The sequence below is a fragment of the Schlegelella aquatica genome (assembly GCF_026013905.1).
Taxonomy (GTDB): domain Bacteria; phylum Pseudomonadota; class Gammaproteobacteria; order Burkholderiales; family Burkholderiaceae_C; genus Caldimonas; species Caldimonas aquatica.
The window spans coordinates 1916819-1973624 of sequence record NZ_CP110257.1 but is presented as its reverse complement, the minus strand read 5'-3'; the positions used below and the strand labels follow the sequence as shown (position 1 = coordinate 1973624).

At 68.8% G+C, this 56806-nt stretch carries 47 protein-coding genes, 1 other RNA gene and 1 pseudogene (2 of these 49 cut by a window edge); 33 read left to right on the top strand and 16 right to left on the bottom strand.

The window, feature by feature from the left end; translation table 11 throughout:
• The 4 genes from OMP39_RS08905 to trxA all read right to left on the bottom strand — a co-directional run.
• Positions 1–132: the beginning of a hypothetical protein gene (locus OMP39_RS08905; RefSeq protein WP_264891396.1), read on the bottom strand. The gene continues 1512 nt to the left of window position 1, outside the view; the window shows 132 of its 1644 coding nt (coding positions 1–132); the start codon lies at positions 130–132; its stop codon lies off the left edge, out of view.
• Between the two features lie 78 nt (positions 133–210).
• Positions 211–471: a type B 50S ribosomal protein L31 gene (locus OMP39_RS08900; RefSeq protein ID WP_264891395.1), complete on the bottom strand. Its 261-nt coding sequence runs from the start codon at positions 469–471 to the stop codon at positions 211–213.
• A 194-nt stretch (positions 472–665) separates the two neighbouring features.
• Positions 666–1928, bottom strand: a complete 1263-nt coding sequence (gene rho, locus OMP39_RS08895) for a transcription termination factor Rho (RefSeq protein WP_264891394.1) — start codon at positions 1926–1928, stop codon at positions 666–668.
• A 228-nt stretch (positions 1929–2156) separates the two neighbouring features.
• Positions 2157–2486: a thioredoxin TrxA gene (gene trxA / locus OMP39_RS08890; protein WP_264891393.1), complete on the bottom strand. Its 330-nt coding sequence runs from the start codon at positions 2484–2486 to the stop codon at positions 2157–2159.
• 278 nt (positions 2487–2764) lie between these two features.
• On the opposite strand from trxA, the gene OMP39_RS08885 reads away from it, so the two are divergent.
• Positions 2765–5119: a serine/threonine protein kinase gene (locus tag OMP39_RS08885; protein WP_264891392.1), complete on the top strand. Its 2355-nt coding sequence runs from the start codon at positions 2765–2767 to the stop codon at positions 5117–5119.
• A 133-nt stretch (positions 5120–5252) separates the two neighbouring features.
• Entirely contained in the window at positions 5253–7550 is a 2298-nt protein-coding gene (locus tag OMP39_RS08880; RefSeq protein ID WP_264891391.1) for an HDOD domain-containing protein, read from the top strand.
• Between the two features lie 17 nt (positions 7551–7567).
• Here the strand turns inward: OMP39_RS08880 and ffs are convergent.
• An RNA gene (ffs, locus tag OMP39_RS08875) (signal recognition particle sRNA small type) lies at positions 7568–7665 on the bottom strand.
• A gap of 101 nt (positions 7666–7766) precedes the next feature.
• On the opposite strand from ffs, the gene dnaX reads away from it, so the two are divergent.
• The 4 genes from dnaX to OMP39_RS08855 all read left to right on the top strand — a co-directional run bounded on the left by dnaX (position 7767) and on the right by OMP39_RS08855 (position 12032).
• Complete coding sequence (dnaX, locus tag OMP39_RS08870; RefSeq protein ID WP_264891390.1) at positions 7767–9821, top strand: DNA polymerase III subunit gamma/tau; 2055 nt, start codon at positions 7767–7769, stop codon at positions 9819–9821.
• 61 nt (positions 9822–9882) lie between these two features.
• Entirely contained in the window at positions 9883–10209 is a 327-nt protein-coding gene (locus OMP39_RS08865) for a YbaB/EbfC family nucleoid-associated protein (RefSeq protein ID WP_264891389.1), read from the top strand.
• 31 nt (positions 10210–10240) lie between these two features.
• On the top strand, positions 10241–10822 hold the full coding sequence (recR, locus tag OMP39_RS08860; RefSeq protein WP_264891388.1) for a recombination mediator RecR: 582 nt from the start codon (positions 10241–10243) through the stop codon (positions 10820–10822).
• Between the two features lie 238 nt (positions 10823–11060).
• Positions 11061–12032, top strand: coding sequence for an ABC transporter substrate-binding protein (locus OMP39_RS08855; RefSeq protein ID WP_264891387.1), 972 nt, complete (start codon positions 11061–11063; stop codon positions 12030–12032).
• A gap of 40 nt (positions 12033–12072) precedes the next feature.
• Here the strand turns inward: OMP39_RS08855 and OMP39_RS08850 are convergent, their stop codons facing one another.
• Both OMP39_RS08850 and gloB read right to left on the bottom strand, forming a co-directional pair.
• Positions 12073–13770, bottom strand: a complete 1698-nt coding sequence (locus OMP39_RS08850; protein ID WP_264891386.1) for a transglycosylase SLT domain-containing protein — start codon at positions 13768–13770, stop codon at positions 12073–12075.
• A 122-nt stretch (positions 13771–13892) separates the two neighbouring features.
• On the bottom strand, positions 13893–14657 hold the full coding sequence (gloB, locus tag OMP39_RS08845; RefSeq protein WP_264891385.1) for a hydroxyacylglutathione hydrolase: 765 nt from the start codon (positions 14655–14657) through the stop codon (positions 13893–13895).
• Here gloB and OMP39_RS08840 point away from each other — a divergent pair.
• The 4 genes from OMP39_RS08840 to OMP39_RS08825 all read left to right on the top strand — a co-directional run bounded on the left by OMP39_RS08840 (position 14656) and on the right by OMP39_RS08825 (position 20601).
• Positions 14656–15645: a class I SAM-dependent methyltransferase gene (locus tag OMP39_RS08840; protein WP_342454851.1), complete on the top strand. Its 990-nt coding sequence runs from the start codon at positions 14656–14658 to the stop codon at positions 15643–15645. The two genes, gloB and OMP39_RS08840, sit on opposite strands and share 2 nt — an antisense overlap.
• Complete coding sequence (rnhA, locus tag OMP39_RS08835) at positions 15642–16094, top strand: ribonuclease HI (protein WP_264891384.1); 453 nt, start codon at positions 15642–15644, stop codon at positions 16092–16094. Before OMP39_RS08840 ends, rnhA begins: the two co-directional genes overlap by 4 nt.
• A 109-nt stretch (positions 16095–16203) precedes the next feature.
• Positions 16204–17472, top strand: a complete 1269-nt coding sequence (locus tag OMP39_RS08830; protein WP_264891383.1) for an efflux RND transporter periplasmic adaptor subunit — start codon at positions 16204–16206, stop codon at positions 17470–17472.
• A 39-nt stretch (positions 17473–17511) separates the two neighbouring features.
• The gene (locus OMP39_RS08825) at positions 17512–20601 is read left to right on the top strand and encodes an efflux RND transporter permease subunit (protein ID WP_264891382.1); all 3090 of its coding nucleotides are present in this window, start codon (positions 17512–17514) and stop codon (positions 20599–20601) included.
• A 64-nt stretch (positions 20602–20665) separates the two neighbouring features.
• On the opposite strand, the gene moeA is transcribed toward OMP39_RS08825, so the two are convergent.
• The 6 genes from moeA to OMP39_RS08795 form a co-directional block, all read right to left on the bottom strand.
• Positions 20666–21943: a molybdopterin molybdotransferase MoeA gene (moeA, locus tag OMP39_RS08820; protein ID WP_264891381.1), complete on the bottom strand. Its 1278-nt coding sequence runs from the start codon at positions 21941–21943 to the stop codon at positions 20666–20668.
• A gap of 5 nt (positions 21944–21948) precedes the next feature.
• Positions 21949–22473, bottom strand: coding sequence for a GNAT family N-acetyltransferase (locus tag OMP39_RS08815; RefSeq protein ID WP_264891380.1), 525 nt, complete (start codon positions 22471–22473; stop codon positions 21949–21951).
• Positions 22474–22483: 10 nt separating this feature from the next.
• A complete protein-coding gene (gene mobA, locus OMP39_RS08810; RefSeq protein ID WP_264891379.1) occupies positions 22484–23080 on the bottom strand; it encodes a molybdenum cofactor guanylyltransferase MobA in 597 nt (198 codons plus the stop codon).
• Positions 23077–23337, bottom strand: coding sequence for a hypothetical protein (locus tag OMP39_RS08805; RefSeq protein ID WP_264891378.1), 261 nt, complete (start codon positions 23335–23337; stop codon positions 23077–23079). The genes mobA and OMP39_RS08805 overlap by 4 nt, the downstream gene beginning before the upstream one ends.
• Before the next feature lie 120 nt (positions 23338–23457).
• Positions 23458–24570, bottom strand: a complete 1113-nt coding sequence (moaA, locus tag OMP39_RS08800) for a GTP 3',8-cyclase MoaA (protein WP_264891377.1) — start codon at positions 24568–24570, stop codon at positions 23458–23460.
• A gap of 121 nt (positions 24571–24691) precedes the next feature.
• A complete protein-coding gene (locus OMP39_RS08795) occupies positions 24692–25357 on the bottom strand; it encodes a C40 family peptidase (RefSeq protein WP_264891376.1) in 666 nt (221 codons plus the stop codon).
• Positions 25358–25665: 308 nt separating this feature from the next.
• Here OMP39_RS08795 and OMP39_RS08790 point away from each other — a divergent pair, with 308 nt between their 5' ends.
• The 11 genes from OMP39_RS08790 to zapE all read left to right on the top strand — a co-directional run bounded on the left by OMP39_RS08790 (position 25666) and on the right by zapE (position 41636).
• Positions 25666–27573 (top strand): propionate--CoA ligase, encoded by a 1908-nt coding sequence (locus OMP39_RS08790; RefSeq protein WP_264891375.1) that lies wholly within the window; start codon positions 25666–25668, stop codon positions 27571–27573.
• A 114-nt stretch (positions 27574–27687) separates the two neighbouring features.
• On the top strand, positions 27688–28986 hold the full coding sequence (locus tag OMP39_RS08785) for a cyclic di-GMP phosphodiesterase (RefSeq protein WP_264891374.1): 1299 nt from the start codon (positions 27688–27690) through the stop codon (positions 28984–28986).
• 11 nt (positions 28987–28997) lie between these two features.
• Complete coding sequence (locus OMP39_RS08780) at positions 28998–31424, top strand: sensor domain-containing protein (RefSeq protein WP_264891373.1); 2427 nt, start codon at positions 28998–29000, stop codon at positions 31422–31424.
• 130 nt (positions 31425–31554) lie between these two features.
• Complete coding sequence (gene soxY, locus OMP39_RS08775; protein ID WP_264891372.1) at positions 31555–32016, top strand: thiosulfate oxidation carrier protein SoxY; 462 nt, start codon at positions 31555–31557, stop codon at positions 32014–32016.
• Positions 32017–32046: 30 nt separating this feature from the next.
• Positions 32047–32358 (top strand): thiosulfate oxidation carrier complex protein SoxZ, encoded by a 312-nt coding sequence (gene soxZ, locus OMP39_RS08770; protein WP_264891371.1) that lies wholly within the window; start codon positions 32047–32049, stop codon positions 32356–32358.
• An 89-nt stretch (positions 32359–32447) separates the two neighbouring features.
• Positions 32448–33263 (top strand): sulfur oxidation c-type cytochrome SoxA, encoded by an 816-nt coding sequence (gene soxA / locus OMP39_RS08765; RefSeq protein WP_264891370.1) that lies wholly within the window; start codon positions 32448–32450, stop codon positions 33261–33263.
• A 21-nt stretch (positions 33264–33284) separates the two neighbouring features.
• A complete protein-coding gene (soxX, locus tag OMP39_RS08760; protein WP_425340674.1) occupies positions 33285–33920 on the top strand; it encodes a sulfur oxidation c-type cytochrome SoxX in 636 nt (211 codons plus the stop codon).
• Positions 33921–34540: 620 nt separating this feature from the next.
• Positions 34541–37399, top strand: a complete 2859-nt coding sequence (locus tag OMP39_RS08755; protein WP_264891368.1) for a 2-oxoglutarate dehydrogenase E1 component — start codon at positions 34541–34543, stop codon at positions 37397–37399.
• 111 nt (positions 37400–37510) lie between these two features.
• On the top strand, positions 37511–38806 hold the full coding sequence (odhB, locus tag OMP39_RS08750; RefSeq protein WP_264891367.1) for a 2-oxoglutarate dehydrogenase complex dihydrolipoyllysine-residue succinyltransferase: 1296 nt from the start codon (positions 37511–37513) through the stop codon (positions 38804–38806).
• Between the two features lie 150 nt (positions 38807–38956).
• A complete protein-coding gene (gene lpdA, locus OMP39_RS08745) occupies positions 38957–40387 on the top strand; it encodes a dihydrolipoyl dehydrogenase (RefSeq protein WP_264891366.1) in 1431 nt (476 codons plus the stop codon).
• 148 nt (positions 40388–40535) lie between these two features.
• Complete coding sequence (zapE, locus tag OMP39_RS08740) at positions 40536–41636, top strand: cell division protein ZapE (RefSeq protein WP_264891365.1); 1101 nt, start codon at positions 40536–40538, stop codon at positions 41634–41636.
• 165 nt (positions 41637–41801) lie between these two features.
• On the opposite strand, the gene OMP39_RS08735 is transcribed toward zapE, so the two are convergent.
• Complete coding sequence (locus OMP39_RS08735; protein ID WP_264891364.1) at positions 41802–42569, bottom strand: PP2C family protein-serine/threonine phosphatase; 768 nt, start codon at positions 42567–42569, stop codon at positions 41802–41804.
• Between the two features lie 78 nt (positions 42570–42647).
• Here OMP39_RS08735 and OMP39_RS08730 point away from each other — a divergent pair, with 78 nt between their 5' ends.
• Together OMP39_RS08730 and yoaA are read left to right on the top strand one after the other, a co-directional pair.
• Positions 42648–42851, top strand: coding sequence for a DUF465 domain-containing protein (locus OMP39_RS08730; RefSeq protein ID WP_264894508.1), 204 nt, complete (start codon positions 42648–42650; stop codon positions 42849–42851).
• The gene (gene yoaA / locus OMP39_RS08725; RefSeq protein WP_264891363.1) at positions 42848–44878 is read left to right on the top strand and encodes a DNA repair helicase YoaA; all 2031 of its coding nucleotides are present in this window, start codon (positions 42848–42850) and stop codon (positions 44876–44878) included. The genes OMP39_RS08730 and yoaA overlap by 4 nt, the downstream gene beginning before the upstream one ends.
• 16 nt (positions 44879–44894) lie before the next feature.
• Here yoaA and OMP39_RS08720 read toward each other — a convergent pair.
• Positions 44895–45026, bottom strand: a pseudogene (locus OMP39_RS08720) (IS110 family transposase); the annotation flags it as partial.
• A 751-nt stretch (positions 45027–45777) separates the two neighbouring features.
• Here OMP39_RS08720 and OMP39_RS08715 point away from each other — a divergent pair.
• Genes OMP39_RS08715 through OMP39_RS08705 form a run of 3 tightly spaced genes read left to right on the top strand, consistent with a single transcriptional unit; the run spans position 45778 to position 48580 of the window.
• The gene (locus OMP39_RS08715) at positions 45778–46500 is read left to right on the top strand and encodes a DUF3304 domain-containing protein (RefSeq protein WP_264891362.1); all 723 of its coding nucleotides are present in this window, start codon (positions 45778–45780) and stop codon (positions 46498–46500) included.
• Positions 46497–47447, top strand: a complete 951-nt coding sequence (locus OMP39_RS08710; protein ID WP_264891361.1) for a DUF2235 domain-containing protein — start codon at positions 46497–46499, stop codon at positions 47445–47447. Before OMP39_RS08715 ends, OMP39_RS08710 begins: the two co-directional genes overlap by 4 nt.
• Entirely contained in the window at positions 47423–48580 is a 1158-nt protein-coding gene (locus OMP39_RS08705) for a DUF2235 domain-containing protein (RefSeq protein ID WP_264894507.1), read from the top strand. The genes OMP39_RS08710 and OMP39_RS08705 overlap by 25 nt, the downstream gene beginning before the upstream one ends.
• 107 nt (positions 48581–48687) lie before the next feature.
• On the opposite strand, the gene OMP39_RS08700 is transcribed toward OMP39_RS08705, so the two are convergent.
• Positions 48688–49491, bottom strand: a complete 804-nt coding sequence (locus OMP39_RS08700; RefSeq protein ID WP_264891360.1) for an outer membrane protein assembly factor BamD — start codon at positions 49489–49491, stop codon at positions 48688–48690.
• A gap of 69 nt (positions 49492–49560) precedes the next feature.
• On the opposite strand from OMP39_RS08700, the gene OMP39_RS08695 reads away from it, so the two are divergent.
• The 7 genes from OMP39_RS08695 to OMP39_RS08665 form a co-directional block, all read left to right on the top strand.
• Positions 49561–50589 (top strand): RluA family pseudouridine synthase, encoded by a 1029-nt coding sequence (locus OMP39_RS08695; RefSeq protein ID WP_264891359.1) that lies wholly within the window; start codon positions 49561–49563, stop codon positions 50587–50589.
• 377 nt (positions 50590–50966) lie between these two features.
• Positions 50967–52013 (top strand): SMC-Scp complex subunit ScpB, encoded by a 1047-nt coding sequence (scpB, locus tag OMP39_RS08690; protein ID WP_264891358.1) that lies wholly within the window; start codon positions 50967–50969, stop codon positions 52011–52013.
• The gene (rluB, locus tag OMP39_RS08685; RefSeq protein WP_264891357.1) at positions 52003–53796 is read left to right on the top strand and encodes a 23S rRNA pseudouridine(2605) synthase RluB; all 1794 of its coding nucleotides are present in this window, start codon (positions 52003–52005) and stop codon (positions 53794–53796) included. The genes scpB and rluB overlap by 11 nt, the downstream gene beginning before the upstream one ends.
• Positions 53797–53955: 159 nt before the next feature.
• Complete coding sequence (ndk, locus tag OMP39_RS08680) at positions 53956–54381, top strand: nucleoside-diphosphate kinase (protein ID WP_264891356.1); 426 nt, start codon at positions 53956–53958, stop codon at positions 54379–54381.
• Between the two features lie 38 nt (positions 54382–54419).
• Positions 54420–55556 carry a dual-specificity RNA methyltransferase RlmN gene (gene rlmN, locus OMP39_RS08675; protein WP_264891355.1) on the top strand — a complete coding sequence of 379 codons (1137 nt, stop codon included), beginning with the start codon at positions 54420–54422 and terminating at the stop codon, positions 55554–55556.
• On the top strand, positions 55553–56362 hold the full coding sequence (gene pilW / locus OMP39_RS08670) for a type IV pilus biogenesis/stability protein PilW (RefSeq protein WP_264891354.1): 810 nt from the start codon (positions 55553–55555) through the stop codon (positions 56360–56362). The genes rlmN and pilW overlap by 4 nt, the downstream gene beginning before the upstream one ends.
• Before the next feature lie 58 nt (positions 56363–56420).
• Positions 56421–56806: the start of a helix-turn-helix domain-containing protein gene (locus OMP39_RS08665; protein WP_264891353.1), read on the top strand. The gene runs 493 nt beyond the window's last position; 386 of the gene's 879 nt are visible here — the first part of the coding sequence; its start codon is at positions 56421–56423; the stop codon falls past the right edge of the window.

The following is a 56806-nucleotide window of genomic DNA, read 5'->3' as shown; positions in this document are numbered from 1 at the left end:
GTCGGCCTGGCGCCAGGGGTCGCGACCGAAGACGCCCGGCAAGACGTAGGCGGAGCACAGCAGGAGCAGCGCCACCCGCGGCATGCGGCGCGCGGCGCGTTGTGTGACGACGGCGGGTTTCGGCAGGTTCACGGGGCGACGACGGATCGGTTGCACCAAGAAAAAAGGCAGCCGGTCGCCCAGGCTGCCTCTTGCTTGCGCACCGGTGGCTTACTTCTTGAGACCCACCCGCGCGAACTTGTTGCGGAACTTCTCGACGCGGCCGCCCAGCGAGTCGACGCTCTTTTGCGTACCGGTGTAGAAGGGATGCGACTCGCTGGTCGTCTCTAGCTTGAAGAGCGGCAGCTCGCGGCCGTCTTCCATCTTGATGGTTTCCTTCGTCTGGGCGCAGGAACGCGTGACGAACTTGAAGCCGTTGGACAGGTCCACGAAGCAGACTTCGCGGTACTCGGGGTGGATGCCTTCTTTCATGTCGAACCTCTCGCTCGCGCGGCCGGGAGCCACGCCGACCCGCTCGGCGCACTTTCCGGATCTGGTAAACCCAAAAGTATAACCCAACACCTGCGCCGGCCTGAGCTGCGCAGGACGCCTCGCACGGCAGAGGCCGCCGTGCGAGCCAGGATCGCCCAGCCGCCGGGGTGCCGCGGCGGGCCGCTGCCGGGGCATCAGCCGCCGCGGCGCATCATCTCGAAGAACTCCTGGTTGTTCTTCGTAGACTTCATCTTGTCGAGGATGAACTCCATCGCCTCGATCTCGTCCATGGGGTAGAGCAGCTTGCGCAGGATCCAGGTCTTCTGCAGGATCTCGGGCTTGAGCAGCAGTTCTTCGCGGCGGGTGCCCGACTTGTTCAGCAGGATCGAGGGGTACACCCGCTTTTCGGCCATGCGGCGGTCCAGGTGGATCTCGCAGTTGCCGGTGCCCTTGAATTCCTCATAGATCACCTCGTCCATGCGGCTGCCCGTGTCGATCAGGGCGGTGCCGATGATGGTGAGCGAGCCGCCTTCCTCGATGTTGCGGGCCGCACCGAAGAAGCGCTTGGGCCGCTGCAGGGCGTTGGCGTCCACACCGCCCGTCAGCACCTTGCCGGAGGAGGGCAGCACGTTGTTGTAGGCACGGGCCAGCCGGGTGATGGAGTCGAGCAGGATCACCACGTCCTTCTTCAGCTCGACCAGGCGCTTGGCGCGCTCGATCACCATCTCGGCCACCTGCACGTGGCGCGCGGCCGGCTCGTCGAAGGTGGAGCTGATCACCTCGCCGCGCACGGTGCGCTGCATCTCGGTCACTTCCTCGGGGCGCTCGTCGACGAGCAGCACGATGAGGTAGACCTCCGGGTGGTTGGCGATGATCGCGTGGGCCAGGTGCTGCATCATCACCGTCTTGCCGCTCTTGGGCGGGGCGACGAGCAGCGCGCGCTGGCCTTTGCCGATGGGGGCGATCAGGTCGATGATGCGGCCGGTGATGTTCTCCTCCGACCGGATCTCGCGTTCGAGCTTGAACTGCTCTTTCGGAAAGAGCGGCGTCAAGTTCTCGAACATGATCTTGTGCTTGTTCTCCTCCGGAGTCAGGCCGTTGACCCGGTCGACCTTGACGAGCGCGAAGTACCGCTCGCCGTCCTTGGGCACCCGCACTTCGCCTTCGATGGCGTCGCCGGTGTGGAGGTTGAAGCGGCGGATCTGGCTGGGCGACAGGTAGATGTCGTCGGTGCTCGCGAGGTAGCTGGTCTCGGGCGAGCGCAGGAAGCCGAAGCCGTCAGGCAGCACCTCCAGCACGCCGTCGCCGAAGATCTGCTCGCCTTGCTTGGCGCGCCGCTTCATGATCGCGAACATCAGCTCCTGCTTGCGCATGCGGCTGGTGTTCTCGATCTCCAGCGACTCGGCCATCTTGATGAGCTCGGAGACGTGAAGGACCTTCAGTTCGGAAAGATGCATGGGTGTACACCCTCGTGTGTCGCTCGGGTCGTGTGAAACACCGGGCGGGGACTTCGGCGAGGCCGGCGCAGCACTGGTGCGCTGTGCAGGCAGGGCTGCGACGAAACGCAGCAGGAAGAAACCGTTGGAGTTGGGGGCCGAAACTACGCGCCGGACGATCAGGCGTAGGGGCTGCTTGGGCGATCGGGGCGGGCGCTTGTGGCCGCTCGCCCCGACGCGTTCAGGAAATTATAGATGACTGTCGAGGAAGGCGGTCAACTGCGCTTTGGACAGCGCACCCACCTTGGTCGCCGCGAGCTGGCCCCCCTTGAACAGCATCAAGGTCGGGATGCCGCGAATACCGAACTTGGCCGGCACGCCGCGGTTCTCGTCGACGTTCATCTTGGCGATGCGAAGACGCCCGTCGTAATCCTTGGCCACCTCGTCGAGGATCGGCGCGATCATCTTGCACGGGCCGCACCATTCGGCCCAGAAGTCGACCAGCACCGGCTTGTCGGATTGCAGCACGTCGGCTTCGAAGGAAGCGTCGGAAATGTGTTTGATCAGCTCGCTGCTCATTGTCTGTCCTTGAAGCGGGCGAAAATCGTCTACGAGTGCTTCGTCACCGCGAAGGCAATTCTGGCACAAAGGGCCGTGGCGGATGGCCGCGGTGCGGCGGCGGCCCCACAGGCACTGCGCCCTTGGCAGGCCGGCCCACGCGGCGAACGCTGCGCAGAACGCGCGGTGAGCCACCAGCCCAAAAGCGGGGAAAAGCCCCGTGATCTTCGCGGATCGGGCCGCCTTGCGGCACGGTTCAATGCCACTGTCGTCTTTCTGTGCCCTTCGATTCCGTGTCCTTGTCGTCCATTGCCTCGTCGCGCCAAGTCGGTCGATTCCAGTTGCAGGACCTGGTGGGCCAAGGCGCGCAAAGCGTGGTCTGGCGCGCCTGGGATCCCCGGCTCGACCGCGCCGTCGCACTCAAGCTCCACCGTGCCCTGGCCTCCGGTGGCGAAGCGGTCGAAGAGTGGTTGCGCGAGGCGCGGGCGGTCAGCCGGCTGTCGCACCCGGGCATCGTGCCGCTCTTCGAGGCGGACGTGCACGAGCAGCACCCCTATCTGGTGTTCGAGTTCGTGGAGGGGCGCACGCTGTGGCATGCCTTGCGTGAGCAAGGTGCCTGGGTGCCGGGGGAGGCGGTCGATCTCATCATCTGTGTGCTGGACGCCCTCGCGCACGCACACCAGGCGGGTGTGGTGCACCGCGACCTCAAGCCCTCCAACGTCTTGCTCGACCGGGAAGGGCGCGCACGCGTGATGGACTTCGGCATTGCGATCAGTCAGCGCCATGGCTTTGCGGACAAGGCCTTGGTGGGCACGCCCGCCTACCTCGCGCCCGAGGTGACGCAGGGTCGGCCGCCCACGCCGCAGGTCGACGTGTATGCCGCGGGCCTGGTGCTTTACGAGATGCTGTGCGGCCGCCCCGCGGTGGCGGACCCGGACCCGTACCGGGCGATCTACCGGCATGTCCACGAGGACGTGCGTCTGCCGGCGGAACTGCCTTATCCGGTGGATGATGGACTGCGCGCGATCGTCCACCGGGCGACCGCGCGCGATCCGGCCGTCCGGTATGCCAGCGCGCGCGAACTGGGCGAGGCTCTGCGGGCGTGGCGGCGTCCGGCCGTGGCTGCCGAAGCCCAGGGCGGGCACGCGACGCTGGAGTTCCTGTTGCGTCGCATGCGTCACAAAGGCGACTTCCCGGCCTTGTCGGATGCGGTCGCCCGCATCCAGCGCATCGCGAGCTCGGAGCACGAGAGCCTGCAACGACTGGCCGAGGAAATCCTCAAGGACGTGGCGCTGACGAACAAGCTGCTGCGGCTCGTGAACTCGGCGAGTTTCAGGGGGCACGGCGCAGGCGCGATCAGCACCGTCTCGCGCGCGGTGGCGCTCATCGGCTTTGCGGGGATCCGCAACCTGGCGCTCTCGCTCGTGTTGCTCGAGCACATGCAGGATCGGGCGCAGGCGGGGGTGCTGAAAGAGGAGTTTCTGCGCGCCCTCATGGCGGGGACGGTGGCGGCGCAGCTGAGCCGGGCTGCCCGCGACGCGGAGGAGTCGTTCATCGCCGCCGTGTTCCAGAACCTGGGCCGGCTCCTGGCCGAGTTCTACTTTCCCGAAGAGGCACGTCAGATCCGCCAGCGGGTCCAGGCGGCGTCGGCGCCCGGTGCCCTCGAGCGCGAGGCGGCGGCCGTGCTGGGCTTGAGCTATGAGGAACTCGGGGTGGGCGTCGCGCGCGCCTGGGGACTGCCCGAGGCGCTCCAGCGGGCGATGCGCAAGCTGGCGGACGAACCGCCGTCGCGTTCGACTCACGACCCGGGGCATGCGATCCGCTGCGTCGCGTCTCTTGCCAACGAGGCGACGGACCTCTTGTTGCACACGCCTCCGAAGGAGGCGCCGGAGCGCCTGCAAGCCCTGGCCCACCGCTACGCGCCGGCCCTCGGCATCGACGCGCGAGCGTTGAGCCATGCCGTGCAGGCGGCCCGCGAGGAGATGGCCTTGCTCGCGCCGGCTTTGAAGCTGCAGCCGCAGGCCGGCACACCGGCCGCCCGCCTGCTGCCCTCGGGGCCTGCCACGGTGCAGGAGGACGCGGATTCGTTGTCGCCCTTGCAGCTGGAGGCGCTCGTGCGCAGCCAGCCGACACCGGCCGAAGACCCCGCCCAGGTGCTCGCGGCCGGGATTCAGGACATCACGAACACCATGGTCGAGAACTTCCGCCTCGATCAGGTGCTGCGGATGATCCTGGAGACGATGTACCGCGCGCTTGGTTTCCGCCGGGTGGTGTTCTGCCTGCGCGACGTGCGCAGCGGCGTGCTCACCGGCCGCTTCGGGCTGGGGGAGGGCGCAGCAGAGCTGGCACCGCGGTTTCGCATCGAAGTGGCGGCACCGGACGACCTTTTCGCGGCGGTCGCGATCAAGGGCGTGGACACGCTCATCAGCGACGTGAGCCAGGGGCAGCTGCGTCAGCGGTTGCCGGCCTGGTACTGCACCCACGTGGACGCGCCGACCTTCTTGTTGCTGCCCCTGCAGTTGAAACAGGCGCCGCTGGGCCTCATCTACGCCGACAAGTCGCAGGCGGGCGAGATTCGGCTCGGCGAGGGTGAACTCGCGCTGCTGCGCACCTTGCGAAACCAGGCGGTGATGGCCTTCAAGCAGGCGGCCTGACGAACCCGGGCAACTGCGACGAAATGCAGGGCCAAGCGGGCCTTGCTCGGGCGATCTCCGGAGGGCGTTTGTGCTTCAATCGGAAACAATCGGGGCATGACGCAACTCAGGGGTTGTCCCGTCAAGGATCATCGTGGAGCCATTGGTTGACAACGCCCCGGCCGGGGGGCCGGCTTTCGGGCCGTTCCGGCTGCAGCGACTGCTGAGCCGGGATGCAGACAGCGCCTGGTGGCTCGCCCACGACACTGCGGCCTCACGCGAGGTGGTGCTCGAGGTGCTGGAGCGCCTGCCGCTCGCGGGCATGGACGAGCCCTTGTGGCGCCGCGCCGCGGCGCCCGTCACGGCCTTGTCGCATCCCAACCTCCTGCCCTTGATCGAGGCTCGTTTCGAGCAGCGGCAGCCGGTGCTGGTGTGGGAGGCGTTGCGCGGTATCACGCTGGCGCAATGGATTGCCGAGCACGACGCGATGCCCGCGCGGCAGGCGGTGCTGTTGGTCATCGGCGTGCTCGACGGGCTCGCGCATGCGCACGCCCACGGTGTGGTGCACGGCCAGCTGCGGCCCCAGGCGGTGCTGTTGGACATGGCCGGCCGTCCCCGCCTCGCCGATTTCGCCATTCCGCCCCAGGCGCCCGACACCCGCTCACTGGCCACCGCGAGCGGCCTCTACCTCGCGCCGGAAGTGGCTCGCGGTCAGCTGCCCGACGTGCGTAGCGATGTGTTCGGCGCCGGGCTCCTGCTCTATGAACTGCTCGTCGGCCGGCCGGCGATCCAGGACGCGAATCCACAGCGCGCCATTGCGCAATTGTTGGAATCCTCGATCGAGTTGCCGGCGCGGCTGCCCAACATCGAGCACGACGAGGCCCTGCTGCGCCGCGTGCTCGCCCGGGCCCTCGCCCAGGACCCCTCGCAGCGGCCCGCTTCGGCGGGGGAGCTGCGCGCGCAGCTCCAGGACTGGCTGACGCCCGCGTTGCTCGACGGCAGCGGCGACAGCCGCGCCGCGCGCACCGTGCAGCAACTGATGGACCGGATCTCGCACCATCCGGACCTGCCGGTGCAAACCGAGGTGGTGCGGCGCGTGCGGCGTCTGGCGGCGGCCGAGCGCGTCAACCTCGACGAGGTGGCGCGCGCCGTCCTCGACGACGTGGCCCTCACGCAGAAGCTGCTGCGCATGATGAACGCGGCCTACTTCAGCTCGGTGGGCGGAGGATCGATCACGACCGTCTCGCGCTGCGTCGCGCTGATGGGCTTCGTCGCCATCCGCGATCTGGCCGGTACGCTGCCCACGCTGGAGGACATGCCGGACGAGCGCCGTGCGCAGGCTCTGCGAGAGGAGTACGAGCGCTGCCGGCAGGCAGGGCGGTTCGCGGCGCGGCTGTGTCCCACGCAGGCCGACGAGGAGGAATGCTTCGTCGCGGCGGTGATGCAGAACCTGGGCCGCACGCTCGTGCAGTTCTACATGCCCGAACAGGCGGCCGAGATCCGACAGCTCGCGCTCAGCCAGGGGGGCACGGAAGACGCCGCAGTGCTGTCGGTGCTGGGCGTGGCTTTCGAGGATCTCGGCGTGGGCGTGGCCCGCAGCTGGGGGTTGCCCGAATCGCTGGTGCGCTGCATGCGCCGGCCGTCGGTCGAGGGGGTCGTACGCCGTCCGGAGCGCAAAGGTGACTGGTTCCGCCTGCTCGGCGCGCTGGGCAACGAACTGGCCGACACGCAGCGCGGGGTGCTGCGCAGTGGGGCCACCGCCTCCACCCACGCCATCGAGCAGTATGCGCGGGCCCTGGGCATGACGAGCCAGGAGGTGTGGGAGACGGTGGACTTGAAAGCCCCGGCGCCGCGCAAGCCGCAGGCCCGCCCCTCGGCTTCGGCGGCGCGACCCGGGAGCGCGCCGGCCCAGCCGGTGCATCCGTTGTCGAAGGCCATCTTGCGCGTGCGAGCGGCCATCGGCACCGAGGGGATCGACCCCGCCCTGCATGCCGCGGGGCAGGCCGTGTACGACGGGCTGCAGTGCCAGCATGTGGCGGTGCTCGTGCGTTTGCCAGGCACGTCGCGCTTCGTCACGCAACACGCGTGGGGCCCGCGGGAGCAGGCTCTGCGCCGGCATTTCGAGTTCGTGCTCGAAGACGAGAGCAATGCGTTCGCGGCATTGTGTCGCCGGGGGGTGGACTCCCTCATCCGTGACGCGCATGCGGCGACGCTGGCGGCTCGTCTGCCTGCGTGGTACCACGAGCAGGTGCAGGCTTCTTCGTTCATGCTGCTGCCGCTGCGCGTGGGCGACAAGCCCGTCGGCCTCCTCTATGCGGACAAGGCACAAGTCGATGGATTCAGGCTGTCGGACCGCGAGTTGTCTTTGCTTCGCAGCCTGCGCGACGAGGCGCAGAAGGCGTTCGTGCCCACCGTCTCGTGGGTGGCCGCCTCGCCACCCCTGCGTGCCTGAGAGGGGGCGTGGGAAAGGGTGACGAGCCTTAACCCCGGCACTGGTCGCAACGGTTGGGGCTGCTTCGTTCCCGACCTGACCCGGTTGGCCGCGCTCCCATGCGGGGAGGCCCGTCACGACGCATTGTAGGCGAGACGGCAAGCACGGGCTGGCACTGCGGGCATTCGAGGTTCCGGGGCATGCCCGAGGGGCGGTGGCCCCCGTAGAATCCGGGCGATGAGCTACCTCGTTCTTGCCCGCAAGTACCGGCCTCGCACCTTCGAGCAGATGGTGGGGCAAGAGCATGTGGTGCAGGCGCTCGCCAATGCGCTCACGCAGCAGCGGCTGCACCATGCTTATCTCTTCACGGGCACGCGTGGCGTGGGCAAGACGACCGTCTCGCGCATCCTCGCCAAGTCCCTCAATTGCGTCGGCCCGGACGGGCAGGGCGGCATCACCCCGACGCCTTGCGGCCAGTGCGAGGCGTGCCGCGAGATCGACGCCGGCCGCTTCGTCGACTACGTCGAGCTCGACGCCGCCTCCAACCGGGGGGTCGAGGAGATCTCCCAGCTGCTGGATCAGGCGATCTACAAGCCGGTCGTCGGCCGCTTCAAGGTCTACATGATCGACGAGGTCCACATGCTGTCCAACACCGCGTTCAACGCGATGTTGAAGACGCTGGAGGAGCCTCCGGAGTACCTCAAGTTCGTGCTCGCGACCACCGACCCCCAGAAGGTGCCGGTCACGGTGTTGTCGCGCTGCCTGCAGTTCAACCTGCGGCCCATGGCGCCCGAGACGGTGTGCGAGCACCTGATGCGTGTGCTGCAGGCGGAGGCCATCGAGGCCGACCCCGCGGCCGTGCGCTTGCTGGCGCGTGCAGCGCGCGGCTCGATGCGCGATGCGCTGTCGCTCACCGACCAGGCGATCGCCTTCGGCTCGGGCCGGCTGGAGGAGGCCAGCGTGCGCCAGATGCTGGGCGCCGTCGACCGCTCGCACGTCTACCGGTTGCTCGAGGCGCTTGCCGCGCGTGACGGGCGCACCGTCGTGGCGACGGCCGAGGAACTGCGCGCGCGCGGGCTCTCGGCGGCGGGCGCCCTGGAGGAAATGGCCACGGTCCTGCAGGAGATCGCCGTCGCACAGGTCGTGCCGGAGTGTGTTTCGCCCGACGACCCGGAGGCCTCCAGCGTCACCCGGTTGGCCGCCGCCTTGCCGGCGGAGGAGACGCAGCTGCTCTACAGCATGGCCTTGCACGGCCGCAACGAACTCGGCTTGGCGCCGGACGAATACAGCGGGCTGACGATGGCGCTGCTGCGCATGTTGGCCTTTCGTCCTGCGGACTCCGGTCCGGTGCGTTCCCAGGCGTTGCAGCGGCCCCCGGCGGCCACCACCAGGGTGCCGGTGGCGCCGCCTCGTGCGGCAGCGGCCCAGGCGCAGCGCCGGGGCGCGGGTGAGCCCGCCGTGCCGGCGCGGGCCGCCCCGACGCCGGTGCTGGAGCCGTCTTCTTCACCCCTCGGCGCCGATACGTCCCCGGGAGCGGCTGTCACGCGGCCGGTCGCGCCGGCCCTGCAGTCCGGGTCCCAGCGCTCTGCGGGCGATGTGTGCCCGCGGCCACCGAGCGCCGCAGGCGCCGTCCCCCCCTCGGCCCGCGAGCGCGCACCTGCGACGGCCCGGATCGAAGACGATCTCCCGCCCTGGCTCGACGCGCCGGTGGCCGACGAGCACGAGCCCGCGCAGCCGCTCCCCCAGGTTGCGCCACAGGCGCATTCCTCCGCCGTCGCTCGGCATATCGCCGTCGCCCCTGTGGCAGACGCTGCGCCTTCGCAGGAGGCCGAACCGAGGAGCGCCACCGATTCGCACGTGTCGAAGGGCCCGACTGCGACCGGCGCGGTGGCTCCCTCGGTGCACGGCGATCGATGGCATGCCTGCGTGCGGCAGTTGTGCGAGCGCGAACTCGTCGCCGCCCTGGTGCGCGAACTGGCGATGCAGTCTGAGCTGGTCGAGGTGGATGACGCGCAGACCCACTTCCACCTGCGGGTGGAACGCGGCACGCTCGCTGCCGAGGGCACACGCGCGAAGCTGGAGGCCGCGCTGACGCAGCTGCTGGGCCACGCGGTCCGGCTTCAGGTGGAGGTGGCCCCGACCTCCGACACCCCCGCCCGGCGCGAGGCGGCACAGCGCGAGGCGCGCCAGCGCGCGGCCGAGGAGGCGCTGCGCAACGATCCGCTGGTGGTGAGCCTTCTGCAGCAGTTCGCCACGGCGCGCATCGTGCCCGGCTCGGTCAAACCGCTGTGAGATGAATCCGAACGGGCGGCGGCCTCGCTCCGCCGCACTTGAATCCACGAAAGGAACCGTCATGATGAAAGGTCAACTGGCCGGGCTGATGAAGCAGGCCCAGCAGATGCAGGAGAACCTGCGGCGCGCGCAGGAAGAACTGGCGCAGATGGAGGTGGAGGGCCAGTCGGGTGCGGGCCTGGTCAAGGTATTGATGACCTGCAAGCACGACGTCAAGCGCGTCGCCATCGACCCCAGCCTCCTGGCCGACGACAAGGACATGCTGGAGGATCTGGTGGCAGCCGCTTTCAACGATGCCGTGCGGCGGGCGGAGGAGTTGAGCCAGGAGAAGATGAGCAAGCTCACGGCCGGCCTGCCGCTTCCGCCGGGCATGAAGTTCCCGTTCTGAGTCCCGCATCCTCGTCGAGGCAAGGCCGGCGATGTCCGCATTCGATGCGCTCGTGGAGGCCCTGCGCCGCCTGCCCGGCGTGGGACCGAAGTCGGCCGCGCGCATCGCCTTTCACTTGCTGCAGCACGACCGCGAAGGGGCGCACGTGCTCGCGCAGGCTTTGGAACGAGCGGTGGCGGCAGTGCGGCATTGCAGGCGCTGCAATACCTTCACCGAGCAGGAGGTGTGTGCCACCTGCTTGGATCCCGAACGCGATCGCACGCAACTGTGCGTGGTCGAGACGCCCGCCGATCAGGCAGCCGTCGAGCGCACGGGCAGCTACCGTGGGCTCTACTTCGTCCTCATGGGGCGCTTGAGCCCGCTCGACGGCATCGGACCGCGCGACATCGGGTTGGAGCGACTCTACGCACGTGCCACGGACGGCGAAGTGAGCGAAGTCATCATCGCGACGAACTTCACCGCCGAAGGCGAGGCCACCGCTCACGTCCTCGCCGAGGCTTTGAAGGCGCGGGGTTTGACGGTGACCCGCCTGGCTCGCGGGGTGCCGATTGGCAGCGAACTCGAGTACGTGGACCTCGGAACGATCGCCCATGCGCTCGTGGACCGGCGCTGATCGGTAATCGCCGGTATCGGCGCGGACGGCACGGACTTCCCGGGCCCGGTGCTTTCCCTGCCGGGTGCTTTCCCTGCCGGGTGCTCCCCCGATTGGAGGGGAGGCGGGGCCTGCGTAAGCTGGGTCCATGCGCATTCTCCCCGTTCCTCACCGCACGTTGTCAGGGCGCGCCGCCGTTTCGCGGCGGGGCTTGCTGCGCGTGGGAGGCGCTCTCGGGGCGATGCTCGCGTGTCCGACCTTGACCCAAGGCAGGCCCGAACGCATCCGGGTGCGCCTGCTGGTCGGCCCGGACCAGTCGCTGTGCCATCTGCCGGTGACGGTGGCGCGGCAATTGGGCTATCTCGAGGCGGAGGGCCTGGATGTGGCGCTCATGGAGGCCCCCACTCCCGCCGTGGCGCTCGCGGCGCTGCATGCGGGGAGGGCGGAGTTCGCCTCGGGTTCGTTCCTGCAGGTCGTGCTGCGCCAGCTCCTGGGCGATTCAGTCCAATCGGTGGTCGTGGATGGTCGTTCGCCGATCGCCGCCTTCGGCGTGTGCACGCGGGCGCTGCCCGGGGTCAAGAGCGTTGCGGATCTCAAAGGCCGCCGCATCGGGGTCTCGGCGCCGGGGACGTCGTCCGAGCTGTTGGCGCGCGTGGTGCTCGCGCGGGCCGGCGTGCAACCCCATGAGGTGACTTGGGTGACGCTGCCGGGCCTGCGTGAAGCCGTGCTGGCCGTGCGCACGGGCCGGGTGGACGCGTTGAGCCACATCGACCCCGGCGTGACCCAACTGGAGCAGCGGGGCGAACTGCGCCTCATCGCCGACCCGCGCACGGTGAAGGGGGCTCGCGATCTGTTCGGCGGTCCGCTGCCGGGCACCTGCCTCTACGCCGCCAGCGGCTATGTCGAGCGTCATCGTGAGGTGTGCCAGGCGGTTGCGCACGCGATGGTGCGCGCGCTTCGCTGGTTGCAGACGGCGCAGCCACAGGATCTGATCGCCGCCGTCCCCGACCCCCAGTTCACGGAGGACCGGGCGCTCTACCTGGCGTCCTTCTACAAGGTGCGCGAGTGCTATTCGGTGGACGGCGTCCTGTCGTCCGACGCGGGACGCACGACCTCCACCGTGGCTGGCGCCCTGGCGGAATCGAGCGGGGCAGGGCTGGACGCGGCCGTCGAGCGCGGCCACACCAATGAGTTCGCCCTCAAGGCCAAGGCCCGCTGGCTGAAGGCTTGAGTCACGCGCCATCGGCGTGACTCGCCCGGGGTCGAGGGGCTCAGTTCTTGGCCACGACCCGGCCCTTCGCCTGCGCCGTGCGGCTCGCGTTCTTCGAGTCACCCCGCTTGTCGGCCTTGGCTTCACGAACGGTGCTGGCCTTCTTGCCGGCGCCCGCGGTGCGGGTCGTGCTCTTGCCAACCGCACGTCGGGTTTCCTTCGTGGCTGCGATGCGGCGGGTGTCGTTCGAGACGGTCGACTTCGCCGTCGCTCGGGAGGCGCTCTTGGCCGGCAGGTACAGCACCACCCGCTGACCGCGCGCCAGGCTCGCGCTCGGGGTCAGGCGGTTCCATTGGGCGACCTGTGCCACCGGAAGGCCGTAGCGCTTGGCCAGACTGGCCAGCGTGTCGCGCTTGCCGGCCTTCACGACGGTGCGGCGTCCGGGAGGCACGTCGGGCGCCAGCGCGATGATCGCGTTGTCGGCGATCTCGCTGGAGACGTCCTTCGCATGCCTGACCCCATCGCGCGGCACGAGCAACGTGGAGCCGGCCTTGATCAACATGCCCTTGGGGATCTTGTTGACCTCCCGCAGTTCCTCCTCGTCCAGGCCCGCGGCCTTCGCGGCCTCGCTGGGGCGCATCGTGCGGGGCACCACCCAGGCGGTCCAGGAGGCGAGCGGTCCCCGGTGATCGGCCAGATTGCGGATGAACAGGCGTGCGTTGTCATAGGGCAGCAGGATCTGCGGGGTGCCGGCCGCGAGGATCACCGGCTTGTTCATCTGCGGGTTGAGGGCGCGGAACTCCTCCATCGGCACGCCGGCCAGCCGGGCGGCGAGTTGCACGTCGATGTCGCGCTGGATCTCGACCGTGAGGAAGTAGGGGTGGTTCTCGATGGACTGCAGCGCCAGGCCGAAGCTCTCGGGGCGTGCCACGATGTTCTTGATCGCTTGCAGCTTGGGGACGTAGTAGCGCGTCTCCACCGGCATGCGCAGGTTCTCGTAGTCGGTGGGCAGGCCCGCCTTCTGATTGCGCGCGATGGCGCGCTGCACACTGCCTTCACCCCAGTTGTAGGCGGCCAGAGCGAGGTGCCAGTCGCCGAACATGCCGTACAGCTTGGTGAGGTAGTCCAGCGCGGCGCGCGTCGAGGCCATCACGTCGCGCCGCTCGTCGCGGAAGATGTTCTGCGTGAGTTCGAAGTGCTTGCCGGTGGAGGGGATGAACTGCCACATGCCGGAGGCCTTGGCGACGGAGACGGCCTGCGGATTGAACGCGCTTTCGATGAACGGCAGCAGGGCGAGTTCGGTCGGCAAGCCACGACGCTCGACCTCCTCGACGATGTAGAACAGGTAGCGGCTCGCCCGCTGCGTCATGCGCTGCACGTAGTCGGGCCGCGACGCATACCATTGCTCGCGATTGCGCACGAGATCGTTGTCCAGATCGGGCATGGCGAAGCCACGGCGGATGCGGTCCCAGAGGTCCGCGTCCTTCAATTCGATCGGCGAGGGCATTTCCATCGCCTGCTTGTTGGCGGCCGCAGACGCTTCGGGGTCGGGCACGATCACCGCTGCGTCGGTGCCTCCCGGGGGCAGGGCCGTCTGCAGCACCTTGCCAGCCGCCTCCCGCGGGCGCCCGGTGGGCGGCTGACCGGCCGCCACGGGGGCCGCGGGCGCAGAGGCGGCCAGGGCGATCGGCGCCTGGTCCTCGGCGGAAGGCGGCGTGGTCGAGCAGCCAGCCAAGCCCAGCAGTGCCAGAGGCGCCACCGCGATGCTGCCTCGCAGGGCCGCCCACAGCCTTGCACCGGTGCGCGCGAGTGTTCCTCCGCGTTTCGGCGAAGTGGAGAGGCCGCCCCGGGGGGCGCTGGGTGGCGTGGGATCAAGAGGATTCATCGAAATTCGTTCTTCCATCGTCGTAGGACGGCGAACACGCTGACGGGATCGGTGCCCACCTCGGGAGGCACGCTACGCCTCACGCCGGGCTGGTCCACGCGCAGGAACGGATTGATCCGCTTTTCGAGCGCGAGGGTACTCGGCAAGGTCGGTTCGCCGCGTTCGCGCAGCGCCTGGCAGTGCGCGAGGTGCGCCGTCACGTCGGCGTTCGCGGGCTCCACCGCTTGCGCGAATCGAAGGTTGGAGAGGGTGTATTCGTGGGCACAGCACACGAGCGTGTCGTCGGGCAGTGCGGCGAGTTTGGCCAGGGAGGCGTGCATCTGCTCGGCCGTGCCCTCGAAGAGCCGGCCGCAACCGGCCGAAAAAAGCGTGTCGCCACAAAACAGAAGCGGGGCCGGTCGATGGCCCCGCGCGAAGTAGGCGATGTGCCCTGCCGTGTGGCCCGGTACGTCCAGGACGTCGAACCTCACGCCGGCCCAGTGCAACTGGTCGCCTTCGCGCACGCCGATGCAGTCGCCGGGAATCGCCTCGCCCGCGGGGGCCCAGACCGGCCCGTGGAGCCGGCGGCGCAGCGCCTCGAGGCCGCCGACGTGATCGCCGTGATGGTGGGTCACTAGAATGCCGGTCAGCTCCAGGCCCTGCGACTGCAATGCGTGCTCGACGGGCGTAGCGTCTCCCGGATCCACCACGAGGGCTTGCCGGCCGTCATGGAGCATCCAGATGTAGTTGTCGGCAAAGGCGGGTAGAGCGACGAGTTCCATGACGCAAGACGGGCGAATTATAGGTTTGGATGAGTGGTTGCTCACCCCCACGGGCAGGTATCTCTTGGGGTGGGAGCAACAACAGCTCGACCAGGCCGTGGGCGATGTGTTCGGATTTCACGCCGTGCAGCTGGGGCTGCCGCAGCTGCAAGCGCTGGCCAACAACCGCATGCCCCACCGTTGGGTGGTGTCCGATCGCCTGCCCGACCCGGAGGTCCAGCCGGGGGGGCTCGCTGGCGCCGCGGAAGGAGGATCTGCTGCGGAGGGCTCGCGGCCGGTGCCGCATGCCCTGGTGTGCGACTACGATGCGCTGCCGTTCGAGTCGTCCAGCCTGGACCTGGTGGTGCTGCCGCATACGCTCGAGCTCTCGCGCGATCCGCATCACACTTTGCGCGAGGTCGAGCGGGTGCTGGTGCCGGAGGGCCGCATCATCGTGCTCGGCCTCAACCCGGTGGGGCTGTGGCCGCTGCAAAAGCGGTGCAGCGGCCTGGCGCGGCGGCGGTCCCACCCGACCGATGCCTTTCCTCAAGGCGGGGAGCTGATCGGCTACTGGCGGCTCAGGGACTGGTTGCGGCTGTTGAGCTTCGACATCGAGGCGGGCCGCTTCGGCTGCTATCGCCCGGCCGTGCGGTCTGATCTGTGGCTCGCACGCTGCGAGTGGCTGGACCGGGTCGGTCACCGGTGGTGGCCGGTGCTGGGCGGCGTGTACATGCTGCAGGCGGTCAAGCGCGTGCGCGGCATGCGGCTGATCGGGCCGGCCTGGAAGCAGCAACAGCAGGCGCAGCGGGCACGGGCGGCGGTCGTGCCGCGCCGGCACTCGCCGGCGTTGGAGGCCGCGTCGCTCTCGGGCACGCCGCGCGACCCAGCCCGTAACGTGACGCCTCCTGCCGCCTCGACGTCGGAGTCGCGCCGGGCCGACGCGGGCCGCCGTCCGAAAGCGCACGGCGAAGAAGCCGAATCGACACCCCAAGAGATCTCGACTCCATGACGACCCAGATTCCGCGCCCGAAAGTGGTGATTTACACGGATGGCGCCTGCAAAGGCAACCCCGGCCCCGGCGGCTGGGGCGTGGTGCTGCGTTCCGGCGCGCACGAGAAGGAACTTTTCGGCGGGGAGCGGTCCACCACCAATAACCGCATGGAACTCACCGCGGTGATCGAGGCGTTGGCGAGCCTGAAGCGCAGTTGCGATGTCGCCATCTACACCGACAGCGAGTACGTGCGCAAGGGCATCACCGAGTGGATCCACGGCTGGAAGCAGCGCGGCTGGAAGACGGCCGATCGCAAGCCGGTGAAGAACGCCGAGCTGTGGCAGCGCCTGGAAGCGCTGGCGGCGCTGCACCGCGTGGAATGGCACTGGGTGCGGGGGCACAACGGCGATCCCGGCAACGAGCGCGCCGACGAGCTGGCGAACCAGGGTGCCGCCTCCGTGAGATAGCCGTCGGGACATCCGGCGCTCCGCCCTTCCGTCGCAGCGGATCTGTGAAGAACTGTGAACGCGGCAGGCCCACAGACGCTACAGTCGGGCGTGCCCGGATGAGACCCAGATGAAGAAGTACCACGCCCTCGTTGCTGCCGTCGGCATCGCTGTGCTGAGCGCCGGCGCCTATTGGTATCAGCGCGAGCCCATCCGGCCGGCGAGCGAGGGCCGGTCGGATGCGACGGCCCATGGGCCGACTTCCGCCCCCCGTCCCGCCGGAGCGGGGGCACCGGCCGGCGGCGCGGGCGCACGCGGGCCGGTGGCGGTCGAAATGGCACCCGTGCAGACCGCCATCCTGTCGGAGGCGGCCCAAGCGGTCGGCTCGCTGCGCTCGCGGCAGGGCGTCATGCTGCGCCCCGAGGTGTCCGGGCGCGTCATCGCCCTCGGTTTCCGCGATGGACAACCGGTGCGCAAGGGGCAGGTGCTCGTCCAACTGGACGATACGCTGGCCGCCGCGCAGGTGCGGCAGGCCCAGGCGCAGCTCAGCATCGCGCGCGCCAATCACGAGCGCAACCGCGAGCTGCTGGCGCAGAACTTCGTGAGCCAGGCGGCGGTGGACCAGACGGCGGCGACCCTCCAGGTGGCCGAGGCGCAACTGGCGGTCGCCCGTGCCACCCAGGAGCGCTTGCGCATCGTCGCCCCCTTCGACGGTGTGGCGGGCATCCGCGAGGTCAATGTGGGCGACTACGTCGGGCCTGGCACCGATCTCGTCAATCTCGAGGACGTGAGCAGCCTGTACGTCGACTTCCGCCTGCCCGAGCGCTACTTGCCGCAGCTGCAGGTCGGCCAGCGCTCGCAGGTGAGCCTGGACGCGTTGCCCGGGCGTCGATTCGAGGCGCGGATCGAAGCCTTGTCGCCCCAGGTGGATGCGCAGGGCCGCTCGGTGCTGATCCGCGCGGTGCTGAACAACCGCGAGGGGGCTTTGCGCCCCGGGATGTTCGCCCGTGTGGACACGCTGCTTTCCTCGAAGACAGACGCGTTGGTGGTGCCGGAGGAGGCGCTCGTGCCGCAAGGGGGCAAGCAATATGTGATCAAGGCCGTGAAGGCCGAAGGGGCGGAAGGGGCCTCCTGGACGTCGCAGCGCCGCGAGGTGAGCATCGGTCTGCGCCGTGCCGGTCAGGTCGAGATCCTCCAGGGCCTGGACAGGGGCGACATGGTGGTGGTGGCCGGCCACCAACGCATCCAGCGTGACGGTACTCCCTTGCGCCCGGTGCAGATCGGTGAGCGCGGGTCCTCCGCGGCCTCGGCGCCATCCGCTGCGGGCGGGACCCGCGACGCGCAGCGGGGTACGGCGGCACCGGCGACGTCCGGGACGAAGGTCGCGGCGCGCAACTGATGCGCGCGCTCCTTTTCCACAGGGCTTTCAGGATCTTCCATGCAACTGCCTGAAGTCTCGATCCGACGGCCCGTCTTCGCGACGGTGCTCTCCCTCCTGCTGGTGCTGATCGGCTTGGTGTCGTTCACCCGCCTGCAGGTGCGCGAGTACCCGCGCATCGACGAGCCGACGGTCACTGTCTCGACCCGTCTGGTCGGTGCCTCCTCGGAAGTGATCGAGTCTCAGGTCACCAAGCCGCTGGAGGACTCGATCGCGGGCATCGACGGCGTGGATGTGATCACCTCGATCTCGCGGCAGGAGCAAAGCCAGATCACGGTGCGCTTCAAGCTCGAGAAGAGCCCCGACGACGCGGCGGCCGATGTCCGCGACCGCGTCTCGCGCGTGCGCGGGCGCCTGCCCGATTCGGTCGACGAGCCGGTGATCTCGAAGGTCGAGGCGGACGCCTCGCCGACGATCTGGCTCGCTTTCACGACCGAGAGGCTCACGCCGCTGCAGGTCACCGATCTCGCCAACCGCGTCGTGAAGCCGCGCCTGCAGACGGTGCCGGGCGTGGCCGATGTGCTGATCCGGGGCGAGCGCGTCTTTGCGATGCGCGTCTGGCTCGACGCCGACAAGCTGGCGGCCTATGGCGTCACCGTCCAGGACGTCGAGGACGCGCTGCGACGGCAGAACCTGGAAGTGCCGGCCGGCCGCATCGAAGGCCCGCAGCGCGAGTTCAGCGTGACCGCCCAGACCGATCTCAATACGCCCGAGCAGTTCGGCGCGGTCGCGTTGCGGCAGGTCAACGGCTACACCGTGAGGTTGCGCGACGTCGCCCGCATCGAGCAGGCCCCGGCGAGCGAGCGGTCGAGCACGCGGCTCAACGGGCGCGCCTCCGTTTCGCTGGGGGTGATCCGGCAGGCTACGGCGAACCCGCTGGAGGTCTCGGCCGGGGTGCAGCAGATCCTGCCGCGGCTGCGCGAGGAGCTGCCCGACGACGTGCAGATCCAGCTGGCGAACGACAACTCGGTGTTCATCGACCGCTCCATCAAGGCTGTGTACTCGACGATCCTGGAAGCGGTCGTGCTGGTGGCGCTGGTGGTGTTCGTGTTCCTGCGTACGTTGCGCGCCTCGGTCATCCCGCTGGTCACCATTCCGGTCAGTCTCATCGGCGCGTTCGCGCTGATGGCCCTGGCGGGCTTTACGATGAACACGCTGACCCTGCTTGCGCTGGTGCTCGCCATCGGCCTCGTGGTCGACGATGCGATCGTCGTGCTGGAGAACATCTACCGGCACGTCGAGGAGGGCATGATGCCCTTTGCCGCAGCCATCAAAGGGGCGCGCGAGATCGGGTTCGCCGTGGTGGCGATGACGCTCACGCTGGCCGCCGTCTATGCGCCGCTCGCGTTCACACCGGGCCGCACCGGCCGGCTGTTCGTGGAGTTCGCGCTGACGCTCGCGGGTGCGGTGATCGTCTCGGGCTTCGTGGCGCTCACGCTATCGCCCATGATGTGCTCGAAGCTGCTGCGGCACAGCTCGAAGCACAGCGGGTTCGACCGCTGGATGGGGCGGCAGCTCGATCGGCTGGCCACCGGCTACGAGTCCGTGCTCGGATGGACGCTGCACCACCGCTGGCTGATCGTGATCGTGATGCTGGTGTGCGGCGTGGCCAGCTGGCTGCTGTTCAAGGGCATGAAGAGCGAGCTCTCGCCGATGGAGGATCGCGGCGTGGTGCTCGTCAACGTGAACGCGCCGGACGGCTCGACGCTCGCCTACACCGAGAAGTACATGCGCGAGATCGAGCGTGTCGGTCTCGGCTTCGAGGAGTTCGACCGCGTCTTCGTCGTCGCGGGCAATCCGACCGTGTCGCAGGGCATCTCGTTCATGCGCACAGTGGACTGGAGCGAGCGCGAGCGAAGCACGATGGAGCTGGCTCAGGCGTTGCAGCCCAAGCTGTCGGCGCTACCGGGCGTGAACGCGTTTCCGATCACGCCGCCCTCGTTGGGGCAGGGTTTCCGCGAGCGCTCGGTCAACTTCGTCATCGTCACCTCCGACAGCTACCAGAACCTCGCCCAGGTCGCGCAGAAGTTCGTGGATGCGATGAACCGGCATGGCCGCTTCGTGCAACCCGACATCGACTTGCGCATGAACAAGCCCGAGATCTACATCGAGGTGGACCGCGAGCGCGCCGCGGACGCAGGCGTCTCGGTGGATCAGGTTGCGCGCACCATCGAGACGATGCTCGGCGGACGCAACGTGACCCGCTACAAGCGCGATGCCGACCAGTACGACGTCATCGTGCAGACCGACGCCAGCGGGCGCACGACACCGGCCGACATCGAGCGGCTGTTCGTGCGGGGCCGCAACGAGGCGATGATCCCGCTCGCGTCGCTGGTGCGGGTGAAGGAGGCCGTCTCGCCTCGCGAGCTGAACCACTTCAACCAGCGCCGTTCGGTTTCGATCACGGCCAACCTGGCGCCGGGCTTTTCGCTGGGCGAGGCGCTGGACTTCCTCGACGCCCAGGCGCGGGAGCTGCTTCCCTCGGGCTACGCGACCGAGCTCAACGGCGTGTCGCGTGAGTTCCGCTCCTCCAGTGGCGCGCTGGGCTTGGTGTTTGTCTTGGCGCTGCTGTTCATCTTCCTCGTCCTGTCGGCGCAGTTCGAGAGCTTCGTCGATCCCTTCATCATCATGCTGTCGGTGCCGCTTTCGATGGTGGGCGCCTTGCTGGCCCTCAAGCTGAGCGGGGGCACCTTGAACGTCTATTCGCAGATCGGCCTCATCACGCTGGTAGGCCTGATCACGAAGCACGGCATCCTGATCGTGGAGTTCGCCAACCAACGTCGCCAGCAGGGCGAGGCCGTGCTCGAGGCGGTCCGGCACGCAGCGGCGCTGCGCCTTCGGCCCATCTTGATGACCACAGGCGCGATGGTGCTCGGGGCCCTGCCGCTCGCGCTCGCCGAAGGCGCAGGTGCCGAGAGCCGCCAGCAGATCGGCTGGGTGATCGTGGGCGGTATGACGCTCGGCACGCTGCTGACGGTCTTCGTGGTGCCGACGATGTACAGCCTGTTCGCGCGCAAGGGCACACCCGGTCCCATCACGACGCCCGTGTCGCTCGACGCACCCGAGCAGGGTGAGCAGTACGGCAAGTGAAAGGGCCTGACCGCGTTCCGCTCAGAGCGGGGCGGCGGGCCACTTCCGCCTCACGGGCGTTGCATCACACGAGCCCTTCGAACGGGAGCACGTCCACCCAGTCGCCCGTGGTGACCGCCCCCTGCTCGTGGTGCAGCACGACGAGCCCGTTGGCTTCGGACATCGAGCGCAGGATGCCCGAGCCCTGCGATCCCGTGATGCGCACCTCCCAGTCGCCGTCGGGGCGACGCGAGACGACGCCTCGCTGGTACTCGGTGCGGCCCGGCTTCTTGCGCAGGGCCATGGCACTGCGTGCGCGCAGCAGCGGCAAGGGGGCGGGGGTGGCACCGCTCATCGCGAGCAGGGCGTCTCGGACGAAGGCGTAGAAGGTGACCATCACCGCGACCGGGTTGCCGGGCAGGCCGAACAACACGGCCTCGTGCGCTCCGCTGCGGATACGGCCGAAGGCCATCGGCCGGCCCGGGCGCATCGCGATCCGCCAGAACGTCACCTCTCCCAGGCGGGCCATCATCTGCTTGGTGAAATCGGCCTCGCCGACCGAGACCCCGCCCGAGGTAATGATCGCATCGGCGCTCTCGGCGGCCGTGCGAAAGGCACGCTCCAGCGCCTGCGGCTCGTCTCGGACGACACCGAGGTCGAGCAGTTCGACGCCCAGGCGTTGCAGCATCCCGTACAGCGTGTAGCGGTTGCTGTCGTAGACGCAGCCCGGCTCGAGCGGCTCGCCGATCGAGCGAAGCTCGTCGCCGGTGGAAAAGAACGCGACCCGCAGCCGCCTCCACACCGGCACCTCTGCCTGGCCGAGCGATGCCAGCAGCCCGAGGTCCGCCGGGCGCAGCAGCTTGCCGGCCGACAAGGCGGGGCGTCCGCGGGCCAGGTCCTCGCCTCGCAGCCGCCGGTTGTCACCGGGGCGCACGGCACCGGGCGGCACGACCACTTCCTGGCCTTCGACCGTGACGAACTCCTGCGGAACGACCGTGTCGAAGCCTTCGGGCATCACCGCGCCGGTCATGATGCGTACGCATTCGCCCGGACCTGCCGCGCCCTCGAACTGCTGCCCGGCGAGGCCAGTGCCTGCGATGCGCAGGCGGGTCGGGCCGGACTCTGCCAAATCCGACCCTCGCAGCGCGTACCCGTCCATGGCCGAGTTGTCGTGGGCAGGCACGTCGATCGGCGAGACGATGTCTTCGGCCAGCACCCGGCCGAGCGCCGAGCGCAGGGCCACGCGTTCGACCGTTGCCACCCGCGGCACGAACCGCGCGATGAACTCCTGGGCCTTGGCGACCGGCAGGGCGTCCGGGTCATAGCCGCTGATGCAGGATGCGATCTCCTCGAGGCTGGCCATCGTCCTCACAGCTCCATCATCATCAAGGCCTTGTCGAAGTAGCGAGCGCGCCCCCCGGGGCCTTCGACACGCACCGCGCGAGGCATGAGACCGTAGGTCCTGAAGCCGGCCTGCTCGTACATGCGACAGGCCCTCTCGTCGGAGGCCGTGACGGACAGCGTCAGGATTTCCAGTCCCTCGGCCTGGCGCGCCTGCTCGATGCATGCGGCGAGCAGCATGCGACCGATGCCGCGGCGCGTGTAGCGCTCGCGCACATACATGCCCACGATCTGCGCGCGGTGGCGGATCTTGGGCCGCAGCTCCCGCTCGCAGGCCACCGAGCCGGCCAGATCCTCACCGACCCAGGCGCCGAGCAGGAAGCTGCCGCCCAAGGGCTCGGAGCGTCCCAGCCGGCCGAGGTAGCTCTCGGGCGAACGCGCCCGCTCGGTGTCCGCATCCGACGTGAAGGCCTCGGGGTGGCGGGTCAGCGCCTCGTCGCGCAGCGCCTTGTAGGCCGGCAGGTCCTGCGGCTCGAGGCGACGCACCAGCACCGGTGCCGCCTCAGGCGCGCTGCCGCTCGAGTTGCTGGAGCTCTTCCAGAGTGTTGGCATTGAAGAAGGCCGATTCGTCTTCGAAGGGAACCTCGGCGCAGGCGAGCTGCGCCGTCCAGCGGTCGATCTTGCGGCCGCCCTCCTGGGTGAAGCGCACGAGGCTTTCCATCACGCTCGTGCGCATCAGGCAGAAGACCGGCTGCACCTGGTCACCCGTGCGCGGCATGGCGATGTCGGCGCCGGCCGCCAGCAGCCCCGCTCCCAGACGAGCGACCAGGTCGGACGGAAAGAGCGGAGTGTCACAGGGCACCGTGACCATGTAGGGAGTCTCGCAGCGTTCCAGGCCGGCGAGAAAGCCGGCCAGCGGCCCGGCGAAGTCGGGCAGCGCATCCGGCCACACCGGCGCGCCGAACGATTCGTACGCTCCCAGGTTGCGGTTGGCGTTGATCATGACCTCGCCGACCTGGGGCGCCAGACGCAACATGGCGTGCATGGCCAGCGGCAGCCCGCGGAAATTCTGCAGGCCCTTGTCGACGCCGCCCATGCGGCTTCCTCGCCCGCCGGCGAGGATCAATCCGGTGACTTGTTCGCGAGGCAGAACACTCATGTCGAGGAGGAAGGCGGCTGCTTGCCGCGCTGTATCGGGTCTGCCGCCGGGTCGACCCAGTACGCGTCGGCGTGTCGGCGGGGGCCTTTCATCACATCCACGATCCAGCAGCCGATCGCCACCGTGGCCGTGGCCAACAGCAGAACGACCGTGGTGCCGATCACGAGGATGTCGACCATCTGCACAGTGCGGGCGTCGGCGTCCCCCCAGGCGGGCAAGGCCCAGAGCTTCAGCAGTTCACCCAGCAACCAGGGCATCAGCAGGCTCGCGGCCGCGGCCCAGGCCAGTCGCCGGCGCTGTCCGCCGGTCAGCCAGGGGCGCCACACGGGGGGCGGGGCAGGGGGCGCAGGGGTGTGTGGCGGTTCGCGTCCCATGGGTCAACCCCCGATGTAATGCATCTCGACCCGCCGCTCGCCCGCGTCGCTCGCCTGACGGGCCGCCCGAAGCTCCGAGTAGCGGTCCTCGCGCTCGCCCCAGACGAGGCCGATGGCCGCAGCGATCTGCTCGTCGCTGTAGCCGCCGCGCAGCAGGGCGCGAAGGTCGTGGCCCCGGCTGGCAAACAGGCACAGGAAGAGCTTGCCCTCGGTGGACAGGCGGGCCCGATTGCAGTCTCGGCAGAACGCCTGCGTCACGCTGGAGATGACGCCGATCTCGCCCGCGCCATCCGCATAGCGCCAGCGCTCGGCCGTCTCGCCGGTGTAGTTCGGCTCGATTTCTTCCAGCGGCCAATGCTGCGACAGCCGCGCGATGACCTCGGCGGAAGGCAGCACCTCGTCCATGCGCCAGCCGTTCGACGTGCCCACGTCCATGTACTCGATGAACCGCAGGATGACCGGCGTCCCCCGGAAGTGCGCGGCCATCGGCACGATCTCCTGGTCGTTGGTGCCGCGTTTGACGACCATGTTGACTTTGAGAGGCCCGAGGCCCGCGCGTTCGGCCGCCTCGATGCCCCGCAACACATCCGCCACGGGAAACCCGACATCGTTCATGCGCTGGAAGACCGCATCGTCCAGTGCATCGAGGCTGACGGTCACCCGCTGAAGGCCGGCGTTCTTCAAGGCCTGCGCCTTGCGCGCCAGCAAGGAGCCGTTCGTCGTGAGCGTCAGGTCCAGGGGGGCGCCGTCGGGCGTCCTCAGTTCTGCCAACATCGCGACGAGGCGCTCGATGTCCTTGCGCAGGAGCGGTTCGCCGCCGGTCAGGCGGATCTTGCGCACCCCATGCGCCACGAAGATCCGCGCCAGGCGGGTGATCTCCTCGAAGCTCAGCAGCGCCGAGTGGGGCAGGAAGTCGTAGTGCTTGTCGAAGACTTCCTTCGGCATGCAATAGCTGCAACGAAAGTTGCAGCGGTCGGTGACCGAGATGCGCAGGTCGCGCAACGGGCGGCCCAGCCGATCGGACAACAAGCCTACCGGCGGCGTTGCCTGCGCAGGCACCCGCGGAACTTGGCTGGCATATCGGTGGTCGGCCAGGGGAATGACTTTCTCGGCCATGCACACATTGTGCCTTCACCGGCGCGAGGCGGGGCGGATTCGCGTCAAACTGCCGGGAGCGGTCAGGGTTGAACGGCCGGCGGCTCGTCGCGCCGACCCTCGGCCCGCCGCGGACAGGCCGTCAGGGCTGCCGCAGGTCGTGGCCCGCCGGGAGTGCGCCTGCGGCGCGAGGCTCGGCCGCCGGTGTGGAGGCGGTGCGGGTCGGGTTCGGATGCAGGACGCCGGCGCGGCGCGCGCCGGTGAAGCGCTGGGTCCAGTAGGAAATGCGCATGTCCTCGATGCGCACCTGGGCGCCGCTGCGGGGAGAGTGGATGAACTTGCCGTCCCCGATGTAGATGCCGACGTGGGAGAACGTGCGCCGCAGCGTGTTGAAGAACACCAGGTCCCCGGGCTTGAGATCCTCCCGCGAGACGGGCACGAGCCCCGGTGCGCTGGCCTGGTCGTCCACCCGCCTGGGCAGGACCAGTCCGAGGCTCCTCTCGAAGATGTGGCGGGTGAAGCCGCTGCAGTCGAAGCCGTCCTCGGCGGAGTCGCCCCCACGGCGGTACGGAACGCCGAGGAAGTTCATCGCCGTCAGCACCATCTCGGACGCGGTGTCGCGCACCTGGGCCATCAGGCCTCGGTCCTGCGAGGGGCCGGCCGGCGAAGCCCCCTGGGGCTGTGCCAGGAAGCCCCGCTCGGCCAGCAGCTGGGTGATGGCGTCGCCGCCGTCGGGCGCCGCATGGGCGCACGCTGCCGCTGCGAGAGACGCGACGGCGAGGAGGCGGGGCAGACGGGGCAAACGCATGGCGCCGCACCATAGACGAGCAGGCGGCGCGCGTCAATCGAAAAGTGCCGCAAATCAAGGGCTTGCAGAGGGTTTGTCAGGTGCGCGCGCGGATGACAGCACGGCCCGCGCGGCTTTCTTCGTCCTTCGCTGGGGCTTCGGGCTGGCCCGAATGCGGGCGCCGGCCCGGCGCGTCAACATGGCAGCACGAAACAGCCCGGGCGTCAGCGCCACGTCAGTTGCGCGGCCTTCAATGACGCAAACTCTTCTATAAGACACAAGACTGCCTAGAACCGAACCGCGCGGGCCGCTGGCCAGAGGAGACATCCATGCGCTACGAGGACTTTCACCGCCGCTCCATCGTCGAGCGCGACGCATTCTGGGCCGAGCAGGCCCGGCTGGTGGATTGGGAGCAGACGCCGCAGGTGATCTGCGACTACAGCCGCCCGCCGTTCGCGCGCTGGTTCGCCGACGGCACGACCAACCTGTGCCACAACGCGGTGGACCGCCATCTCCCCGAGCGGTCGGCCCAGCCGGCGCTGATCTATGTCTCGACCGAGACCGGTGAGGAGCGCACCTATACCTTCGCCGACCTGCACCGCGAGGTGCAGTCCATGGCGGCCATCCTCCAGGCCCTGGGCGTCGTCAAGGGGGACCGCGTGCTGATCTACATGCCGATGGTCCCGCAGGCGGTGTTCGCCATGCTCGCCTGCGCGCGCATCGGCGCCATTCATTCGGTCGTGTTCGGGGGCTTCGCGAGCGTCAGCCTGGCGAGCCGCATCGACGATGCCCGCCCGAAGGTCGTGGTGAGCGCGGACGCCGGCAGCCGGGGTGGGAAGGTGGTGCCGTACAAACCCTTGCTCGACGAGGCGGTGCGTCTGAGCCAGCACAAGCCCGAGAAGGTGCTGCTGGTGGACCGGGGGCTGGCGGCGATGGAGCTGGTGCCGGGGCGGGACGTGCTCTATGCCGAGTTGAGGCAGGCCCATGGGCAGGCCGAGGTTCCGTGCGTGTGGGTCGAGGCCACGCACCCAAGCTACATCCTCTACACCAGCGGGACCACCGGCCGCCCGAAGGGTGTGCAGCGTGACACGGGCGGCTACGCGGTGGCGCTGGCGGCGAGCATGAAATACATCTTCTGCGGCCAGGCAGGCGAGACCTACTTCTGCACGAGCGACATCGGGTGGGTGGTCGGCCACAGCTACATCGTCTACGGCCCTCTCATCGCGGGCATGGCCACCATCCTCTACGAAGGGCTGCCGATCCGTCCCGATGCCGGCATCTGGTGGAGCCTGGTGGAAAAGTACAAGGTCACCGCCATGTTCAGCGCGCCGACGGCGATCCGCGTGTTGAAGAAGCACGATCCGGCCTTCCTGACCAAGTACGACCTCTCCTCGCTGCGGGCGCTGTTCCTGGCCGGCGAGCCCTTGGACGAGCCGACCGCCCGGTGGATCGCGGACGGGCTGGGCAAGCCCGTCGTGGACAACTACTGGCAGACCGAAACCGGCTGGCCCATCCTCACGATCGCCAACGGAGTCGAGCCGCGCCAGGGCCGTTACGGCTCGCCGGGCGTGCCGATGTGCGGCTATGACGTCAAGCTGCTGCACGAGAGCACCGGGGAGGAACTGACCGGCCCGAACCAAAAAGGCGTGATTGCCATCGATGGGCCGCTTCCCCCGGGTTGCATGCAGACGGTATGGGGCGACGACGAGCGCTTCGTCAAGACGTACTGGAGCAACTTCCCCGGCCGCATGGCCTACAGCACTTTCGACTGGGGCGTGCGAGACGATGACGGCTACTACTTCATCCTCGGCCGCACCGACGACGTCATCAACGTCGCCGGCCACCGCCTGGGCACGCGCGAAATCGAGGAGAGCATTGCCAGCCACCCCCTCGTGGCCGAGGTGGCCGTCGTGGGCGTGGCCGACAGCCTCAAGGGGCAGGTCGCGATGGCGTTCGCCGTGGCACGCGATGCGGCGAGCGTCGCGACGCCCGAGCTGCAACTGCGGCTGGAGGGCGAGATCATGAAGCGGGTGGACGAGCAGCTGGGCGCCGTCGCCCGGCCCGCGCGCGTGAGATTCGTCACGGTCCTGCCCAAGACGCGCTCCGGCAAGCTGTTGCGACGGGCGATCCAGGCCGTCTGCGAGGGCAGGGACCCGGGCGATCTCACGACCATCGAGGATCCGAGTGCGCTGGACCAGATCCGCAGCTTGATGCAGGACTCCGTGCAGCCGGGTTGAGCGTGGGCGGCGGGTGCGTCGCCCGGCAGAACTGACAGGTTGGCGGCGCTCAAGAACTGCGGACAAATGCCGAAAAGTGAGAGGCTGGTCACTTTCTGAGGCCATCCCTCCCGGATGAAAGACGCTCACTCGCTGCATTACATCGACGTCCGCCACCTGCGCGTCGGGATGCATGTGCATCTCGATGTCGGGTGGATCGACCATCCGTTTGCCCTCAGCAGTTTTCGCATCGCATCCCCGGAGCAGATCGCGACGATCCGCTCCCTCGGTCTGACCCAGGTACGTTGGGAGCCGCTGCGCAGCGACCCGGCGGCCGTCGAGGCCTATGAAGCCGAGGTATCGGGTGGCGAGCCACCCCAGCCGACGCAGCCGGCAGCCCCCGTCGACGCAGCGGCCCAGGCCGAGCAGGAGGCCCGTCGGCGCCGCCGGGAACTGCTCGCGGCTCAACAGGCGAGCCTCATGCAGTGCGAGCGCGAGCTGATGCAGGCGCAGCGCAGCTACAAGCAGCTGGTCGATCAGGTCCATACCGAGCCGCAGTCCGCTCGCGAGAAGTCCGAAGCGCTGATCCACGGGTTCCGCGACAAGATCTGTGGCACCCACGAGACGTGCATCCGCCTCCTCACCGAAGTGGCGGGCGACCGGGCCTCGTTCCACAGCCTGAACGTCACGGTGATTTCGATGCTTCTGGGCAAGGCCGTCGGCCTGACGCCGGAGGAGCTTCAGGATCTCGGGCTGGGCGCGCTGCTGCACGACATCGGCAAGATCGACCTGCCGGACCGCGTCCGCTGGAAGGACGAGCATTTCACGCTCGCCGAATTGCAGTTCTATCAGGAGCACGTCGCCCACGGCGTCAGCATCGCCCGCAAGATGCAGCTCAGCCCGACGGCCGCGCTCGTCATCGGCCAGCATCACGAGCATGCCGATGGCAGCGGCTTTCCCTTGCGTCTGGCAGGCGAGCGCATCCTCGTGGCGGCCCGGATCGTGGCGCTGGTCAATCGCTACGACAATCTGTGCAATCCGCAGAATCCCGCCAAGGCCATGACGCCTCACGAGGCGCTGTCGCTCATGTTCGCGCAGATGAAGTCCCGCTTCGACGGGACCATCCTGAGCGCCTTCATCAAGATGATGGGGGTCTATCCCCCCGGCTCCGTCGTCCAGCTCACCGACGACCGCTATGCGATGGTCGTCTCGGTCAACGCGGCGCGACCGCTCAAGCCCCGAGTCATCGTGCACGACCCGCGAGTGCCCCGCGACGAGGCGCTGCTCGTCGACTTGGAGGATCACACCGACCTCGGCGTACGGCGCAGCCTCAAGCCCTTGCAACTGCCACGCGAGTCGCTCGAGTACCTCTCGCCCCGCCAGCGGATCTGCTACTTCTTCGAGCGGGCCCGTGAGGCTCGCCTCGAGGACTAGGGACTGGCCGCATGACGTCGGCCGAGCAGATCCAGACGCTGATCGACGGCATGTTGGAAGCCGTCTGGATCGTGGACCCCCTCGACCTGCGGGTCAAGGCCGCGAACCGGGCCGCGCATGACCTGCTCGGCGTGCCGGGTGGCAGCCTGGTCGGGCGTGCGGTGATCGAGCTGGCCTGCACGCCGGAGGACGTGCTCTTCTGGGAAGATGCGGCCGCCGGCTTGGCCGACCGGATCCTGTCCGAGACCTTGGTGGCCCGGGCCGACGGACGCATGGTCCACGTCGAGCGCCGGGTCTCGCGCGCCAAGCTCGGGCCCACCGTCTCGTACTACGTCGTGGGCATGCGCGACCGCAGCGAGCAGCAGCGTGTCGAAGACGAGCTGGAAAAGCTCATCGCCGAACTGAGGGCCACGCTCGAATCCACCGCGGACGGCATCCTCGCCGTGGACTTGCAGGGGACCATCCGCGGCTACAACGAGCGCTTCGCGCAGCTGTGGGAGCTGCCCCGGCGCTTGCTCACCCGGCGCGACGACCAGGGCGTCTTTGCCTGGATGCGCCACCAAGTGGCCGATCCGCAGGCCTATCTGGAGCGCCTGGAACTGATCGAGCGCAGCCCGCTGCTGGAGGCCACCGACACCCTGGTGCTGCGCAACGGCAAGATCATCGAGCGGCAGACCCTGCCTCAGTGCAGCAGGGGGCGACCGATCGGGCGCGTGTACTCGTTCCGCGACATCACCGAGCGCGTGGCCACCGAATCGCGTCTCCAGCTCGGCGCGAAGGTGTTCGAGGCCAGTCTGGACGGCATCTTCGTCTGCGATCCGCAGCTCAAGCTCATCACCGTCAACCCCAGCTTCGAGCGGCTGACGGGGCACCCCCGCCAGGAACTGATCGGGCAAGCCGCCGACCAGCTGCTGCAGGGCGCTTCGGGGCAGCCCCTGCCGTTCGATCGCATCCGCGACGTGCTGCACACCGAAGGCCTGTGGGAAGGTGAACTCGACCTGCGGCAAAAGGGCGGTCACGCCGGGCCTTGTCACCTCTCGCTCGTGCGGGTGCCGGACGAGAGGGGGCGACCGCTGCACTTCATCGGCTTCGTCCGGGACCTCTCCGACAAGCACGCCGCCCGGCGGCGCATCGAGGAACTCGCCTACACCGACGGCCTCACCGGCCTGCCGAACCGGCTGCTGCTCAACGAGCGCATCGAGTTCGCGCTGGCGCTCGCCAGGCGGGACCAGGGGCCGCTGGCCGTGCTGTTCGTCGACCTGGATCGATTCAAGCAGATCAACGACTCCCTGGGGCACGCCTTCGGCGACCGCGTGCTCGCGGAGGTCGCCGGGCGGCTGAAGGCCTGCGTGCGCGAGGTCGACACGGTCGCCCGCCTGGGCGGCGACGAGTTCGTGGTGCTGGTGCATCAAGCCGACGCCCGTCGCGCGGAGATGCTGGCGCGCCGCATCCTCGGCACCATGGGCTCTCCGTTCGCGTTGGACGATGTGACCTTCACGGTGACATGCAGCATCGGCATCGCGCTCTACCCCAACGACGGCATCACAGCGACCGACCTGATCAAGAACGCGGACGCCGCGATGTTCCGGGTCAAGGAGCGGGGACGGGCCGGGTTCCGGTTCTACCAGCCCCAAATGAACGTGGACCTGCTGTCGCGCATGAAGCTGGACCACGCCATGCGGCAGGGGCTGCCCAGGGGAGATTTCAGCCTGCACTACCAGCCGCAAGTGGACCTCAGGACCGGCGCCGTGGTGGGGGCCGAGGCGCTCTTGCGATGGCGCGACGAGGAGCTCGGCCAAGTCCCGCCGGGCCGCTTCATCCCGGTGGCCGAGGAGTCGGGCTTCATCGTCACGCTCGGGGACTGGGTCTTGACGCAGGCGGTCGGCCAGGCGGCCCGGTGGCACCGGGCGGGCCGGCGCTGGGTGGTCTCGATCAACGTCTCGGCGCTGCAGTTCCAGCAACCGGATTTCCTGGAGCGGGTCGCCTCGGCGCTGGCCGTCTCCGGTTTGCCGGCCGACCTGCTCGAACTGGAGCTGACCGAGTCCATCCTCGTTCACGACGTGGACGAAACGCTGGCGCGGCTCAAGGCCCTGGCCAAGCTCGGCGTGCGCATGGCCATCGACGACTTCGGCACCGGCTACTCCAGCCTCGGCTACCTGAAGCGCTTCCCGATCCGCAAGCTCAAGATCGACCGCTCCTTCGTCAACGGCCTGCCGTCCGACGAGAGCGATGTGGGCATCGTGCGCGCCATCGTGCACCTCGCCCGTGCGCTCGGCCTGAAAGTCATCGCAGAAGGGGTGGAGACCCAAGCTCAGCGACAATTCCTGCTCGAAGCAGGTGTCGACGAGTTCCAGGGGTTCCTCTATTCGCCCGCGGTGCCGGCCGAGGCGTTCGAGGCGAGCCAGACCCCGACCGCCGAGCGCGAGGTCTCCCGCTAGGCGACCGGACTGCTCCCGGGGTGCGAAATCTGCCTCGCCTATTCGCGTTAATCCGAACACGCAACTGCCGCAGAGACGGTATTGTTCAGAGTATCAGTAGATCGGAATGTTCTTTTTTGGAGGTTGACCTATGGCAAACCGCAGGCAGTTCCTGCAGGGTAGCGCCAGCACGACGGTGCTCGGCCTGGCCGCCATGGCCGGCTTGCTGCCGGCTTCGGCCCAGGCCGCCTGGAACAAGGCGGCATTCGAGATGAAGGGCCTGAACGAGGTGGTCAAGGCGCTGGGCGGAGCCGCGCCGACCGAGAGCGCCCAAGTGACGCTGTCGGCGCCCGAGATCGCCGAGAACGGCAACGTGGTGCGGGTGGGCGTGGCGAGCAGCCTGCCGGGTACGACCCAGGTCGCGGTGCTGGTGGAGAAGAACCCCAACACGCTGGCTGCGGTGTTCGACGTCCCCGAGGGCACGGACGCCAACGTCGCCACCAACATCAAGATGGGGCAGACGTCCAACGTATATGCGCTCGTCAAGGCGGGCGAGAAGTATTACTACGCCGTCAAGGAAGTGAAGGTCACCCTCGGCGGCTGCGGCGGCTGAGCCCGTCCACGTCGACAAAGGAGTTTGCAAATGGCAGATCCGATGCGCATTCGCGCTCAGGTCCAGGGCGACAAGACGGTCGTGCGCGTGCTGATGGCCCACGAAATGGAAAGCGGCCAGCGGCGCGACGCGAGCGGCAAGGTGATTCCGGCCTGGTTCATCCAGGAAGTGACCGCGCAACACAACGGCCGCACCGTCCTCACCGCCCAGTGGGGGCCCGCGGTGTCCAAGAACCCGTACCTCCAGTTCAGCTTCCGTGGCGGCAAGGCGGGCGACAAGGTCACCGTCTCCTGGGTGGACAACCGCGGAGACAAGCGGACCGACGAGGCGGTGATCGCCTGAGACGGCTCGCCCCGTTGCGCTCCGGGGTGAACAGACAAAGCCAGGCGCGGCCGCATCAGCGGCCGCTGTCACAACAAGAGGAGACTCGCATGAAACGCACCGTGTGGGTGGGCACGTGTGCCGCCCTAATGGCAGCGGCGGCAGCGGCGCCAGCCTTCGCGCAGAAGTCCGCCGTCGACGCCATTGCCGACTATCGGGCTTCACTGCAGGACGGCAATCCGGCTGACCTCAATGCCGCCCGGGGCGCGGCGCTGTGGAAGCAGAAGCGCGGCCCCAAGAACGCCTCTCTCGAGCAGTGCGATCTCGGCAAGGGGCCGGGCGTGGTGGCGGGTGCGGCGGCGGCCCTGCCGCGCTATTTCGCCGACGTGGACGCCGTGATGGACCTCGAGTCGAGGCTGGTGCACTGCATGGTGACGCTGCAAGGGTTCTCTCGCGAGGAGGTCACTGCGCGCCCCTTCTCGGGCGACGGGCAGAAGGCCACCGAGATCGAGGACCTCGTCGCCTTCCTGTACGACGAGTCGCGTGACGCGACGATCGCCGTCCCGCAGGCGCACCCGAAGGAGCGCGCCGCCTACGAGCGCGGGCGCAAGATGTTCTACTACCGCGGCGGTCCGTACGACTTCGCCTGCGCGACCTGCCATTCGGTCGACGGGCAGCGCATCCGGCTGCAGGACCTGCCCAACCTGACGCAGAAGGCCCCGGCCCAGGCCGCGTTCGCGGGCTGGCCCGCCTACCGCGTCTCGCAAGGCGCCCTGCGCACCATGCAGTGGCGGCTCTACGACTGCTTCCGCCAACAACGCTTCCCGGAACTGAAGTACCTGAGCCAGGCCTCGGTGGACCTGATCACGTTCCTGGGCGTCAATGCCAACGGCGGAAAGATGGCGGCGCCCGCCATCAAGCGTTGAGGAGGAGCTCTCGTGAAGAAGATGAAGCAACGCGCATGGATGGGAGCCGCCGCGGTCGTCCTGCTCGCCGGCTGTGCCGCCATGGAGCGCGGGCCGGACGTCGCGATGGTGTTGAAGGAGTCGTTCCGGGAGCGGGGCATCGCCAAGCTCGACCGGCTCGATCAGACCCCGCTGCAAAAGCACTGCAGCGAGGCGGCTGCGGCCGGGCGGGATCTCGACCCCGCCGTGCGCCAGAGCCTCGAGCGTGACGCGTTGGCCCGGGTGCGCTACCCGGCCGACGGCAAGTACCTGGGCGACTGGAAAGAGGGTGAACGCATCGCCCAGAGCGGCCGGGGGCTGCAATTCAACGACAGCGCCGAGACCGTGGCTGGCGGCAACTGCTACGCCTGCCATCAGCTCACCAAGACGGAAATCTCCTACGGCAACATCGGCCCCAGCCTGTACCAGTACGGCAAGCTGCGCGGAGTGCAGGACCCCGCCGATCCGGCCTCTGCCGAGATCGTCAAGTACACCTGGGCCAAGATCTGGAACAGCCACGCCTACAACGCCTGCTCCCAGATGCCGCGCTTCGGCGACGCCGGCATCCTCAACGAGCAGCAGTTGCGCCACGTGATGGCGCTCCTGCTCGATCCGAAGTCGCCCGTCAACGCTCAGTGAGAAGTCGCGCGCCGGCTCTGCCGGTGCGCGCCCGGCCCCCACCTTGGGGGCTTCTCCTGCCCGCCCGTGCGGCCATGCCTTGCAGCCGGCCGGTCTGCGGCATCCTCGCCTACAGTTGCAGGATGCGCATCTTCCACATCGATCGGCTGCTTGCCCTGCTGCTCGCAGGCGGGCTGAGCGCCTGCGCCTCGGTGGGCGTCGGCATCGGGGTCCCCGTCGGTCCGGTGGGCGTCGGGGTGTCCGTCGGCAGTGACGGGCGTCTGGGCGGCTCCGTCGGCGTCTCGCGCGGCGGGGTGGGGGTCGGCGTCGGGGGCACGCTCCCGCGCGGCCGCTCCGCGGCGTCACCTCCGCCCGTCCATGCTCCGGGCGCACCCGAGCCCAAGACAGATTGAACGCGCGTTTCTTGCCCGAACGGGGGCAGAGCGCGCACTCGGCGCTGGCGATTGAGTTGCATCAGTGCTAGAGTGCGCGTTCTGACTTTCCGTCCTTCCCGTCCCCTTTGCTGGTTTCCCTGAACCCAGATGAAAGGCGGGTCGCAATCCGCCAACCGGTCAAGCCGTGTCGCGGAAGGTTGTCCAACCAGCCAACAGCCCTGGAAACCGGGGTATGAGGTGAGCGAGATGATGCAGCAATACAGGTCGAACTCGTACCTGTTCGGGGGCAATGCTCCCTACGTCGAGGAGCTGTACGAACAGTACCTCGACAACCCCGGCTCCGTGCCGGACAACTGGCGCGCCTACTTCGACGCGCTGCAGAACGTTCCCGCGGTCGACGGCTCCGAAGCCCGTGACGTCCCGCACGCGCCGGTCATCGAGTCCTTCGCGCAGCGTGCCAAGTCCAACGCGTTCGCCGTCAAGACCAGCAGCGCCGACCTGGCCGTCGCGCGCAAGCAGGTCCACGTCCAGTCCCTGATCGCTGCCTATCGTTTCCTCGGCTCCCGCTGGGCCGATCTCGACCCGCTCAAGCGCCACGAGCGCCCGCGCATCCCGGAACTCGAACCGGCCTTCTACGACCTGGTCGAGTCCGACATGGACATCACGTTCAGCGCGACCAACACCTACTTCACCAAGGCCGACCAGATGACCCTGCGGGAGATCCTGCAGGCGCTGCGTGAGACCTACTGCGCCACGATCGGCGCGGAGTTCATGCACATCACCGACCCGGGCGAGAAGCGCTGGTGGCAGGAGCGTCTGGAGAGCATCCGCTCCAAGCCCGCGTTCACGGCCGAGAAGAAGAAGGCCATCCTCGAGCGCCTGACCGCGGCCGAAGGCTTGGAGCGGTATCTGCACACCAAGTACGTCGGCCAGAAGCGCTTTTCTCTCGAAGGCGGCGAGAGCTTCATCGCCGCCATGGACGAGCTCATCAAGCGCGGCGGCGAAAAGGGCGTGCAGGAGATCGTGATCGGCATGGCCCACCGGGGCCGCCTGAACGTGCTGGTCAACACGCTGGGCAAGATGCCCAAGGACTTATTCGCCGAGTTCGAGCACAAGGCGCCCGAGGACCTGCCCGCGGGCGACGTGAAGTACCACCAGGGCTTCTCGAGCGACGTGTCCACGCCCGGTGGCCCGGTGCACCTGTCGCTCGCCTTCAACCCCTCGCACCTCGAGATCGTCGACCCGGTCGTGGAAGGCTCGGCCAAGGCCCGCATGGACCGTCGTGGCGACAAGGAAGGCGGCCAGGTGCTGCCGGTGCTGGTGCACGGCGACGCCGCGTTCGCCGGCCAGGGCGTGGTGATGGAGACGCTGGCGCTGGCGCAGACGCGCGGCTACTACACCGGCGGCACGGTACACATCGTCATCAACAACCAGATCGGCTTCACCACATCCGATCCGCGCGACGCGCGCTCGACGCTCTACTGCACCGACGTCGTCAAGATGATCGAGGCGCCGGTGCTGCACGTCAACGGCGACGACCCCGAAGCCGTCGTTCTGTGCACGCAGCTCGCGCTCGACTACCGCCAGCAGTTCAAGAAGGACGTGGTGGTCGACATCGTCTGCTTCCGCAAGCTGGGCCACAACGAGCAGGACACGCCCTCGCTCACCCAGCCGCTCATGTACAAGAAGATCGCGCAGCACCCCGGCACGCGCAAGCTGTACGCCGACAAGCTGGTGGCTCAGGGCGTGATCTCCCCCGACGACGCCGACGCGATGGTCAAAGCCTACCGCGCCGCGATGGACGCGGGCCGTCACACGGTCGACCCCGTGCTCACCAACTACAAGAGCAAGTACGCGGTGGACTGGACGCCCTTCCTGGGCAAGAAGTGGACGGATGCCGCCGACACCGCGCTGCCGCTCGCCGAGATCCGGCGCCTGTCGGAGCGCATCACCACGGTGCCGAGCAACTTCAAGCTCCATCCGCTGGTCGAGAAGGTGATCGCCGACCGCGCCGCGATGGGCCGCGGCGAGATCAACGTCGACTGGGGCATGGGCGAGCACCTGGCGTTCGCGTCGCTCGTGGCCAGCGGCTATCCGGTGCGTCTGTCGGGCGAGGACTGCGGCCGCGGCACCTTCTCTCATCGCCACGCGGTGCTGCACGACCAGAACCGCGAGAAGTGGGACGAGGGCACCTACATCCCGCTGCAGAACGTCGCCGAGAACCAGGCCCCGTTCGTCGTCATCGACTCCATCCTGTCTGAGGAGGCGGTGCTCGGTTTCGAGTACGGCTACGCCTCGGCGGACCCGAACACGCTGGTCATCTGGGAAGCCCAGTTCGGCGACTTCGCCAACGGCGCCCAGGTGGTGATCGACCAGTTCATCGCTTCCGGCGAAGTGAAGTGGGGCCGCGCCAACGGCCTGGTGCTGATGCTGCCGCACGGCTATGAAGGCCAGGGCCCCGAGCACTCCTCGGCGCGGCTGGAGCGCTTCATGCAGCTTGCCGCGGACAACAACATGCAGATCTGCCAGCCCACCACGGCCAGCCAGATCTTCCACCTGCTGCGTCGGCAGATGGTGCGCATGTTCCGCAAGCCGCTGGTCATCATGACGCCCAAGTCGCTGCTGCGTGCCAAGGACGCCACCTCGCCGCTCGCCGAGTTCACCAAGGGCGAGTTCCGCACCGTCATCGGCGAGCTCGACGCGGGCATCGTGGCCGAGAAGGTCAAGCGGGTCATCGTCTGCTCGGGCAAGGTCTATTACGACCTCGTCAAGAAGCGCGAGGAGAAGAAGGCCGGCGACGTGGCGATCCTGCGTGTGGAGCAGCTCTATCCGTTCCCGCACAAGGCTTTCGCGGCGGAACTCAAGAAGTTCCCCAACGCCACCGACATCGTCTGGTGCCAGGACGAGCCCCAGAACCAGGGGGCCTGGTTCTTCGTGCAGCACTACATCCACGAGAACATGCTCGAGGGACAGAAGCTCGGCTACGCGGGCCGCCCGGCCTCGGCCTCGCCGGCCGTGGGCTACGCGCACCTGCACCAGGAGCAGCAGAAGGCCCTGCTCGAGCAGGCCTTCGCCAAGCTCAAGGGTTTCGTCCTCACCAAGTAACGGCTCATACACCGGTCTTCGGGGCGGCCGCTGCGCGCCGCCCCGAAGGCGCGCGTCTGGCCGGGACGTCCCGGCGATTCAGCGCGGCGTTAGAACAGCGAAAGACACAACATGGCAATCGTAGACGTCAAGGTTCCGCAACTTTCCGAATCGGTGGCCGAAGCCACCCTGCTGCAGTGGAAGAAGAAGCCCGGTGAAGCCGTGGCGATGGACGAGGTCCTCATCGAGATCGAGACCGACAAGGTCGTGCTGGAAGTGCCGGCCCCCGCCGCGGGCGTGCTGGCCGAAGTCGTGGTGGGGGACGGGGGCACGGTGACCTCCGATCAAGTCATCGCGCGCATCAACACCGAGGGCCAGGTCGGTGCAGCCGCGCCGGCCGCGGCCCCGGCTGCGGCGGTCGCCGCACCCGCTCCTGCGGCCGCGGCTGCGGCTGCGGCTGCCGCGGCTCCCGCAGCAGGGGCGAGCAAGGCCGGTGTCGCCATGCCGGCGGCGGCCAAACTGCTGGCCGACCACAACCTCAGCGCTGCCCAGGTGCCGGGCACCGGCAAGGACGGCCGCATCACCAAGGGTGACGTCTTGGGCGTGATCGAGGCGGGCGCGAAGCCTGCCGCCGCCCCGGTCGCCGCACCCGTCGCCGCCCCGGTCGCCGCCGCGGTGGCCAAGCCGCTGCCCAGCGTCGCGGCCCCGGTGTCGACCAGTCTCGGCGAGCGGCCCGAGCAGCGTGTGCCGATGAGCCGCTTGCGCGCCCGCATCGCCGAGCGCCTGCTGCAGTCCCAGGCGACGAACGCGATCCTCACCACCTTCAACGAGGTCAACATGGCCCCGGTGATGGAGCTGCGCAAGAAGTACCAGGACAAGTTCGAGAAGGAGCATGGCGTCAAGCTGGGCTTCATGAGCTTCTTCGTGAAGGCCGCGGTGCACGCCCTCAAGAAGTACCCGATCCTGAACGCCTCGGTCGATGGCAACGACATCGTCTACCACGGCTACTTCGACATCGGCATCGCGGTCGGCTCGCCGCGCGGCCTGGTGGTGCCGATCCTGCGCAACGCCGACCAGATGACCTTCGCCGAGATCGAGAAGAAGATCGCCGAGTTCGGCCAGAAGGCCAAGGACGGCAAGCTCGGCCTGGAGGAGCTCACGGGGGGCACCTTCTCCATCTCCAACGGCGGCGTGTTCGGCTCGATGCTGTCCACGCCCATCATCAACCCGCCGCAAAGCGCGATCCTCGGCGTGCACGCCACGAAGGAGCGCCCGGTGGTCGAGAACGGGCAGATCGTCATTCGCCCGATCAACTACCTGGCGATGAGCTACGACCACCGCATCATCGACGGCCGCGAGGCCGTGCTGGGTCTGGTCGCAATGAAGGAAGCGCTGGAAGACCCGGCACGCCTGTTGTTCGACATCTGATCCCTGACCCTCTGGCGGCCGCCCCCCGAGGGGTGCCCAGGCCGGCCGAAAGACCTGCACCGGCTTGGGCCCGCCAGTCCAGACCCGCACCCCGACCGCCTCACGGCGGTCTGTCCCCCAGGGACGAACCGCTTAGGAAGCGTTTGAGCCATGACTAGCAAATCATTCGACGTCGTCGTCATCGGCGGCGGCCCCGGCGGCTACATCGCCGCCATCCGCGCGGCGCAGCTCGGCTTCAACACCGCCTGCATCGACGAGTGGAAGAACAAGGACGGCAAGCCGGCACCCGGAGGCACCTGCACCAACGTCGGTTGCATCCCGTCCAAGGCGCTGCTGCAGTCGTCCGAGAACTTCGAGCACGCGGCCAAGCACTTCGGCGACCACGGCATCCAGGTGAGCGGGCTGTCGGTGGACGTCGCGAAGATGCTCGCCCGCAAGGACGCGGTCGTGAAGCAGAACAACGACGGCATCCTGTATCTCTTCAAGAAGAACAAGGTCAGCTTCTTCCACGGCCGCGGCTCGTTCGTCAAGGCCGCCGAGGGCGGCTACGAGATCAAGGTGAGCGGCGCCGAGGAGCAGACGCTCGTCGGCAAGCACGTCATCGTGGCCACCGGCTCCAACCCGCGCGCGCTGCCCGGCGTGGCCTTCGACGAGGACAAGATCCTCTCCAACGACGGCGCGCTGCGCATCCCGCAGGTGCCGAAGAAGCTCGGCGTGATCGGCTCCGGCGTCATCGGGCTGGAGATGGGCTCGGTGTGGCGCCGTCTCGGGGCCGAGGTGACGGTGCTCGAGGCGCTGCCGACCTTCCTTGCGGCGGTCGACGAGCAGATCGCCAAGGAAGCGCACAAGGCCTTCACGAAGCAAGGGCTCAAGATCGAGCTCGGCGTGAAGATCGGCGAAGTCCAGGCGGGTGCGGACGGCGTGAGCGTCGCGTACACCGACAGCAAGGGTGCCGCGCAGACGCTGGAGTGCGAGCGGCTCATCGTCTCGATCGGCCGCGTGCCCAACACCCACGGCCTGAACCCCGAATCCGTGGGCCTGACGCTGGACGAGCGTGGCGCCATCGTGGTGGACGACGAATGCCGTACCAACTTGCCGAACGTCTGGGCGATCGGCGACGTGGTGCGCGGCCCGATGCTCGCCCACAAGGCGGAGGAGGAGGGCGTCGCGGTGGCCGAACGCATCGCCGGCCAGCACGGGCACGTCAACTTCAACACCATTCCCTGGGTCATCTACACGAGCCCCGAAATCGCCTGGGTGGGCAAGACCGAGCAGCAGCTCAAGGCCGAAGGGCGGGCCTACAAGGCGGGCACCTTCCCGTTCATGGCCAACGGCCGCGCCCGCGCGCTGGGCGACACCACCGGATTGGTGAAGTTCCTGGCCGACGCCAAGACGGACGAGATCCTGGGCGTCCACGTCATCGGTCCCTTTGCCTCCGAGCTGATTGCCGAAGCGGTCGTGGCGATGGAGTTCAAGGCCAGCGCCGAGGACATCGCCCGGATCTGCCATGCGCATCCGTCCTTGTCCGAGGCGGTCAAGGAAGCGGCGCTGGCGGTGGACAAGCGCTCGCTCAACTTCTGATCGGCCCCGCGCCGCCAGGCAAGGCGGCGCGGCTGGGCGCACCCCCGGCGCCCGGTGGCCGGACGTGCGGGGAGCGCAAGGTATTCAGGGGCGATCGCGCGTCGCCCCTGATGTTCGAGGAGGCGGGGCGCCCTGGCGCCGTCTGGCGATGGTCACAGTCACCGAACTGTACGAACGCGCACTCAAAGAGCGCGGCTACCACAGCGACCCGGCGCAACTGCGGGGGGTGGCGGCGCTGCAACGGTGCTACGACGAGTGGGTCGACTACAAGGCGCGCCGCTCGAATGCTCTGGCCAAGCTGCTGCGCCGCCCGCCGCTGCCCCGCGGCGTCTACATGTACGGCGGGGTGGGACGCGGCAAGAGCTTCCTGATGGACTGCTTCTACCAGGCGGTGCCGCTGCAGCGCAAGACGAGGCTGCACTTCCACGAGTTCATGCGCGAGGTGCATCGGGAGCTGGCCGACCTCAAGGGCCTGCCCAACCCGTTGGACGAGCTCGGGCGCCGCATCTCACGTCGCCACCGGCTCATCTGCTTCGACGAGTTCCATGTGGCCGATGTCACCGATGCGATGATCCTCCACCGGCTGCTGGAGTCGCTGTTCGCACACCGCGTGAGCATCGTCACCACGTCCAACTTTCACCCGGACGAGCTCTATCCCAACGGCCTGCACCGCGACCGCATCCTGCCCGCGATCGAGCTGCTCAAGGACAAGCTGGAGATCGTCAACGTCGACAACGGCACCGACTACCGGCGCCGCACGCTGGAGCAGGTGCAGCTCTACCACACGCCGCTCGGACCGCAGGCGGATGCGGCCATGTCGCGAGCGTTCGATCAACTGGCCGAACACGCCGACGAGGACCCGGTGCTGCACATCGAGCACCGCGAGATCCGCGCGCGGCGGCGCGCCGGAGGGGTGGTGTGGTTCGACTTCCAGACGTTGTGCGGCGGCCCGCGCTCGCAGAACGACTACCTGGAGCTTGCGACGCAGTTCCACACGCTGCTGCTGTCCAACGTTCCCCAGATGCCGCCGCGTCTCGCCTCCGAGGCGCGGCGCTTCACGTGGCTGGTCGACGTGCTCTACGACCGCCGGGTGAAGCTCATCATCTCTGCCGAGGTGCCGCCCGAGCAACTCTACACCGAGGGGCCGCTCGCGCACGAGTTCCCCCGCACCGTCTCTCGACTGCATGAAATGCAGTCGCGCGAGTTCCTGTCGCTGCAACACCGTGAGGTGGACACGCGGCTGACGTGATGAGGCCTCGGTGCGCGCTCCGATCGGTTCTCGGGGCCTCGGGTGTCCAGGCACGACGATCGCTTTCGCCGGCTGGCCGCTACGCCCGATGCCGGGTGACTGCCGCGGCGTCCCCACCGCGGCTTGGGGCCTGCCGAGCCGGCCTCTGGCTGAGGCGCGAGCGGCTCAGGCCAGCGCCTCGACCCGCACGATGGCCAGCGAGAGGTTGTCGCCGCTGCCGCGGGCCCGCTGTCGCGCCTTGGTGACCAGCATCTCGCTCGCGTCGCGGGGAGGCAGGGTGTTGACGATGGCGCCGAGTTCGCGCGGGCTGAAGTAGTGCCACAGCCCGTCGCTGCAAGCCAGCATGGTGTCGCCGATCTCCAGGCGGTCGATGTGGTGCAAAGTCAACGGAGGGTCCTGGAAGGTGCCGAGGCAGCCGGTCAGCAGGTTCGACTGCGGATGCACGTTGGCTTCTTCCTCGGTGATCTGGCCTTCCTCGACGAGGCGTTGCACGTAGGAGTGGTCCTTCGTGCGAAACACCAAGTCGGCCCCCCGGAAGTGGTACACGCGCGAATCGCCCGCATGGATCACGTCGCATTCGCGCCCGGGGCTCACCAGGAAGGCCGCCACGGTGCTGTGCGGCTCTTCCTCGGCGGTGATCGCCGTCAGCTTGATCATCAGGTGCGATTCGAGCACGAGCTGTTTGAGCGTGTCGGACGGATCGTCGCTTTGCGGCGCATACCGATCGAACAACTGCCGCGCCGTGAGCACCACCTGGTCGGACGCCTTGCGCCCGCCGCTCTTGCCGCCCATGCCGTCGGCCACCACGGCCAACAGGCACCCCGGCACCCGGGCATGGGGCAGGATGTCGACCTGGTCCTGCTGATAGAGGCGGTCGCCGCGGTGGATGCCGGTGGCTGCGGTCAGGCGGTAGCCCTTGGGATTTGCGCTCATAAGCGGCCTGTGGGAAGAGGCCAAAACTATAATTCAGCGGTACTTGCTTTTGATCGGGCATTCCTACCGATGGTCCCCATCGCCGACAACCTGCATTCGCCCGAGCGTCGCCTGATCGAATTGCGCATGGAGCATGCAGACCTCGACAGCCTGATCGACCAGGCCGAGTTGCAGCGCCCCTTCGACGAGCTCGCGCTGCGGCGCCTGAAGAAGCGTCGGCTCTTGCTGCGGGACCAAATCGCTCGCCTGGAAGCGCAGCTCCAGCCCCAAGAGCCCGCATGACCGCCCCCGAAGCCCAGGGCGACGTCGCCGACCGCGACGCGCAGGAGCACGTCCTGGTGACGGCGGTGCGGCAGGCCTTCGCGTGCGACGGCTCGCTGGCTCAGGTCGACCCGTCGTACCGGGAGCGCGAGGCCCAGACGCGGCTCGCGCTCGCCGTGGCCGGTGCGATCTCCGAGCGCTCCGTCCTCGTGGCCGAGGCGGGCACCGGCGTCGGCAAGACCTACGCCTACCTCGTTCCCGCCTTGCTGGCGGACGGCCGCGTGCTGGTGAGCACCGCCACCAAGAGCCTGCAGGACCAACTCTTCCTGCGCGACCTGCCGCACGTGCGCGACGCTCTTTCCGTGCCGGTGCAGATCGCGCTGCTCAAGGGCCGTGCAAGCTACCTGTGCCTGCACCGGCTGGAGCAGGCCCGCCACACGGCGACATTGCCCGACCGGTACGCCGTGCGCGCGCTCGCCAAGGTAGAACAGTGGGCGCAGGTCACCCGCACGGGCGACCTGGCCGAACTGGACGGGTTGGACGACCGCTCGCCTGTCATCCCGCTCATCACGTCCACCCGAGACAACTGCCTCGGCAGCGACTGCCCCAGCTACCGCGCCTGCCATGTGATGAAAGCACGCCGGGAAGCGCTGGCGGCGGACGTCGTCGTGGTCAACCACCATCTCTTCTTCGCCGACCTGCTGCTCAAGGAAACCGGCATGGCCGAGCTGTTGCCGAGCGTGGACGTGCTCGTCTTCGACGAGGCGCACCAGCTCGCCGAGGCGGGGGTGCAGTTCCTCGGTCGCATGCTGAGCACGGGGCAGGTGATCGACTTCTCGCGCGACATGCTGGCCGCCGGGCTCGGCCACGCCCGGGGCCTGGTGCCCTGGCAAGAGCTGGCCTCGGCGTGCGAGCACGCCGCACGCGACTTGCGTCTGGCCGCCGCCGGGCCCCTGCGCGAGTCCCGCGGCACCCTGAAGTTGCGTTGGCAGGAACGCGCCGGGCGGGCCGATTTCGGTGCTGCGTTGGCGCGGTTGGCCGAGCAACTCGCCCGCGCGGAGGAGGGGCTCGAAACGGTCAGCGAGCTCGCGCCCGACTTCGTCAAGCTGGCCGAGCGCGCCCGGGAGCTGGCGGGTCGCGCCCGCTGCTTCGCCGAAGAGACGGCCGCAGACCGCGTTCGCTGGATCGACCTCAGTCCCTTGCAGGCGCGCCTGGTGGAGGCTCCCCTGGACATCCGCCAGACGATGACCGAGCAGCTTCAGGCGCAGCCCCGCACCTGGATCTTCACGTCCGCCACCCTGGGTGACGACGAGCGCCTGCGCTGGTTCACCGAGCCGACAGGCCTGGACGACGCGCGGGTGCTGCGCGTAGGCAGCCCGTTCGACTACCTGCGCCACGCCCGCGTCTATGTGCCCGAGCGCTTTCCCGCTCCCAACAGCGGCGAGCACCCGCAGGCAGTCGCGGCCCTCGCGGCTCGGCTGGCGGGGCGGCTGGGCGGGCGCACCTTCGTGCTCACGACCACCCTGCGGGCCTTGGCTCCGATTGCTGCGGACTTGCGTACCGCTTTTGACGACATGGACCTGCCGATCGAGGTCGTGGTGCAAGGCAGCGCACCGAAGCGCCAGCTGATGCAACGCTTCACCTCCGGCGAGCCGTGCGTGCTGGTCGGCTCGCACAGCTTCTGGGAAGGCATCGACGTGCCGGGAGAGGCCTTGCAGTGCGTGGTCATCGACAAGCTGCCCTTTCCGCCGCCCAACGATCCGCTCGTCGAGGCCCGCGTGCGCAAGCTCGAAAGCGAAGGGCGCAGCGCCTTTCTCGAATACTTCGTTCCCGAGGCCGCCGTCGCGCTCAAGCAGGGGGCCGGGCGGCTGATCCGCACCGAGACCGACCGCGGACTGCTCGTCGTGTGCGATCCGCGGCTGGCACGCATGCACTACGGACGGCGCCTCCTCGCGGCCTTGCCGCCCATGCAGCGCGTGGCGACCCTGGACGAAGCCTTGGCGTGGATCGACGAGCTGAAGACGGCACTGCCCGAACCGACGGCCTGAGCCATCGTCTTGAAAGTCAAGCGCGATGCAGCGCCGGGTTCCATGGCGGGCGGTGTTGGGCGATGGCGTTGAGCGTGGTCAGCAACGGGCGCACGCACGCCACCAGCGCTACTTTCTTGCGTTTGCCGCCGGCCAGCAGCCGCTGGTGACCACGAATACAGCGTCCGACAGTCCCTTCGCTCCCATCCCGATCTATGCGAGCTTCGAATCCCTACAACCGTTCGGGCTGCAAGAAGGGACGGTCCAGCTCGGGCGCCCCGTGCTCCGGCGCGGGCTCAGCGCTTGGCCCACAAGCCGCTTGGGCGACTCGAGCCGGTCCGCGGGGTTGAAGTTACAAGGGCTGCCCTGCGCAGGCACGTCGCGCAGGCCCCGTTCCAGCGGCCTGCCTCATTCTCCCATCTCGTCACAAGTCGTTTCACCCTCCCCCTGCGGCGGGATTGACCCGGGGCGGGGGCGGGCCTAACGTCGGGCCCCGCGACGGGCCGGGCTCCCCGGGTCCAGTCCAGATCAAAAACAACGAGGGAGGGATCGATGTCACAGCGGCTGGCGCCGGCGGCGCCGGACGAGACCGCGCCTTGGGCGCTGCTGCAGGCGATGGCCGAGGCGCTGGGCGTGGCGGCGGGGCTGGAGACGAGCACCGCCGCGCGGCGGCACCACCTGGAGCTGCCCGCGGCGCCGCGGCGACCACACGCACTCCAACCTCGCGCGGCTGTTCGCTGCCTACCCGGGGCAGACCATTGCCCCGCAGGCCATGCTCGACGAGCGCGTGCGCTGGCCCAACGAGGCGGCGTATCCCAACTGCTTCCGCATCTACCTGCCCGGCGTAAGCACCCCTTACGAGGAGATCGAATGAAGGTGACCCGCCCATGAGCCGCTTGTGTATGTCCCCACGATGCCGCGTGCCCTGGCTCCTGGTCCTCGGCGCTCTTGTGACGCTCCTCGTCGGCTGCGCCAGCTCGATGCCGTCGGACCGCGACGCCGTGGCCGTCACGGCGGTGAACTACACCGGTCGGGAGCTCAGTGGCTTCCTGTTCATCGACCCTGCCGACAACAAGAAGGTGGCGGGTGGCCCGCCGGTGACGCCTTACTCGGGGGCCGGTACGTTGTGCTGCTATGCCCTGCCGCGCAAGTGGCGCCCAGGCATCCAGGTGAAGCTGCGCTACACCTGGTACCACGCCGACGTGCGCGAAGAGCGCCCCGTGTGGCTGACCGCTGAACTGCCGCCGTACCCCACCGACGAGCCGGGCGTGCTGTGGGCGCTGTTCTACGAGGACGGCAGCGTCGAGGTGCTGGCCAGCGCCGTGGACCCCGGCCACCCGAAGTGGCCGGGCAAGCTCAAGCACTGGCCCGTGCCGAGCCGCGAGTACAAGCTCAAGTTGTGGCAGATCGAGTACGACAAGGTGGCGGGGTTGATCCCTTACTACCAAGAACTCATCGACGGCTTGCCATCAGCCGAGCTCGAAGAAGCGTGGCGGTTCCGGCAGAAGTACTCGCCGAAAGATCTCGAGGGATTCTCGGGCGCCCACGATCCGCGCTTCAAAGAAGCGCTTCAAAAAGAAGGGGCGAAAAAGCTGGCAGCGGCGAAGGACCGTCTTAGACAGATGGAGAGCACCAAGCCATGAACGCGGCTGTCAGCCTGGCATCTCAAGTGCCGCAGACTTTCCAGGACCCTTCGGTCTACGAACAACTCTTCAGCAAAGGGGAGCGGGACCGCATCTACGAGACGTTCACCCTTCCCCGCGAAACCCCCGCCATCGGCCAACCCGGCCGCTCGTGCGAGACGAACCTGTTCTTCGGCTTTTTCTTCGACGGCACGCGCAACCACTACGGCCTGAGCGAGGAGCGCGGCGACCACACGCACTCCAACGTCGCGCGGCTGTTCGATGCCTACCCGGGGCAGACCATTGCCCCGCAGGCCATGCTCGACGAGCGCGTGCGCTGGCCCAACGAGGCGGCGTATCCCAACTACTTCCGCATCTACATGCCCGGCGTGGGCACCCCGTTCGAAGAAATCGACGACAGCGGCCGGGGCCTGGACGAGAAGCTCGGGTCGGCCTTCGCGCGCTGGGGCGAGCGGCGCATCGTCTGGGCGCTGGCGCAGGCCATCAACGCGGTGCACCGCTACTTCCACAAGGCGCCACTGCTGTCCAACGCCGAGGTGCTCGCGCTGGCGCGCCAGGTGGACCTGAACCGCCACGCGCTGCGCCGCTCGCCCCGCTTCGTGATGCACGAGGCCGATGGCTTTCAGGCCGCCAACACGCAGGCGCGGCTGCAACAGGGCTCGAGCGCCTGCACCAGGCGCTTGGGCCTCACATGCCGGACCCGCACACCGGGCAGCCGCAACGGGTGGACCCGGGCATCGTGCGCCACCTGTACGTCAGTGCCTTCGGCTTTTCGCGCGGGGCGACGGCGGCACGGGTCTTCGCCAACTGGTTCGTCGCGCTGTGCGAGCTCGATGCGCGGCTGCTCGGGCGCAGCGGTCGCACGTTGGGGGGCTTTCCGGTCGAGTTCGACTTCCTGGGCCTGTTCGACACCGTCGCCTCGGTGGGCCTGGCCTCCAGCGCGCTGATCAGCCACGGCCATGGCGACTGGGCCGACGCGGAGGTGTCGATGCGCGTGCCGCCCGGCATCAAATGCACCCACCTGGTCTCGGCCCACGAGGTGCGCCGCTCGTTCCCGCTGGACTCGGTTTGCGTGGGCGAGCAACTGCCGCCGGGCTGCCAGGAGATCGTCTTTCCAGGCGTGCATTCGGATGTGGGCGGCGGCTATGCGCCGGGCGAGCAGGGGCGGGGCACCGATCCGCAAGGAGCGGACTTGCTGTCGCGCATTCCTTTGGCGGTGATGTACCGCGAGGCACGGCTGCAAGGGGTGCCGTTCAAGCTCGAACTGGCATCGGATACCGCCAAACGACGCTTCCTGATCGCCCGCTCCACCCTCGCCGCGTTCAATGCCTACATCGAGGCGAGCGAACGCTATGCGCAAGCGCACCCGCGCGCCGGCATGGCGCCGATGCGCGCGATCATGCGCACGCAGATGGAGATGGCGATCCTGTGGCGCAAGCGCTGGGCCGGGCGGGCCGGCCAGATGCCGGTGCTGGCGGCCGCCCGGCAGGAGGACCGCAACGACATCGTCGGCGCGGACCGCGAGTTCTGCGAGGAGATGCGGCGCTTCGAGGCCTGGCGCGGGGAGCGACGCAATCCGCACTCCCGGTGCGAGGACGCGGTGGTGGGCACCTGCATGCGCATCGAGGAGCGGCGCGTGCCGGGGCTGGACAACGGCCGCTTCGACGAGTGGGAGGACCTGAACGACTGGTGGGACCGCGACGACGTGCCCGAGGCGGTCGCCTCGCTGCTGGAGACGCTGGTGCACGACTCGCGCGCGTGGTTCAAGCTCTCGGGCTGGGAAGCCTCCGAGGTCGAGGAGGGCCTGAAGCGCTGGGTGCGCGAGTACGACGAGTACCTGGCGCAAGTCGAGCACTCGCGGCGCTGGAACGAGCCGCAGCCGACCCTGCACTTCAACCGCCAAGAGCTGGCCTGGATCCAGCACTACAAGGCCACCGGCCGCATCCCGGAGATGGAAACGCGCGGCCGCGAGCCGTTCGTCCTGGGCGCGGGCTATTTGCGCTTCCGCCGCATCTATGCGGGTGGCGACAAGCTGCGGCTGACGCACCTGCTGCCGGCCAGGCAGCAGGTGGCCGCCTGAGGTCCTGCCGAGGCCCTTGCCACAGCCGCCACAAGCCATGCAGCGGCGAACGCGGCGGCGTCACCGCTTGCCGCCCTACAGGGCGTTACCGCTCCCGGCCCCAGGGCTCACCAGAGCTGCCACCAGGGCCGGTTGTCGGCCTCGAAGCCACGGGTGAGGAAGGCGCTCTCGGGGAAGCTCGCCTTCAGCACCCGTTGCGCGTCGTCGCGCAGTTGGGTGAGGCCCAGCCTGTCGTAGCTTTGACTCAACAAGAAGAGCGCTTCCTCGATGGCGGGAGATTCCGGGTAGTCCTGGACGGCCTGCTGCGCGCGGTTGGCCGCTGCCAGGTATGCGCCGCGCCGGAAGTAATAGCGGGCGACGTGCACTTCATAGGCGGCCAGCGAATTGACGATGTACTTCATGCGCAGGCGCGCATCGGGGGCATAGGGCGAGTCCGGGAATTGCTCCACCAGTTGCCGGAAGGTCTGGAACGACTCCTTGGCTGCCTGCTGATCCCTCTCGGAGAGGTCCTGCCGGGACAGACGACCGAACAGCCCGAGGTTGTCGTTGAAGTTCACCAGGCCTTTCAGATAGAGCGCGTAGTCCAGCGCGGGGCTGCTCGGGTGGAGCTTGATGAAGCGGTCCAGCGTCGCCAGCGCCTGGGCCTTCTCGTTGGCCCGGTAGTACGCGTAGGCCAGCTCGAGTTGCGCCTGCTGCGACATCAGCGTGCCGGCCGTGCGGCCCTCGAGGCGCTCGTAGAAGCGGATCGCGCGCTCGTAGTTGCCGGCCGCCGCTTCGTCACGCGCCTCTGCGTACAATTTCTCGTTCGACATGCCGGCCGTCTCGTCCTTCGGCGTGGACGAGCAGGCCGCCAGCAGCGACAGCATCACCGCGACGGCGCCCAGGCCCGCACGACTTCCCCACAACGGCATTCCAGCACTCATACCACGCTCGCGTGGCGGGACGGCCCGCCTCGTTCATCCAGGAATCGCGGATTCTATATGTCGGCCCCTCGAGGTTCCGCTCCCCACGACTCGATCACGCTCGTTCCTGCCGAGGACTCCCTGGCAGAGGTCGAGGGGCCCGAAGCACCCGAGGCCGCCGAGGCCGAGCGGCGCGAAGCGGTGGTCGACCCTTCGGCCCACGGATTGCGGCTGGACAAGTGGCTGGTGTCGCTCGCGCCGGAGTTCTCCCGCAGCTACTTGCAGCAGTTGATCGAGGAAGGTTGCGTCCAGATCGACGCCCGCCGCGCCACCACCGCGAGCCGCAAGTTGCAGGCCGGGCAGCGGGTCGAGGTCGAACTGCGGCCCACCCCGCAGAGTCAGGCGTTCCGGCCCGAAGCGCTGCCGCTCGGCGTGGTGCACGAGGACGATCATGTGCTGGTGATCGACAAGCCCGCGGGATGGGTGGTTCATCCGGCGGCCGGGCACTGGTCCGGCACCGTGCTCAACGCCGTGCTGGCGCACCACCGAGGCGCCATGGCCTTGCCTCGGGCGGGCATCGTGCACCGCCTGGACAAGGACACGAGCGGCCTCATGGTGATCGGCAAGACACTCGAGGCGATGACCCGGCTGGTGCGCGACATCGCGGCGCGAGACGTCAAGCGCGAGTACCTGGCGCTCGTCTGCGGAGAGGTGCGCGAGCCGCAGCGCCTCGCCCGCATCGAGGCACCCATCGGGCGCGATCCCCAATCCCGGGTCCGCATGGCCGTGGTGGCCTCCGGCAAGCCGGCGCGCACCGACGTCGAAGTGCTCGGACGGGGGCAGGGCGCCACCGGCGTGCGATGCCGACTGCACACGGGGCGCACCCATCAGATCCGGGTGCATCTCGCGCATTGCGGCTTTCCGCTCGTGGCCGATGCGCTGTACGGCGGCCGATCGATGTTCGGATTGCGACGTCAGGCGCTTCATGCCGCCCGCCTGGGCTTCGCGCACCCCATCACCCGAGAGCCGCTCGAATTCGTCGCGCCGGTGCCCGCCGACCTCGACTCCGCCTGGCGCGCGGCGCTGGGCACCGCGCCGCCGGGATGAGAAGTGCGAGCGGGTCCGGATCGTGTGCGGAGTGGGCCGCGGGATACGGATACAATGGACCGACAACCCGTGGGTGACCCCTTGCCCGTCGGGACATCGCGCAAGGGGTGGCGACCCCGGCCGCACCCAATGCCCCGGGCGGCCTGCCCGGCGCCTCTCGTCGGGCGCCGCGCCAGAAGGCGACGGTATGCTCCGGTCCATGCCCCTTGCTTGCAGAGGGAGGCCGCCCGGCTGGTGTGCGCCGCACATCGGCGGCGAGCCCCGGATGTGCAGCGCGGTGCTGCCGCCGCCCGACGGGTGCATGAACCCGACCGACAAGAAAGAACACGAGATGCGCGTCGGCGCACGATCCGGTTGAGGACGACACACGACACTCCATGAACACACAGGATGCAAAGCGCGTCCTCGAGACGGCGCTGCTGTGCGCACACCAGCCCTTGCCTTTGCGCGACATGCGGGCCCTCTTCAACGACGAACTCGGGCCCGACACCCTGCGCATGCTGCTGGACGAACTGGTGCGCGACTGGCAGGGGCGGGGTGTCGAGCTGGTGGCCGTGGCCAGCGGGTGGCGCTTCCAGAGCCGACCGGAGATGCGCGAGTACCTGGACCGGCTCAATCCCGAGAAACCGCCCAAGTATTCGCGTGCGACGATGGAAACCCTGGCGATCATCGCCTACCGGCAGCCGGTGACGCGCGGCGACATCGAGGACATCCGCGGCGTCACCGTGAGCAGCCAGATCATCAAGCAGCTGGAGGACCGCGGCTGGATCGACACCATCGGCTACCGCGAGGCCCCGGGGCGCCCGGCTCTGTACGCGACCACCAAGCAGTTTCTGGACGATCTGGGTCTGGCGTCGCTGGACCAGTTGCCGGCGCTCGAGAGCCCGCCGGCGGGAGGGGGCTCGGCCGACCGCCAGCCCGAGCAGGGCTCGTTGCTCGAACTCGTCGCATCGGCCGATGCCGGGCCGACCGACGTGAGTGCCGGCGAGGTGGCGGCCGAGCCGCCGCTGATCGGGCCGGCGACGGGCGAGGAGCCGTCCCACGAGGCGGCGGCCGGCGCGGCGCCGTCCCAGGGGGAAGGCGCGCCGATTGCCGGTGAGGCTGCATCCGCTGCTTCGCCATCGGCCGTGGTCGCACCGGGTGAGGCGTCGAGCGCCTCGACCGAAGGAACGCTTCTTTCCCCCGTGGCGCAGGGTCCATCCGTCCGCGAGGGCAACGACGCTTCCGCCTTCGCCCCTCCTGTGCCCGCAGACGCGGTATCCGACGCCGGAGCCCTGCCCGAAGGGCTCCTGGGCCAGGCCTCGCAGCCCGCGCCTGGGCTGCCGGCCCGCAACGACGACGGCCCTGTCGAACACCAAGACACCGACCGCGCCAACTCCGCATTCACCATCTCTTCAGAGCAAGCTCCCCGCCATGAATCCTGACTCCCACGACCTGCCGTCCCCGGCCTCCGACTTGCAGGAGGAGGCGCTTCGCGAAGCGGGCGGCGAGGCTCCCGCGCCGGCGACCGACAAGCCCAAGCGTCGTTCCACGCGCAAACCGAAGGCGGCCGCCGAGGCGGCCGAGGGTGCAGTCCCCAGCGCCGATGCTTCCTCCGACCCGGCCCAGGCCGCGGCGCCGGCGGCGGCCGAGGAGCCGGCCGCCGCGCGCAAGACGACACGCCGGCGCAAGAAGGCCGCAGGCGAGGAAGCCGCCCCGAGCGCCGACTCGGCCGACGCGGTGGTGCGAGCCGAGCCGCAGGCCGACGCCGGCATGTCGGGCGAGCCTGCCTCCGCGCGCACGCCGGGCGGGATGCCCGAGGAAGGGGCAGGGGCGGTCGGGCCTGAGGCGGTGCTGGCCGAAGACGGCCAACAACCGGGTGTCCCCTCAGGCGGGGCAGAAGGCGAGGGCGAAGGCGACCGCCGCAAGCGCCGCGACCGCCGAGGCCGGCGCGCGGCAAAAGGCGGTCGCGGCGAGGCTCCTGCGGGGGCGCCCGCGACGGGCGCCGGTGGACGCCCGGCCCCGCGGGCCAGCGGCCCGCAGCAGGCGGCCAGCGAGCGTTTTGCCGAGGTTCTGTCGGGGCAGTTCGACGAGGAGGGCGACGAAACCGCGCCGGCGCAGCCGGCCAAGCGCGTCCTCCAACCGGACGCCGAGGCCCCGAAGCTCCACAAGGTGCTCGCACAGGCGGGCATCGGCTCGCGCCGCGACATGGAGCAGCTGATCCTCGAGGGGCGGATCTCGGTCAATGGTGAGCCGGCGCACATCGGACAGCGCATTTCCTACGGCGACCAGGTGCGGGTGAACGGCAAGCCGATCAAGCTGCGCATCGCGCCGCCGCCGCCGCGCGTGCTGGCCTATCACAAGCCGGTGGGCGAGGTGGTGACGCACGACGACCCGCAGAATCGCCCCACCGTGTTCCGGCGCCTGCCCAAGCTTTCTCAGGGCAAATGGCAATCCGTGGGCCGGCTGGACATCAACACCGAGGGCCTGTTGCTCTTCACCAACTCGGGCGAACTGGCCAACCAGCTCATGCATCCGCGGTTCGGCGTGGAGCGCGAGTATGCCGTGCGCGTCCTCGGTGACCTGGACGACGACGCGCGGCGCCGGCTGATCGAGGGCGTCAAGATCGACGGGCAGGTCGCGAGCTTCAAGTCCATCGAGGACGGGGGCGGGGGCGAAGGCGCCAACCGCTGGTACCGTGTCGTGATCACCGAGGGGCGCAACCGCGAAGTGCGCAAACTGTTCGAGGCCGTCGGGCTGACCGTCAGCCGCCTCATCCGCATCCGCTACGGCAACGTCGTGCTGCCCCGCGGGCTCAAGCGCGGCATGTGGGTCGAGCTCGACGAGCAGGACGTGCGTGCCATCCGCCGCCTGGCGCAAGGAGAGGCCAGCGCGCAGCCGGCCCAGAAGGGCGGTGCGAAGAACAAGCGCGGTGCCGAGGCTCGCGGCAGCGGCGGCAAGGCCGGGCGCGCGCAAGGCCGCGGCCCGGCGATCCCCGACCCGCTCGTGCAGACGTACGACAAGCGTTTTGCGCAACAGCCCAAGGGCAAGAAGGGGGGCAATGGACCGAAGCAGCCTGATCCGATGCAGACCAGCGTCGGCTACATCGGCTCCGATGCCTTCCTGCGCCGCCCGCACGGGCCGAAGGGCCTGGGAACGACGAGCACCGGCGGGGGCTCCAACGCCAACAAGGGCTTCGGCGGCGGCAAGCGCGGCCGGCGCCGCTGAGGCGGTTCCCGCCGGCTTCTGCACCCCGCGGCGGCGGTAGCGCATCCCGTGCGCAAAGCCATGGCGCACGGGGCGGGAAGCCCGGCTTTCGCACCGGCGCGGGGCCTTCGCGCGGTAGAATAAAAAGCTTTGCCAAGTACTTGATCCAGGAGAATTTTCATGGCGATCGAACGCACGCTCTCGATCATCAAACCCGATGCCGTGGCCAAGAATGTCATCGGCCAGATCTACTCGCGCTTCGAGGCAGCGGGTCTGAAGATCGTGGCGGCCAAGATGGTCCACCTCTCGCGCCAGGAGGCCGAGCAGTTCTACGCGGTGCACAAGGAGCGTCCCTTCTTCAAGGACCTCGTCGAGTTCATGATCTCCGGCCCCGTCATGGTGCAGGTGCTCGAAGGCGAGAACGCGATCGCCAAGAACCGTGAACTGATGGGCGCCACCGATCCGAAGAAGGCCGCGCCCGGCACCATCCGCGCGGACTTCGCCGAGAGCATCGACGCCAATGCGGTGCACGGCTCCGACGCGCCCGAGACGGCGGCCGTCGAGGTGGCCTTCTTCTTCCCCGGGATGAGCGTCTACAGCCGCTGACCACGGCTCAAGTCCCCGCTTCTCAGGAAAGTCATGCCATGACGGCCAACCTGCTCGACTTCGATCTCGACGGATTGGCCGCGTTCTGCGAGCGGCTGGGCGAGAAGCGCTTTCGCGCGACCCAGCTGTTTCGCTGGATTCATCAGAAGGGCGCGAGCGATTTCGACGAGATGACCGACCTCGCGAAGTCGTTGCGCGCCAAGCTGAAGACGGCAGCCGAGCTGCGCGGGCTCAAGGTGCTGAGCGAACAGGCCTCGAGCGACGGCACGGTCAAGTGGCTGTTCGACGTCGGCGGCGGCAACGCCGTCGAGTCGGTCTTCATCCCGGAAGACGATCGCGGGACGCTGTGCGTCTCGTCGCAGGCCGGCTGCGCGGTGGGGTGCCGGTTCTGTTCCACCGGCCACCAGGGCTTCAGCCGCAACCTGACGACGGGGGAGATCCTCGCTCAGCTGTGGTTCGCCGAGCACCATCTGCGGGAGCGGCTTCGCCTTGCTCCGGGCGAGCGCGCGATCACCAACGTGGTGATGATGGGCATGGGCGAGCCGCTGCAGAACTACGCCGCACTCGTGCCCGCGCTGCGAGTGATGCTCGACGACCACGGTTACGGCCTCTCGCGGCGGCGGGTGACGGTCTCCACTTCGGGCGTGGTGCCCATGATGGACCGGCTGCGCGAGGACTGCCCGGTCGCGCTGGCGGTGTCGCTGCATGCGCCGACGGATGCCTTGCGCAGCGAACTGGTGCCGCTCAACCGCAAGTACCCGCTGGCCGAGTTGATCGACGCCTGCAATCGCTATCTCGAGGCAGCGCCGCGCGACTTCATCACCTTCGAGTACTGCATGCTCGACGGCGTCAACGACGGCCCCGAACACGCGCGCGCGCTCGTCGACCTGGTGCGCGGCCGTGTGCAGTGCAAGTTCAACCTGATCCCGTTCAATCCGTTCCCGGCGTCCGGCCTCAAACGCTCGCCGCGTGAGCGCGTCCAGGCGTTCGCTGAGGTGCTGATCCAGGCGGGCATCGTCACGACGGTGCGCAAGACCCGCGGCGACGACATCGACGCCGCGTGCGGCCAGTTGGCCGGCGAGGTGCAGGACCGGACCAACGTCCACAAGCGGTTGACGCGACAGCCGATCCGTATCCAACCCATCAGCGGCGAGAGCCGACAGGAGACTCGATGAATCGTCCCCTGCGCACTGCGTGGCGGCCCTGGAGCTGGGCGTTTCTGACCGTCTTGGCCCTGCTTGGTTGTGCGACGCCGCCGGGCGGGCAGGGGGAGCGCGACATCACGACCGCCTCGGACGAGACCGAGGCGCAGAAGCGGGCGCGCATCCGTCTCGAATTGGCCGCGGCGTACTTCGCGCAGGGCCAGGCCCGCACCGCGCTCGACGAGATCAAGCAGGCGCTGCAGGCCGATCCCAATTCGCCGCAGGCGTACAACCTGCGCGGGCTTGTCTACTCGAACCTCGGCGAGGACCGACTGGCCGAGGAAAGTTTCCGCCGTGCGCTCCAACTGGATGTACGTGACGCGGACGCCCGTCACAACTACGGCTGGTTCCTTTGCAATCAGCGGCGCTACCGGGAGTCGTACGCTCAGTTCGACGCGGCGCTCGCGATCCCGCAGTACCGCGAGCCCACGAAGACGCTGCTGGCCAAGGGCGTGTGCCAGGCCCGCGCGGGCGAGCTCGCGGATGCCGAGGCCACGCTGATGAAGTCCTACGAGATGGACCCGGGCAACCCGGCCACGGCCATGAACCTGGCCGCCGTGCTTCACCGCCGCGGGGACTACGAGCGCGCCCGCTTCTATGTACGCCGGGTGAACGCGGTGCCGCAGCTCGTCAATGCGGAATCCCTGTGGCTTGCCGCGCGCATCGAGCACAAGCTCGGCAACCGCGGGGGCGCGCGCGACTTCGGCGAACAACTTCGTCGCCGCTTCCCGGGCTCCCGGGAGGCGGCTGCCTTCGAGCAGGGCCGATACGATGACTGAGCGCGATCCGTCCCTTTCGTCCGAGGGGCAAGGCCCGGCCGGGCAAACGGCGGGCCAGATGATCAAGGCCGCCCGGCAAGCCGCCGGGGTCCACATCGCCGCGTTGGCCGCGTCGATCAAGGTGTCGGTCCAGAAGCTGGAGGCGTTGGAGGACGACCGCTACGACGAACTGCCCGATCCGACGTTCGCCCGCGCGCTGGCCAAGACCGTCTGCCGTTTCCTCAAGATCGACCCGACCCCGGTGCTTGCGCGCCTGCCAGAGCCCGGCACACCGTCGCGCCTCGAGCATGTGGCCGTCGGCCTGAACCAGCCGTTCCGAGACGGCGGCCTGCGGCGAAGCGATCGGCTCGATCTGGCCTGGTGGAGCCGGCCGGCGGTGTGGCTGCCCCTCTTGATCCTGCTGGCCGCGCTGGCGCTGTGGCTCATGCCGGCGGGGATGTTGCC

What these genes read in the sequence shown, in the direction of transcription:
- OMP39_RS08780 (WP_264891373.1), top strand. Translation starts at nt 28,998, where the DNA reads ATGACGTCGGCCGAGCAGATCCAGACGCTGATCGACGGCATGTTGGAA.
- soxX (WP_425340674.1), top strand. Translation starts at nt 33,285, where the DNA reads ATGAAGCAACGCGCATGGATGGGAGCCGCCGCGGTCGTCCTGCTCGCC.
- moaA (WP_264891377.1), bottom strand. Translation starts at nt 24,570, where the DNA reads ATGGCCGAGAAAGTCATTCCCCTGGCCGACCACCGATATGCCAGCCAA.
- soxY (WP_264891372.1), top strand. Translation starts at nt 31,555, where the DNA reads ATGGCAAACCGCAGGCAGTTCCTGCAGGGTAGCGCCAGCACGACGGTG.
- OMP39_RS08805 (WP_264891378.1), bottom strand. Translation starts at nt 23,337, where the DNA reads ATGCCCTGGTTGCTGGGTGAACTGCTGAAGCTCTGGGCCTTGCCCGCC.
- OMP39_RS08825 (WP_264891382.1), top strand. Translation starts at nt 17,512, where the DNA reads ATGCAACTGCCTGAAGTCTCGATCCGACGGCCCGTCTTCGCGACGGTG.
- zapE (WP_264891365.1), top strand. Translation starts at nt 40,536, where the DNA reads ATGGTCACAGTCACCGAACTGTACGAACGCGCACTCAAAGAGCGCGGC.
- OMP39_RS08695 (WP_264891359.1), top strand. Translation starts at nt 49,561, where the DNA reads ATGTCGGCCCCTCGAGGTTCCGCTCCCCACGACTCGATCACGCTCGTT.
- rho (WP_264891394.1), bottom strand. Translation starts at nt 1,928, where the DNA reads ATGCATCTTTCCGAACTGAAGGTCCTTCACGTCTCCGAGCTCATCAAG.
- pilW (WP_264891354.1), top strand. Translation starts at nt 55,553, where the DNA reads ATGAATCGTCCCCTGCGCACTGCGTGGCGGCCCTGGAGCTGGGCGTTT.
- OMP39_RS08710 (WP_264891361.1), top strand. Translation starts at nt 46,497, where the DNA reads ATGAACGCGGCTGTCAGCCTGGCATCTCAAGTGCCGCAGACTTTCCAG.
- trxA (WP_264891393.1), bottom strand. Translation starts at nt 2,486, where the DNA reads ATGAGCAGCGAGCTGATCAAACACATTTCCGACGCTTCCTTCGAAGCC.
- OMP39_RS08900 (WP_264891395.1), bottom strand. Translation starts at nt 471, where the DNA reads ATGAAAGAAGGCATCCACCCCGAGTACCGCGAAGTCTGCTTCGTGGAC.
- OMP39_RS08790 (WP_264891375.1), top strand. Translation starts at nt 25,666, where the DNA reads ATGCGCTACGAGGACTTTCACCGCCGCTCCATCGTCGAGCGCGACGCA.
- mobA (WP_264891379.1), bottom strand. Translation starts at nt 23,080, where the DNA reads ATGAGTGTTCTGCCTCGCGAACAAGTCACCGGATTGATCCTCGCCGGC.
- rnhA (WP_264891384.1), top strand. Translation starts at nt 15,642, where the DNA reads ATGACGACCCAGATTCCGCGCCCGAAAGTGGTGATTTACACGGATGGC.
- OMP39_RS08830 (WP_264891383.1), top strand. Translation starts at nt 16,204, where the DNA reads ATGAAGAAGTACCACGCCCTCGTTGCTGCCGTCGGCATCGCTGTGCTG.
- lpdA (WP_264891366.1), top strand. Translation starts at nt 38,957, where the DNA reads ATGACTAGCAAATCATTCGACGTCGTCGTCATCGGCGGCGGCCCCGGC.
- soxZ (WP_264891371.1), top strand. Translation starts at nt 32,047, where the DNA reads ATGGCAGATCCGATGCGCATTCGCGCTCAGGTCCAGGGCGACAAGACG.
- soxA (WP_264891370.1), top strand. Translation starts at nt 32,448, where the DNA reads ATGAAACGCACCGTGTGGGTGGGCACGTGTGCCGCCCTAATGGCAGCG.
- moeA (WP_264891381.1), bottom strand. Translation starts at nt 21,943, where the DNA reads ATGGCCAGCCTCGAGGAGATCGCATCCTGCATCAGCGGCTATGACCCG.
- OMP39_RS08735 (WP_264891364.1), bottom strand. Translation starts at nt 42,569, where the DNA reads ATGAGCGCAAATCCCAAGGGCTACCGCCTGACCGCAGCCACCGGCATC.
- rlmN (WP_264891355.1), top strand. Translation starts at nt 54,420, where the DNA reads ATGACGGCCAACCTGCTCGACTTCGATCTCGACGGATTGGCCGCGTTC.
- OMP39_RS08755 (WP_264891368.1), top strand. Translation starts at nt 34,541, where the DNA reads ATGATGCAGCAATACAGGTCGAACTCGTACCTGTTCGGGGGCAATGCT.
- OMP39_RS08700 (WP_264891360.1), bottom strand. Translation starts at nt 49,491, where the DNA reads ATGCCGTTGTGGGGAAGTCGTGCGGGCCTGGGCGCCGTCGCGGTGATG.
- OMP39_RS08795 (WP_264891376.1), bottom strand. Translation starts at nt 25,357, where the DNA reads ATGCGTTTGCCCCGTCTGCCCCGCCTCCTCGCCGTCGCGTCTCTCGCA.
- scpB (WP_264891358.1), top strand. Translation starts at nt 50,967, where the DNA reads ATGAACACACAGGATGCAAAGCGCGTCCTCGAGACGGCGCTGCTGTGC.
- dnaX (WP_264891390.1), top strand. Translation starts at nt 7,767, where the DNA reads ATGAGCTACCTCGTTCTTGCCCGCAAGTACCGGCCTCGCACCTTCGAG.
- recR (WP_264891388.1), top strand. Translation starts at nt 10,241, where the DNA reads ATGTCCGCATTCGATGCGCTCGTGGAGGCCCTGCGCCGCCTGCCCGGC.
- OMP39_RS08865 (WP_264891389.1), top strand. Translation starts at nt 9,883, where the DNA reads ATGATGAAAGGTCAACTGGCCGGGCTGATGAAGCAGGCCCAGCAGATG.
- OMP39_RS08785 (WP_264891374.1), top strand. Translation starts at nt 27,688, where the DNA reads ATGAAAGACGCTCACTCGCTGCATTACATCGACGTCCGCCACCTGCGC.
- rluB (WP_264891357.1), top strand. Translation starts at nt 52,003, where the DNA reads ATGAATCCTGACTCCCACGACCTGCCGTCCCCGGCCTCCGACTTGCAG.
- OMP39_RS08840 (WP_342454851.1), top strand. Translation starts at nt 14,656, where the DNA reads ATGACGCAAGACGGGCGAATTATAGGTTTGGATGAGTGGTTGCTCACC.
- yoaA (WP_264891363.1), top strand. Translation starts at nt 42,848, where the DNA reads ATGACCGCCCCCGAAGCCCAGGGCGACGTCGCCGACCGCGACGCGCAG.
- gloB (WP_264891385.1), bottom strand. Translation starts at nt 14,657, where the DNA reads ATGGAACTCGTCGCTCTACCCGCCTTTGCCGACAACTACATCTGGATG.
- ndk (WP_264891356.1), top strand. Translation starts at nt 53,956, where the DNA reads ATGGCGATCGAACGCACGCTCTCGATCATCAAACCCGATGCCGTGGCC.
- odhB (WP_264891367.1), top strand. Translation starts at nt 37,511, where the DNA reads ATGGCAATCGTAGACGTCAAGGTTCCGCAACTTTCCGAATCGGTGGCC.